A 44,296-nucleotide genomic window follows, 5' to 3' on the forward strand; every position below is an offset into this window, starting at 1 on the left:
TGGCACTGCTGCGATGGTAGCGAATCGTTCTTCGATTTAAGGCTTGGTATTGGTTGTTGTCATCGATCAAACGAAGTTTTTGGGCTTGGATTGGGCTATTGCTGTTGGCAACGTTGAGTTGGGCTTCGTCGATAAGCCAGTTGATGCCTTCGCTTCTGAGCAGTCGCGTAATGAAATCATAGTCGCTTTCATTGGCTTGCATCACAAAGGGTCGGACATCGTAGTCTTGTGTCACGCCGCTAATATCAAGCGTAAGACTGGATGCAAATAAGGGACTGCGTTGTTGCCATTCTTTAAAAAGGGTTTGAACAATATCCAGTACGGTTTTATTCATAAACACGCGGCTGTTACGGCGTTTGTGCCACAGTGCAGTAGGGTCTTGCAGTTTGAGTTTATATAGGGTCAAACTTCCATCAGACTGCCCTTGTACAGCTTCGGTAATGATACCTGTGGTTCTAAATAATGTACCTGTGTCGGTGACTTGATCGACGGCGACCTGAGAGCCAATAAATTGTTTTAATGGGATGGTGGCATTGGTTGATAGGCAGATCAGTTCTGCTGTCATACCAGTATTGAGTTGATGTTGCCCTTGTATTTTTTGTAGGAAAACTTCTGTGTTGAGCGCTTGATTGGCAAATTGAATATGTATCGCGCGTTTTTGGGCGGTTAAGCCGAGTTGTTCTAATGCAGCATAAATAGTCTTGAACATCGCTTCTTATTGAATTCTTTTAAACTTGACGCGCATTTTACAGAAAAAATCGCGTTTGTGATCAGACAGTTTCGTCTATTTGTGACAAATTATTATTCCTTGTCCATTTTTTTATTAATTCTCGCTGGTATTTTCTATTCAAGTTACTCATCTAACAAAAAGAGATAGATAAAAAAAAAGCTATCAATTTTATGTGATATGGATATAAGAATATTTGGTCTTTTTGACCCTTAACACTTTATTTAGTTCAATTATAATTGCCTTCTTAAAAATTAAACATGATTTAACTTTATGAAAATATTAGATGGCGGTTTTGGTCGAGAACTTGCGCGTAGAGGAGCACCTTTTCGTCAACCAGAATGGTCTGCTTTAGCTTTAACAGAAGCGCCAGAGATCGTGAAAGAGGTTCACTTAGATTTTATTCGAGCTGGCGCAGAAGTCATCACAACCAATAATTATGCTGTTGTTCCATTTCATATCGGTCAAGATAGATTCGACAATGAAGTTAGAGATCTAGTTCAAGTCGCTGTGAATCAAGCCAAACAGGCGGTCTCAGAAAGTGACAAAGATGTTTTAATTGCGGGTTGTTTGCCACCACTGTTTGGATCTTATCGAGCTGATTTATTTAAACAAGAAGAAGCTCAGAAATTAGCAAAGCCTATTATAGAAACACTTTCTCCACATGTTGATTTTTGGCTAGCTGAAACCCAATCCTGTATTGCAGAAGTCGAAACTGTCCATGCTTTATTGCCAAAAGATGATCGAGATTTTTGGGTTTCTTTCACCCTTCAAGATGAAATCCAACAAGAAAAGCCGCTTTTGCGTTCTGGTGAAAACATTGAACAAGTCGCAGAACTACTCAAGCGATTAAATGCAGATGCCGTGCTGTTTAACTGCTGCCAACCCGAAGTTATTTTACAAGCCATCGTAGCAATCAGACAACTTCTTCCTGACCATATACAAATTGGCGCCTATGCCAATGCTTTTCCACCGCAAAACAGTGAAGCAACGGCCAATGATGGTTTAGATGAAGTACGTGCTGACTTAAATCCTGATCTATATTTAAAATTTGCCCAAGCGTGGAAAAATGCGGGCGCAACCCTGATTGGTGGTTGTTGTGGTATCGGTCCAGAACACATTTCAACACTCTCAAAGTTTTTAAAACAGTAAGTCTGCTTTATGTCTACCTCTAAAATTGGCTTACTTTCTTTAACCGCCCTTGTCTTCAGTTCAATGGTCGGATCTGGGGTGTTCAGCCTCCCTCAAAATATGGCATTTGTCGCGAATGGCGAAGCTTTATTAATGGCTTGGCTCATTACGGGTGTGGGAATTCTTTTTCTCGCCTTTGCTTTTTTATATTTAACTCGGCAACGCCCTGACCTAGACGGCGGTATCTATAATTATGCACGTGAAGGGTTCGGTGAACTTATTGGCTTCTGTTCCGCATGGGGTTATTGGTTGTGTACAACTATCGGCATTGTGGGATATGTAGTAATTGCATTTTCTGCCGTGGGCATGTTCACAGATCGTCCTGATCATGTTTATTTCGGTGAAGGAAATACTCTTTATGCACTGATTGGCTCTTCAATTTTTGTGTGGATGGTGCATTGGTTGGTAAGCCAAGGCATTAAAGAGGCTTCACTGGTCAATTTAATGGCCACCATTGCCAAAATCATTCCGATTGTAATCTTCATCTTTTTTACTTTTATTGCCTTCAAACTCGAACTTTTTAAGCAAAATTACTTTGATTTTTCATTACAAATGCCGGTGTGGGAACAAGTCAGGAACTTGATGCTGATTACACTTTGGGTATTTACGGGCATTGAAGGTGCTGTGGTTTTATCATCACGCGCTAAAAAACGAAATGACATTGGTCGTGCCACAATATTGGGGGTATTACTGGCATTAAGTTTCTACGTTTTGGTCACTGTGCTTTCTTATGGTGTGGCCAACCGCGCAGAATTAGCCGATATGCATAATCCATCCATGGCAACCATTTTAGAACAATTGATTGGCTTGCCAGGAACGATCATTATCACTTTGGGCTTGATTATTTCAGTATGTTCTTCTTATTTAAGCTGGACGCTTTTCGCCACTGAGATTCCTTTTCTCGCTGCCAAAAATAAAGCATTCCCGCAGTTTTTCCTTAAGACTAACCGAAACAATGTTCCTATCGCATCATTGTGGTTAACCTCAATTGTGGTTCAAATCTCATTGATTGCAGTATGTTTTTTTGACAAGAATTACATGCAGTTATTATTAATTTCTTCAGTGATGATTTTATTACCATACTTTCTTGTTTCAGCATTTTACTTAAAAGAATCTTTGCGAAATAAACGTTCTAAGCATGTTTGGATTGCACTCATTGCTGTGCTATACGCCTCTTGGTTACTTTATGCCGCAGGAATCTCACTGCTACTGCTTTCAGGCTGTTTGTATTTAGTGGGTTTGTTTATCTTTTTTTACAGCAGATATGCAAATAAAAGAGAGAGCTATCACAAGTCTTAGGGGAATTTTAAATTGATCCTCAATGAGTTAAGGATCTTTTTCATTTAATAAAACGGTAGTATAAAACAAATAAAACCCCTTTTAAACAAGGGGTTTTATAACTTTTTCAAAAGAAATTTAGCTCTAATTCAGCTCTTAACCAAACTTAGAATTTTTGAGAAATACTGAGTTTATAATCTCGCCCTGTACCCGTCATATACTCCCCCAAATACATCTTGTACTCTCGATCAAATAAGTTATCTATCGAAAGATTTAAGGCTGGTCCTTTTTCGCCTACAGGCTGCCAGTCGATGTAAACACCATGCAGTGAATATCCCTTGGTTTTTGGTAAAGAAAATGAGGATGCGGCAATCGACTTATCATTATCGGAAAGACTGCGATCTTGTGCAGCAACAAATATCCCTCGCCATCCCATCGTTAGGTGATGCTCAGGTACATTGACACCTAAGGTTGCTGTTGCTTTCTTCGGCGGGATGTCTGTCATCCATGTTTTTTGATCAAACCATGGATTAACAGGTGAATTGTCACGTTGTCCCCGAATATATGAATAAGTCAAACCTGTAAACCAAGTCGGCTGATTATAGAAAATCTCCGCCTCATACGCTTTGATCGTATAGTCTGTGACATTACGATAGAAGCCATGATGATACTTTCCATTACAATCATTGATGCTGCCATTACCACCATTGGCATTATTTTCTGCTTGTGCTTTACAGAAAGTCGATCGGTTACGGAAGATTTCATCACCACCGCGATTACGGTGATAAGTCAGACGAACTTGTAGATGATCATCTGTCGCAAAGATATCATCAAAATTCATTTCACTTCCTAGACGGATCGCCAGCATTTTCTCTGGCAATAAATAACGACTGGTTGATGGTACCGAAGTCATTGCAGATTGCACATAATATTGTTCGTCTACGCGTGGGGCACGCCATGTTTTACTGATATTGGCAAACCACGTCAAATAGTCCGCCTGCTTCCATGCCAATGCCAACCGTGGTGACCAACCTGTATAAGTTTTACTAGAATAATCATGCCCCGCACTTGGGTCATTAAAACGTGGTGCGCGGTTTGGAGTGCCTGTATTGGTAATATGATCGTAGCGAATCGAGGGAGTAATGGTGAAATTGTTGATTTGATACTGGTCTTCTACAAATGCACTCAGCATCTGCTGATGCCCTGATGGCATGTAGTTCGGCTCATAATAGCCAAAGTTATAATCAAGTTTATTGGAATTATTCTTATCATAAAGAAGTGAGTTCTGTTCCATTTTTTGATATTGCGTACCCACTTTTAATTTATGCGTACCGTATTGGGTTTCAATATTGCTAATGTTACTGAGCTTAAATGCAGTATTGGTATACTTCACCCAGCTTTCATTTCCCAATAATGCTGCAGAAGCATTAACACTAGGTAATCTTTGGTCGTGTTGATTCGTCTTCGAATAGGATGCAACAGCTTTCAAATTCAGATATGGATTTGATTCTGGATTGAGTTCATAGCCAATCGAATAGCTTGTATCGTTCTGATCGCGATAAACCAGACGACGTTTCCAAGCTTCCTCATAGCCATATTTTTTAATATCTGCCTCAGTTGGTACAGCGTCTTGATCACGCATGGCCGCAAATGGCTCCCACCCCTTATGACCACTTTGCATCGCATTTAGCGTAATTTTTTGGCTGTCTGTAGGATGAAAATTAAGCTTAACCAAATAAGTATTTTGCTCTTGTGCAGAATATAGAAATTTGCTGCCATCTGGGCGTTTCACATCCCCACTATCTCGATTGGTATAGTACAACATCCCATCAGCCAGACCATTTTCAGTCTGACCATAAACGGCCCCAGTATAGGTATTTTGTGCATTATTTGAGAAGCGTGAATACTTTAAAAAAGCACCGACATTGTTATCACTATTAAGCAAATCGGTTGCATCTTTGGTTTCTAAAGTGACTTTACCGCCGAAGCCACCATTTCCTACTTCAACATTATGTGGACCTTTATCTACAGTAATTTTCTTTAAAATTTCTGGTTCAATAAAAACCGAACCTTGACGATATTTATCAAAACTTTTAATCGAATCATCCAAGCTAATCGGCACATCCTCAACGCCCCCCATCCCAAGGATATTGATCGTTTGACCACCCGGTCTTGGTGAACCTGCAGAACCAACACTTGGCATGTTATCTAATAATTGCGCAACATTATTGGCTTGATAACGATCAATCGCTTTTTGGTTTAAAACACTTTGCCCAAACTGAATGGTATCTTCTTTTTCAGCTTGTACAACAATCGGAGTCATCTGATAAATTTGATTCTGAGCATCCACATTCGCTACACGTTTATCTTCTGTATCTATCGGCAGCTTTGAGCTTTCTGCATAAGTCTGAGACATAAGCCCCATTGATAAAGCAATTGCGATAGCCAATGCATGTGGTTGGACAAGTGTATGAGTATTGGGAGATTTGGACATATAGATTCACTAAATTTAATCAAGATCATAGGTTGTTCTAAACACAACTGATCTCTAAGCTAGAAAAATTGAAATCAATAAATTATTTGAAGTACGTTATCGAATCACTATTTCTTAAAGCAAAGACCATCTGAGAATTGTTAAAAATGCATAACATTAGAATAAACAATGCAAAATAGCATTAATGATATTAATTATCATTTACATTAGTGCGTTTGTAAATGGATTATTATGTTTTTTAAAGGTTTTACGCCTCACATTTTTTGACCAGACATTAAATTTTTTTTTATGATGCACTTGCTAAGTGAATGTTCGATTGATTTATATACAGGCTTATTCACTTGAGAGTTATTTTTGCCGAATAATATCTTAGGGATAAGTTTGTGCAACAAAGCCCAAAGTATCTAAAAAATTCAATCAGATTTAGTTTTATATTCATTAAAAAAAGGTCAGGAATCCTGACCTTAAAGTTGTTATTTATGCATATTTTTTTTAATAAATAAGTATTTTCTTACAAAAGGTAATATCAAAAGTAGTCCAGACATCACCCATAATCCTATACTTATATTGCTATCCCACAAAATGCTTAACTCACCATGGGAAATAGAAAGCGCACGGCGTAGATTTGACTCCATGAGTTCGCCAAGGACAAAACCTAAAATTAAGGGTGCCAATGGAAAATCAAATTTCCTCAATACATAACCAACAACGCCTAAGCCTATGCAAAGCAATAAATCAAAGATCGTACTATGAATAGCATAAACGCCCACAAAGCTAACAGTTGCAATCACGGGAATAAGAATATAGTTAGGAATATTGAGTAGCTTGGCAAAAAAGCCAACCAACGGCAAATTCAGAATCAGAAGAATAATGTTCCCAACCATGAGGGAAGCAATCAGTGCCCAGACTAATACAGGTTGCTCTGAAAACAATTGAGGGCCTGGCGTAATATTATACAAAGTCAAAGCGCCCATCATAACAGCAGTCGTACCCGAACCAGGCACACCCAACGTTAACATAGGAATAAATGATCCACAGGCAGCGGCATTATTCGCACTTTCAGGAGCAGCCAATCCTCTTAGATCACCCTGCCCAAACTTACCTTTTTCACCAGCCAGTTTACGTTCCGTGGTATAGGCCATAGCACTCGCGACGCTGGCACCCGCACCCGGTAAAATTCCTGAGAAAAAACCAATGAATGAGCTTCGTATGATCGTTGCTAAAGAACTCATAAGCTCTTTAAAGTTGAATAAAGACCTCTTACCTTGAGCGAGTACTACTTTTCCGATGGTTGTTCTTTCAAGTAACAGAAGGATTTCACTGACACTAAATAAGCCGATCACAATTGTTGTAAATGCGATGCCATCACTTAGACCAACACTATCAAAAGTAAAGCGATATACACCTGTAATTGCATCCATTCCAACCGTTGATAAACCTAACCCCATTAAAGCCATGATTAATGTTTTAAAAGGTTGTGTACTCACTAAGCCTGTTAAACACACGATCGCAAAGACCATCAAAGCGAAGTATTCAGCAGGCCCAAATGCAATTGCCCAGTTTGCGAGAATAGGTGCAAAGAAAACAATTCCAATAAAGGCAACCAAGCTTCCAATAAAGGAGCTTACGGATGAAAGTGATAGAGCAATGCCCGCTTTGCCTTGCTGTGCTAAAGGATAACCATCCATAGTGGTCATAATCGCACCTGCATCACCGGGAACATTAATCAAAATTGCTGATATTCGCCCCCCATATTCGCAACCGAGATAAACTGCGGAGAGTAAGATCAAAGCACTTTCCACAGGTAAACCCAACGCGTATGCAAACGGTAAAAGTATGGCAACACCGTTAATAGGCCCCAAGCCCGGCAGCAATCCCACAATCGTACCAATAAATGCACCAATAAATGCGATTAATAAGTTCTGTGGCTGCAATGCAACTTCAAAACCGGTCATTAAAAAACTTAATATGTCCATAAAGTTGTCATCCTTAACCCAACAGTCCCATTGGTAATGGCACATCTAATACACGGTCAAATAAATAATAAGTTGTAATACCTAAAACACAGGCGGTGATAATGGTGGGAAGTGTTTTCCCTTTAAACAGTTTTCCGAGCGCGATCGTCAGTAGTGTTGTTGCAATAATGAATCCCAACAACTCAAATAAAGCGGCATACAAGGTCAACGCAAGTGCACACAATGCAATTTTAAAAACTAAATGTTTGCTCCAACCCAGCTCAACTGGTTCAAACATAATCGTGGGTCTAACCGTCAAATAAGCTGCGCTTACAGTGATCAGTCCCATAATCAAAATTGGAAAGGCTCTAGGGCCAACAGAGTCATAGGAAATTGGGGCATCAAAGTTACTTGCATAAATCACCAAACCCAAACCACAAAGGGCAATAATCCCCGTTAGGATACGTTCTGATTTCATCACTATTCCTTAACTCAACAAAAAGTACCAAACCTGTGGTCTGGCACGTATTCATTGATTATTTTGATAATTTATATTCAGCAGATAATTGACGCATTTGGTCAGTTTGCTTATAAACATAAGCTGTGATTTGGTCGCCAGTCAGTGCAAATGGCAAAAGATCTTGATTATTACGAACAGTTTCGAATTTTTTGTTTTCCATCATTTTATCGAATGATGTTTTCCACCATTGATATGCATCATCACTGACTTGAGGACCCATGTAGAAACCACGGATCACAGGCCATTCAATATCATAGCCCTGCTCTTTCGCAGTTGGTAAGTTTGAAAATTTGCCTTGTAAACGCTCATTTGCAAATACAGCAAGTACTCGTATTCTTCCCGCTTCTAAATTTGAACTGACTTCACTAATATTTCCAACTGCCACTTTGACATGCTGACCTAAAAGTGCAGTTAAAACTTCACCCCCTCCCTCTAGAGCAACAAAGCTCATATCAGCTGGGTTAATTCCTGCCTTTTTGGCAAGCATTGCTGATTGCATCCAATCCTGACCACCTACACTTCCAGCACCACCAAAGCTAATTCCCTTAGGATTTTTTTGTAGATCCTTTATGAGATCATCTAAAGTTTGGTAGGGAGAATCTTTATGCACGGCGACCAGACCATAATCGACGGCAACACCTGAAAGCCATTTCACATCTTTTTCTGTGAAATTTCCAAATTTACCTTGAGCCAAATTCAATAAAGACCCTGTGGAAAATGCAATCACTGCCTCATTATTGGCAGGGTCATTGCCTACAATTTTATTATAAGCAACCGCTCCGACACCACCGGGCATATAAGTCACACGAATTGGATCATTCAAAACCTCAGTTTCTTTAAAACCTGATTGAATCAATTTGCAAGTCATGTCCAAACCACCACCAGGCTTTGCAGGGGCAATACATTCAGGACGTTTAGGCTGCCCTACCTCTTTTGCAGCACTACCTGTATTACATCCAGTAAAAATCAAGCTCGAACATGCCACTAACGCGAATGAAAGTTTTTTCATTGTAAAAATATCCTTTAAGTCATCCATTACAGTTTTTCCGACTACCATTTGGGACCTCCATGGCCTTTGTTTGGTCTTGGTGATTTGAAGTTTTTTTGAAATTCTTTTTTAAACAGTGCGTTTTGACGTAATAATAGAAAAATGAAGCTTCAGCCCAACCGAAACTGGCGCTATTACTAACTTTTTATAGATATAAGCAAACACCGTGAATACGATAAAATTCGTATGCGTTTCTAAACTAACTTTTGTCTTTGTATGATAAGTATTCACAGCAAATTCATGTGACATCGCACATTCACAAGCATGCAAACATTTCCGGTATAACGCAGCATTCCCGCTGCCAACAATGAGAACATCGTGCATCGATCTCTTCCCTCTCAAATTTTCCTTACTTTAATTTGAAAAAGGGAACTTCTGTGATAGCGAAGAATTAAAGGGGTATTTAATTATTTTAAATAGTGTTTAATTTCATAGTGTTCTAGCATTAGATAAGACCCGCACAAAATAAAAATAAAATATTGTTTTAATTAAAGTAATATTAAAAAAATCTGCAAAAATCATTTTTAAAAAAATATGACCTGAGTCTTTAAAACTAAGAAATTACATTCTCTCTGCTTAAGATCAATATATTTTTTGCTTGAATAATCATTAATTTTGTAGACACTGTTAAAGTTATATTACTTGATATGTTGAGTAATATTTTATGAAAGATTTAACATGGATGCTTAGAGAGTTTTTTTCATGGAAATTAAACAAATAAAATACTTTTTAACAGTGGTTGAAGCTGGAAGTATTGGAAAAGCTGCGCAGAAACTTGATATTGGCGCATCAGCTATTAGTCAGCAGATCAGTAAGCTTGAGCAAGAATTGAGTATACGTTTATTACAGCGGAATGCTTTTGGAGTATCACCAACACCAGCAGGACTTGCATTTTTAAAACATTCACAATTAATTCTAAGACAGATCAACTTTGCAATTGATGCGGCGCACTCAGCAAGACTTTCAGGTCATGTCAGTATTGGTTTGCCACCAACGATTACGGCCTTGTTGGGGATACCGTTAATGAAATTGATGTCAGAACGCTATCCTGATATCCGTCTTGAAATGATAGAAACCTTATCAGGTAATCTGATACAAGCAATTAATTCACGACAACTTGATCTCGCCATTATTTTTACCAATGAAGTAGACAGGCAATGGTCTATACAACCATTGGTTAGAGAGCAAATGTATTTAATGGGACGTAGAGAAGTCTTAGAAAAACATCATCTTAATGACTGTATCAAGAGTGGTGTGATTCAATCTCAACACATCGGCGATATCCCCTTAGTTCTACCTCGTCAAAGACATAGTTTGAGAAAGTTCTTGGAACATAAGATTGGGGTAGTGAACGTAGCTTATGAGATTGATGGCTTACATTTACTCATGGATAGTCTTATTCATCTGGACCTAGTAAGCATTCGTCCGGGGAGTGCTTGTCTACAAGAATATAAACATAAATTACAACTACTTAAAATCGTAGACCCCGAAATTGAACGTATCAATTATTTAGTAAGTCTCGCCGAAGAACAATTGTCTCCTGCTGCATTAGCCGCTAAATCAGCCATAAAAGCTTGTGTTAAAACGCTTATACAAAATCAAAGCTGGCCATGTACTGAGTTAATTCTCTAGAACGCCATTAATTTTTTTAAACACCTCATTAGTTTTAGCTTCTCACTCCTGACTTTTATTTAGGTTTACATTCTTGATTGAGTAATAGACTTATTTCGAAATATCGATGTCATGTTCATCGTAAACATAAAGCATCACTCTTTTACTCAAAAGATTCTCTTTAATCTCATTTAAGTTGAATCTATTTGATTAAGCATCAGATCAGTCAAAGTAAAGCATAAGAATATAGAACAAGGAGGTTTCTAAATGCCAATATATAAACACCCCAGCTAGTTTCTAACTCGTCACAGATCTCATACTAATTTTTATCTTGTGCTATTTCATAACAACAGCGCCATGTCATGACGACGCTCAGGAAATAGTATTTAAAACAAAAATTTCGTTATTTATAAATAGTGTGATCGATCTAGTCATTTTCCATACTACGTCCAATTTAAGTGATATAACATGAAAAAATCTCCAATCTTAACAATTGTTTGCTTAGCAAGTTTTGGCTTGGGTTCAGTTGAAGTTTATGCAGATACACTCAAGGTAATTAGTTCTGGTGGGTTTTATTCTTCTATGGAAAAACTCATCCCTCTTTTTGAGGAAAAAACAGGTCATACGATTGAGTTGTCTTCTGGTTCATCGATGGGAACGTCAACCACCTCTATTCCGAATCGATTAGAACGTGGTGAACAATTTGATGTCGTCATTCTTGCCTCTCCAGAACTAAACAAACTGATTGATAAAGGTTATCTTGACTCAAATATGCATGTCGATTTAGTGAACTCTAGCATTGGTATGGCGATTCCCAAAGGTGCTAGAAAGCCAGATATTAGTTCTGCTGAAAACTTTAAAAAGGCATTATTGAATGCACGTCAAATTGGGTATTCTGCGAGTGCAAGCGGAACACATCTTGAAAAAGATGTTTTTCCGAGTTTTCCACCGGTTGAATACAAAGTAATTGCCAATAAAGCTGAAAAAGTTGTAGGTGATCGAGTTGCGAAACGAATAGCTGAAGGACAATTCGATATTGGTTTTCAACAAATTAGTGAAATCAAGCCCTTCACTGGCAAGTATGGGCAAGTCGAGTTAGTTGGACCTATTCCAGCCCCTTTTCAAAAAGTAACGATATTCTCAGCAGGTATGGGAAAAAATTCTAACCATAAGGAGTTAGCGAAGGAATTAATCCAATTTGTGAAGTCACCGCAAGCAACTCAAATTATCGATGATCAAGGTTTAGAACAAATCAAATAAGATTTCTAGATCTTATACAATGTAATTTTGTATTTTGAATCTAAGCTATTTAACCCACAAAAAATTCCATCTTTGATTGAACTACACCCTCAAAGTTAGACAACATCCGTCTAATTTTCAGGGTGCTTATAATGGATTGGCCGCACCAATTCCCCTCAATGTTTTAGTGATTTCACCAGAGAAGGCTGCTGGCTTATATAACTTCAAGAAAGAGTGATACTGGACTGCTCCCAGTATCCTAGGAAAGTGAGAACAATCCAGCCCAACGTTTGCACATGTCTAACCGAACATTAAGAAGACATCTCAACGAAGTTGGCGTCTCATATCTCGGTTTATTAGATGAAGTAAAATATCTAGAAGCAGCGAGACTTTTATTGAGTAGTGATATGGAAATACAAGAAATTGCGCTTTATTTAGGATATATCCAGCCTGCTAATTTTGCACGAGCATTTAAGAAATGGAGTGGAGTAACCCCTATTCAATTTCGTAAGCACATCAATTAAGTTGAATCGTTAGCAATTTAGTAAATACCTTATTGATGCGCTCCGCTGCATGAATAACCGTGCCAAAAGCATTACCAGACGGATAAAGATGAATCTCATCTGTTCGAATAAATATGAGCGTATTTTACAACAAAATTACGTTTGTGATCAGACCGTGCCGTCTATTTTACTAATTCAAGGGATATTTTATAGGCGGATTTTCTTATTACAAATTAGTTATATTCCTATTCTCTTAGATTTTTATTATTTTATTGGTTTACTTCATCTACATAATAAAGCTAGAAATTAGCCTCTAGCTTTAATGCTTGTATTTTATATCCACTCAAAACTCGATCTGTCTTTTTTATCAGCTCAGCAGTAAAGTACAAGTATTTACATGATCTATAAAGATTTGTGTCAATGTTCAGCTAAAATCAAAACAAAGAAGCGATTGGTGGATATGCATCATTCAAAAATCTACTGACTATAAGTATGGTGATTTATCGATTCTTCTGATGTAGCCCAACCCACTACGTCATTTAATAAAGCAACACAGGATAATTTTATGGACAAATTAATACAATGCCCTAAATGTGGTTCCACAGAAGTTGAAAAGCGCGATCATGATAAATTGCTGAGAACAACTGGTGGTGTCTTAATGACCGCGGCCGGAACTACAGCAGGCACAGTCGGGGGCGCTGCAACAGGTGCTTCTGTTGGTGCAGCCATTGGTACGGTGGCTGGTCCTTTAGGCGTGATTGTCGGTGGTACTGTTGGAACATTTGTTGGAGCGATTAGTGTAGGCATTACAGGTGGGTGGGTGGGCAATATTTTCGGAAAAAAAGCTGGGGTGATTATTGATAAGAATATTTTTCAGGATTATCTCTGTCTGAAATGCAAGTACCGTTTTAAAGAAAATAGCATCAAGTAGAATTAACCAGAAAAATCAGATGATTAGCCAACAAGCTACCCTCCTATGATATTTTAATGAAGTTCCACGCCCTTCATAATCTACACTTGTGTTATTGACTCACAAAATACCCCTTCAATCGTAAAATAATGGACTTATAAAGACCAATCACATTTCAAACTTTCAAATACGGTCTTCCCATTTAATTCTTATTTTATCCAATCTAATATTTTATGTGAGGTAGGTTGAGGGGTAAAACAACAGATAAAAAATAAGCCCTTGTAAAAACAAGGGCTTATTTCGATATTTGGCGGAAGCGGTGAGATTCGAACTCACGGAGGACTCACACCCTCGTCGGTTTTCAAGACCGGTGCATTAAACCGCTCTGCCACGCTTCCATGTGCGTAAGAATACAAAGCTTGTTTGCTTTATTCAAGGAATATTTAACTACAATGTATTCAAATGCATATTGTTTCATCAATTGTTAAAGTCGAGCAGCCAACTCTGCGCCATCACGAATCGCACGCTTGGCATCAAGTTCGGCAGCTAACTTAGCACCACCGATAATATGGTAGTTTGCAAAAGTCTGTTCACCCTCTTTAGGCATTAAATCTTTTACCGACTCTTGCCCAGCACAAACCACAATCGTATCAACACGTAATAGCTGATCGTGTCCGTTATGCTCAACCCATAAACCTTCATCCGTTACGGCTTTATATTGCACGCCACGAAGCATGCGCACAGCATGTTTTTTCAATTGTGCACGATGTACCCAACCTGAGGTTTTGCCTAAGCCAATACCAAGGGGGGTAGTCTTACGTTGCAATAAAAAGATTTGGCGTACAGGCATCTCAACTTCTGGACGCTGCATTCCCCCTTCAGAAATATAATTCGGATTTGGATCAACGCCCCATTCCCGCTGCCAATCTGCAAGCGGTTGTGGCTGAGGTTGATGTTCAGGTTTTAATAAAAACTCCGATACATCAAAACCAATTCCACCAGCACCAATCACTGCAACTTTATGACCGACTTCTGCCCCTCTTAATACTTCTGCATAAGATAAAACTTGTGGAGCGCTACTACCTTGGATTTTTAAAGCGCGAGGAACAACACCTGTTGCCACAATCACTTCATCAAAACCTTCACGCTCTAGTTGTTCACGACTGACTTGGCTATTCAAACGTAAATCAACGCCTGTTTGTTTGAGCTGTACTTTAAAATAACGAATGGTTTCGTGAAACTCTTCCTTACCCGGAACAACTTTGGCCAAATTAAACTGACCGCCGACATCGTTATTTGCTTCAAACAAAGTTACTGCATGTCCACGACTAGCTGCAACAGTTGCCGCTGACATCCCCGCAACACCACCGCCAACAACTGCGATACGTTTTGGTTTTTGAGTTTTGATATAGACCAGCTCTGTTTCAAAAGCAGCACGAGGATTGACTAAACAGGTTGCACGTTGATTTTTAAAAGTATGATCTAAACATGCTTGGTTACATGCAATACAGGTATTAATTTCATCAACACGATTGGTCGCGGTTTTATTGACCCAATACGCATCCGCTAAAAATGGACGTGCCATTTGCACCATATCGGCTTTACCAGAAGCGATAATATCTTCTGCGACATCTGGCATATTGATACGGTTTGACGCGATCACGGGAATAGAAACGTGCTGTTTAACAAATGCGGTATAATCCACAAATGCGGCACGAGGAACAGAGGTCACAATAGTCGGAATACGTGCTTCATGCCAACCAATCCCGGTATTTAATAAAGTAACACCAGCTTTCTCTAATGCTTTCGCAACTAGAATAACCTCTTGCATGGTATTACCGTCATGCACTAAATCCAGTAGAGATAGACGGAAAGCAATAATGAATTTTTCACCAACTTTTGCACGAATTGATTTAACAATTTCCACCGCAAAACGCATACGATTTTCAATATCACCACCCCAACGATCAGTACGTTGGTTGACATGACGACTTAAAAATTGATTCAGTAAATATCCTTCCGAACCCATAATTTCAACGCCATCATAGCCTGCTTTCTTCGCTAAACTGGCACAACGCGCATAATCATCAATGGTATCTAAAATATTTTTATTGCTCATTCCACGCGGTTTAAACGGTGAAATGGGTGATTTCACAGAACTTGAAGACACCACAAATGGCTGATAACCATAACGACCCGAATGCAAAATTTGCATTAAAATTTTAGCACCATGCTTATGTACGGCATGCGTTACCAGACGATGATGCGGAATATCGACTAAGCTATTCATGGTACCACCAGCAGGTAACAACCAACCTTGACGGTTTGGAGAAATACCACCTGTGATGATTAAGCCAACACCACCCTTCGCTCTTTCTTCAAAATAAGCAGCAAGTTTAGGGTAGTTAAAGAAACGATCTTCCAAACCTGTGTGCATAGAGCCCATCACCACACGGTTCTTAATGGTGGTAAAGCCTAAATGTAATGGTTTTAAAATATTTGCATAGCTAGTCATGGTATTCCTTCTCTATTTTTTGGCTTTGCAACTTGTTGCATAGTACTTTAATACTTTTTTGGCGTTTTGGGATGACTATTTCTCATATTTTCGGTGTTGAAAGTGTCAATTTTACATGAGTATCTCGACATTTTTATTTAAATAACAAAGCAGAATAATGACTTACAAATAGACTTCTTTCATAAATACCTTTTTGATTCTCGCTATGGGAGAAACATAAAGAGATATGAGTCATTATGAATAGAGTCTCATGCATACAATGCTTATCCAATCCTTTGAATAAATTAAAATAAAAATCAGCCATGTACAACATAACTGATTTTTTTGATAAAAAGTGAAATGACCTTATGCAGGTCGATTAAGTAATGGCACGATTTCTCGGTATTTTCATTTTCAAAGCACTGATAAAAATTCCTAAGCAAATAAACGCCGCGCCAATTAAAATATTGACTGTTAATGGTTCATGCCAAACTAAATAGCCAAATAACAAACTTAAGATTGGAATACACATAATTGAAATTGAAGCAATAAAAGTATCGACCTGACTCACAATCCAATTCCATAACACAAAGGCAAAACCTGTCCCAATCACAGCGATATAAAACAGCATCGACTCATTTAGAGGATTTAGCCAAACTTTAAAATCAATCGGTTCAAAGATTAAAGCTCCCACTAAAATGGCACTCCCCCCCATCAATAATTGCCAAATTGTGAGTTTTATTTTGTCATAAGTGGCAAAATTCTTTTTGATATAGACCGTTGCCATGGCCCAAAAAAAGCCAGAGAACACCAAAACGACTTGCCCCATCAAGGATACATTCATATGTAGATGATGAAGTTGTGGCCAAAGTATCGCAATCAACCCTAAACTACCAAAAAACAAGCCCAAAACCTTCTGAGCATTTAAACGTTCATTTAAAAAATAATGCGCTAAAACCCCAATGAAAATTGGCATGGTAAACACCAAAACAGCGGATAGACCTGAATCAACAAATTGCATCGCAAAAGTCTGTGTCGCGTAAAAACCAAAACAAATAAGCAAACTTGAAATGATCAATGGCTTCCATTCACCATGTTGAGGCAGAATAGATTTCCTCAAAATTAGTTGCAGTACCATCAGCGTCAATGCCGCTAAAATCAGTCGTGTAGAAATAAATAAGAAGGGTGGAAAAACCAGTAGGCTATGTTTGACCAGTCCCCACAACGATCCCCAAACCAGACACAGTAACGCGATTGCACTGATGACTCTAATATTCACGAGTTCTACTCAACAGATAGAAAGTGTGACCAGTTTAAATAATAAATGACATCATGAATAATGCTATGTTTTAATACATACATCATTTTTTATGATGTCACTTTGAAAAATGATTGTGTCCATTTTTTGGAAATAGAGTTCTTCCATAAGCGTTCAACCACTCTGTGTATTTCTTCCATCTGGAGAATGAGCAATGATTGAAGTTCCGCAAGGGATTTATGCAAGCGCTCTAATGAATGAGTTGTAATATTGAGGATAGAGCGTGAATATTGACATTAACGATATCAGATCATTTGTCACCGTTGCTGAACTAAAAAGCATTACGGCAGCGGCAAATAAGCTTAATTATTTACAATCCAATATGACCGCTAAAATTAAAAAAATTGAAAATCATTATAAACGGCAGCTGTTTATTCGTAAGCCTAAAGGTGTGGAGTTGACTGAGTCTGGAATGAATTTATACACTCAATATAAAAAAATGATTTTCACATGGGAAGAAACTGAAAACAAACTGTATCAACAAGAAAACTGCTTACGTTTCGGCACCAATACCAGCTTAGGCGGCATGCGTTTTTATCCCTCTTTTAGTCAGCTCTATTCGGCCTACCCTGACCTTTCAATCACCATGAAAACAGGTGCAACGGGTTTTATCGAAGATGAAGTTTTACGAGGAAATCTTGATATTGCTTATGTACTCGGTCACCCCACACAAAAAAATCTTCAATACATTCAGAAAGCTGATGATCAACTGGTGATTATTGGTAAAAATGTCATCAATCACGATAATCTTGAGGATTGCCTCAATCATCAGAATATTCTGCTTGCTTCAGAGGAATGTTGTTATGCCACCACACTGAATAATATTTATGCAGACTATCAACTCAGCAAAGGTGAGTTAACACATATTTATGACCATGAAGCTTTAGTTCATTTTAGCCAACTGGGTATGGGTATCTCGATGATTGCCAAATCTCTAATTAAAAAATTTAATATCCAATATTATATGGAAACACCTGAACCCTATCGGAATATTGGTTTATATTTGATCGCTCGTCATGATCATGTATTTACCCCGATTGAAAAACAATTGATCGGCTTAAATGATTCGCTTTAAGTTAGGTCGATGATTTCGAGAAATCAATATGCATATTAAACCTAAACTTTTATTCCACGGTTCATCCCAACATCTTGAACGACTGCAACCCACTCAAGCAGTGGGCGATGGACTGATAATGCTTTTGGTATATATGCAATCGAAAATAAATTGATCGCTCAGTTATTCTCAATTCAATATATCAGCCTAGCTAAAGACGCTAGATTCGCGATTAAGCTTGAGAATAATCAAGTGTTCGTGGAGCTAGATCGGTGTACTGTCAATTGGGAGCGTGTGGGTTATGTCTATACTCTACCGTCTGATCACTTTGTTAAAGTTGATGATCTGCAATGGCTATCGACGAAAAGTGTGGTGCCACAGAAGATTGAACAAATTAATCCTTCCGATTTTAAAAAATACATACGCCAGTTATAAAAACGAAAATATCTGTCCTCACAACCATTGGATGTCGCATTTTTTATGCGTTCTGATTTGCTTGGCGTGGGTTACTTGAAAATTGCGATTAAGATTAAAGCAATGTAACCTCTAAAAAGGTTTAAATTTTCCTTAAGATCAACTCGATTTTACAAAACCATGACGCACGAAAAGTGTTACAATAGTTCCGATTTTTGATTATCCAAGACCACCTGTTCGGGGTCTTATTATAACGTTAGGACAAGCAATGACTGATAATGCAACTATCTTGCAGCACGTACCTGTAGGCAAAAAAGTTGGGATTGCCTTCTCTGGTGGTCTCGATACTTCAGCGGCTTTATTGTGGATGAAACAGAAAGGCTCAGAACCTTATGCTTATACCGCAAACTTAGGTCAACCTGATGAAGATGACTATGATGCGATTCCAAAAAAAGCAGAAGCTTATGGTGCAGTCAAAGCTCGATTAATCGATTGTCGTTTACAACTTGCCTTAGAAGGTATTGCTGCGATTCAATGTGGTGCATTCCACATTAGCACTGGCGGTGTTCCTTATTTCAATACCACGCCGTTAGGTCGTGCAGTGACAGGTACGATGCTTGTAACTGCAATGAAAGAAGATGACGTCAACATTTGGGGTGATGGCTCTACTTATAAAGGTAACGATATTGAACGTTTCTATCGTTATGGTTTGTTGACCAATCCAGATTTAAAAATTTATAAGCCTTGGTTAGACCAAAACTTTATTGATGAGTTAGGCGGCCGTGCCGAAATGTCGCAATTCTTAATCGACAACGGCTTTGACTATAAAATGTCAAAAGAAAAAGCCTACTCAACTGATTCAAATATGTTGGGTGCGACGCACGAAGCTAAAGATTTAGAATATCTCGATGCTGGTATTAAAATCGTTGATCCAATCATGGGCGTTGCGTTCTGGAAAAATGATGTCGAAGTTCTGCCAGAAATAGTGAGCGTAACTTTTGAAGCGGGTACTCCTGTTGCTTTGAATGGCAAACGTATTGATGATCCTGTTGAGCTTATTTTAGAAGCCAACCGTATCGGTGGTCGTCATGGTCTAGGTATGTCTGACCAAATTGAAAACCGTATCATCGAAGCAAAATCTCGTGGCATCTATGAAGCACCGGGCATGGCGTTATTACACATCGCTTACGAGCGTTTAGTGACGGGCATTCATAACGAAGACACCATCGAACAATACCGTATTAACGGTTTGCGTTTGGGTCGTTTATTGTACCAAGGTCGTTGGTTTGACTCACAAGCACTGATGTTACGTGAAACAGCTCAACGTTGGGTTGCAAAAGTAATTACAGGTACTGTGACTTTAGAATTGCGTCGTGGTAATGACTACACCATTATGAATACTGAATCTCCTAACCTCACTTATGAAGCTGAGCGTTTAACCATGGAGAAAGGTGATTCTATGTTTACGCCGATGGATCGTATTGGTCAGTTAACGATGCGTAACCTAGATATTACCGATACTCGCGCTAAACTCAGTCTCTATACAGAAACAGGTTTACTCGCTGTGGCACAAGGTTCAGGTTCTGCGATTCCTCAACTTGAGAATAAATCAAAATAAGTGATTGATAAATAAATTTATCTCACCTTAAAAGGCTGAATAATTCATTCAGCCTTTTTTATTAATCATGATAAAGATACATAAAACAAAATCATTCTATTTATAGAACAATATGTCGCACTAAAACACTATTAAGCATCATTATGAACCGATAATATTATCTTTAAGCAAAACATAATAATTTGGAGATGAAAGATGAATGCTTATCTACATCGTAGTGAAAACCGTGGCCATGTCAAAGCAGGCTGGTTAGATACTTATCATAGTTTTTCATTTGGTAGCTGGTATGATCCTAAATATATGGGTGTTAGTGCGCTACGTGTGATTAATGACGATACGGTTGCCGCACATAATGGTTTTGGTACCCATCCCCATGACAATATGGAGATCCTAACCTGTGTACTCGATGGTACGATTTCACATAAAGACAGCATGGGAAATGAAGGACAAATCAATGCTGGTGAATGGCAGTTGATGAGTGCAGGTACGGGTGTAACCCATAGTGAAATGAATAAGCATGATAAAGCCGTGCATTTATTACAGATTTGGATTCAACCGAATGTGCAAGATGCTGAGCCAACTTATCAGCAAATTTTGCTCAATCCTAAAGATCATCCAAACCAATGGCATTTAATTGCTGGCGATGAATCTGCACCCATGTTGATTCGTCAAGATGCTGAAGTGAAAACTGCGGTGATTGAGAAAGATCAACATTTAGAGATTGCAGCACAAAAGAAAGTAAATTATGTACATGTGATTTCGGGTGAAGTAATGATTGCTGATCATTTGGTTAAAGCGGGCGATGCTTTGCTGTTTGATGAAACTGCAACTGTTACCGCACGACAAGACAGCCAAATGATTTGGTTTGATTTACCGTAACCCACTGTTCTAAGTTGTAGACATTAAAAAAGCCCGATTTACGGGCTTTTCTACAACCTTGAACATTTTTAAAAACGATCAGAATCGTTTCGTTCGTTGTTAGCTGTTATATACGGGTTTGTCATATCTTTGTTCATTTAGGCAAGATCACTCTTGAATCCCAAATAGTATATGACTTCCGTATTGTTTAAATTATCACCATTTTCAATTCGGGTCAAGGGGTTTGGAATATCACTGACATTCTAAAAAGCTAAGCAATAAAAAGACTGATAAGTTTTAACCTATCAGTCTTTTTTAAATCTTGGTAGGTATAAGCAGACTCGAACTGCTGACCTCTACGATGTCAAGATTGCGTCAAAAGCGATCTAATCAATTGAATAATAATAAAATAATGCTCATTTTTCACCTAAAAATCAGGTCAAAAACTGCTTACCTAACTTCAATAAAATCAGTCATTTAGAAATTCATTCCCCGAAAGTTTTTCGAGCGTTTTTTGATCAAAAATTAAAGTTAGCTCTATAAATTTCTGGGAAGAAATTACAGTAATTTTAACCTTTCATTTATGGTTAAATTCCATTGATGAGCATCCAACTTTCTGCGTAATGCTGCTTTCTCAGATTCATCTACATAACCCCAAGCGACGAATGAACCATCTATGAAATAGTCGTGTACGGATGAGGCAATATTCGGGTTAATTTTACGGATAGCATCACCGTACTCTTTCCACCACTGGCGACACCAAATCATGCAATGTGCTAAAGCGATCATATTCATGTCTGCCGTTCTATGCTCTCTGTGGCTAAACAGAGCAATCAGATGATGAACGTATTCAACTGCTACAGGGATCTGATCAAGTGAGATCTCATCTATGCCTTTCACACTAAAGCGTTGGTGTATGAGTTTGTAGGCATCGGAAAAGTTAAGATGTTTTGATTTAGCCACAAGCATATTTACTGCATCGTTTAAAACCACACGTTCAGTTTTATGGTTCTTGGTTTTAGGCTGCACTTCCCTATCCAAAATATCTAAAACCCATTTACGGAATTCTTTAGCGTCTGGCGTACGGGCAAACATAGCAATTAGATGTGCACCACGGAGTGAAAAAATCCGTAACCTCAAATTGAGGTTCTGAGGATTCTCAATTAAGCGAGTCATTGAAGTAGAAAATTCTTCTTCTTTTCTTTTGAAGATCTGATTAATTTTATCTGTACGTGAATAGCCTAATACCTCAGCTAGTTCAGCGGCTGTTAACCAAATTTGGTCATCACTTTGTTGTACAGGATGAAATTGTATTGCGTTAAATGTTAGACTACTCATGTCTTATCTCCAAAGTTGAGACAGAAGCCCCTTGTCCGCCAAGATTCAGGGGCTTCTTTGTTTTCATTAACTATTTGTCTGTTGTTGTTTAAGCCACTCTTCAACAATAAAATTCAAATGAGCTGTTACCGAGCGTTTATTCTCATCTGCATTTCTTTTAAGTTCATCAACCAATTTTTGTGGCATACGAACATTAACTTGTTTATCTTGTCTCGCCATAACGAATCACCAGTAAAGCACCGTGATTCAATTAAAGCACAGTGCTTTATTGCTGTAAAGCACTGTGATTCATTACTATCTAAAATTAACTTAAGTTAGTTTTTAGGAACAATATGGCCCGTAACGATCCGCAGATGAATTTACGTGTTCCAATGGAACTTAAGGAAAGAATTGAAAAAGCAGCTTTGGACAATGGTCGAACCATTACTGCTGAAGCAGTTTTTAGACTTGAAAATAGCTTTGAGCAAGGATTTGATAATCTAAAAAATGTGCCTACTGAGGGGCTAATGAAAGAATTAGCAAAGCGTTTAGATGGTTTTAGTGTGGTAGTTAATCAAAAGTGATGAAGACTAAATTTGGTTTGTTTTTTGGGGCAAAGCTAAGTTAGCTTTAAAATATAGATTTGGGGAAATTATGACTGAAGACACAAAAATTAAAGCAGAGTGTTTAGATTGTAAAAGACAAACTAATCATCAAGTAATTGCAACCAAATTACATGCCCCATTTAGTCCACATGAATACCATGACGGAAAAGAATACTCAATTATACAGTGTTTAGGGTGCGATCAATTTTCTTTCTTAAAAACTTACCATGATTATGAAGCTAGGTACGCCATAGACTGGGAACAAGACGAATTTGATCATGTCAGAATTTATACTAACTTTTATCCTGATGCTTCTGAAGTTCTTAATAAATATAGGATATCTTTACCCGAAAATTTATATACCATTTATGAAGAAACAAAAGTTGCCTTTACTCAAAATCTTGATATTTTTACAGCAATAGGTATCAGATCAATTATTGAAGGTATATGTAAAGATAAAAAAGTTACTGGGAGAGATCTTGAAAAAAAAATTTCAAATTTAAAAAACCTTGGTGATATTTCCAAGCGCGATGTCGACCTACTACATAGTTTAAGGTTTTTAGGAAATGATGCAGTCCATGCGTTAATTAAACCGGAAAGAAATGATATTATTGTTGCTTTTAATATTATAGAGCATCTTATTCAAGCCATTTATTTAATGCCTAAAGAATTAAAAAGAACTAATTTTAAAATTCATCTAGATGAATATAGTAAGTTTGAAGAATTCATCATGGAAATGATTAGAAATCATATTAGTTTCGATTTTAGCTACAATTACTCTATTAAGAAACTAATTAGTCCTCGTGGTAAAATACCTTATGATAAATTTGGTGAGTTTGAGCAAAAGCTTAACTCAAGGATAAAATCTGGAGAGTTAGATTGGATAGAAATCACTCAAAATGAAAATCAATCAGATTCAATTCAAAATAATAATGAAACCTTTTATAAAATTAATAAAGTACCTTAAGGTGCTTTTTTTATATTCTGCCACAACATACTTTCCATTTGCTCTACATCCTTAAGGTCTACAAATTTGTATCTATAGTCTCTACTGGCTAAAGTGGTTTTATCAACTAAAACTAAGGTGTCTGATACTTTCTCGACTAGATACCACTCAGTAGAATCATCTTTTAAGACTATTTTATTTGAAGCTTTAGTAGGAAATTCAAAATTTTTACTAAAACCATTCACAGCAGGAGCAACGACTAACACCATAAATATACATACAGACTTTACTACTAGACTCTTAGTAAGATTAAAGAAAATTAATGTATTCAAAAAGATTAATTTCAGTATTAAATCAAAGAATGTCATATCGAAGATGGGAAGATAATGAGTCCCAATGCAAATCCAATTAGCTATTAAAATAACTTTCCAAGTTACTTTTTCCAAAATATTAAATTTCATTATGGAATAACCATACAATGAAACTAATGCAAACAATATTGACGAGTAAGAACTTAACGCTAATTCTGTATAACTAAAAGAACTGATTAGAAACTGAAGATCAAAAGCTAATAGATAACCAATTTTATAAAAAACCCCTATAATCAGTGGAATGATAGTTATTATTGGGATGTAAGTTAGTAGATCATTTTCTTCTATTTTATTCATTTTCTTAATTCAGGTAGTTCAACTTTTAGTCGTATCAAAAGGCTGGCATATTGCCTCATTAAATTTTCGCTCTACATCTTTTGTCATTTTTGCACACTCATTTGCTAGTTATTAATGATCATTAAAGTCAAGACCAAGTTTCTAAACCTTGACTAAAATATAAATATTAAAGAATTTTAATTTACTATAAAGCCAAAATTTATATAATTATCCCAACTTTTCACAATACTTTGCTCACTTCTATCAAATGTCGCCAATAGATTTGATTTAAAATTTTTATGTTGCGTATGATTTTGGTCTAATTCATCAGTTGTATATTCAACGTAATAGTATTTTAGTAAGTAAGGTAATCCAGAGTTAGATTCTCTATAGCCCGATGCATACTGATCTGCAAATTTTGGTAAGTCTTTAAAGTCATAAGGCTCTTGATGAAATGAATGTACACTTTCAGCATACTCTCTTAACAATTCAATGAACTTAGTTAAAAAATCCTTATCACTCAATCTATTAGGATTTAAAGATTTTTGCTCCATAGCAAGAAAAATGAATGCGATTATTGGTGAAATGAAATGATGAAAATTACTTATTAGAGCAATTTTTTGTAAAATCCTGATCAAATCTCTAGAGTTCAGATTAAATACTTTTGATAATAGCAATATATCACTATTATTTATTCTTAAATTAAATTTTTGAGTATAATTTAAAATAACCTCTCTGTAGTAATCATGATTACGCTTGGGAAACTTAATATTTAAATCAATAAATTTCTCCAAATAACTATTTGCGGACTTAAATCCATAAAAACTATTGATCGACTCTTCTAACTGATTTTTATTTGTTGAAAGAACAAAGACAATATTAGGAATATCAAAAAAATGTTTGATTCTTTCAATCAGCTTGATAGAAAACTCAGGCTTACAACGATCTAGTTCATCTACAATAAATACTAAAGGTGTTTCTAAATCTTTAACAAGATTGGTCAATGCTTCTTTAAAATACTTCAGTTCATTTTTATTAGTATTATAATCTTCGACTAATCCAGTCAGGTGTTCCTTTAAACTATCTTCTAACAATTCTCCTGCCTTTTCACCAACCTCTCCAGCAGCATCCTTAGCTGTTGTAAAAGTTTCCTGAGCAATCTTACCAAAATATCCTGCTCCCATCACAGTCATCGCTAACGACCAAATAAGCATAGGTAAATTTGGCAACACAGCATGATAAGCATTAATAAATTTTTCTTTAAATTTAGCAGCAACTGTTTTATCAGCATCCACCGTATTCAGGATTTCCATAGATAGAATGAGAAATGGATCCTCCATAAAATCATGTGCAAAAGCATCAATATAGATAACCTTATGTCCTTTCTCTTCTAAATCTGCTTTCCAGTTTTTTACAAACCATGTTTTACCCGCTCCCCATTCGGCATCTAAAGCAATTGTAGCCCCACATTGCAAGTTAGAGACAAAGCCAGTTAACCTCTCTCCTAGTTTCGCTCGCCCCCATAAATCGCCTTTGAACGGTTCGGTAATTGCTTCTTCACGATCTTTAATAAAATTAGTATTTCTATTCATTTCTATAAATATTTGAAATTAAAAATTAAAGTATATTATTAATTTTTAAAAGGTCAATTTTAATAATGCTCTACCCGTGTTTATGTTGTGGTTACTTAACCAGAGGTGAACCATCAAACGATGACTATGATATCTGCCCTGTGTGCTTTTGGGAGAATGATCCCGTACAAGCAGAAGATCATGATTACGGCGGTGGTGCAAACGTGCCTTCACTTAACCAAGCCCGCGAAAACTTTAAAAAGTATGGATCAAAGGAAGAACGGTTTATTAAGAATGTGAGAAAACCACGGGATGAGGAGATTCCAAAGGGTTAAGCATTTGTAATTAAGTTTGATGTTACCTTTGCAATAAAAATACATAAAAGTCCGTTCACCCTAGACTCTCTTTGCTACCATGTTGCCAAAATAAAATATATCGAGGGCGTTAATTTTGGCAACACCATACATAGTAGTTGGTTGCCCCACAACGGGCGGCGGTAAAGTCATTACTGGAAGCAGCTTTTTTTTAATTGAAGGTATTCCTATTGCTTGTGTAGGTGATACAGCCACCTGCCCTAAACATCAAACTGTTGCAACAATTATAACTGGCGATCCACACATGCAAGTGATGGGTAAAATGGCAGCAAGAGTTAATGACTCGTTATCTTGTGGCTGTAAGCTATTGCCTAAACAGAATCTTGTTGTTCAAGATAATGGTGGTGGTAGTTCAAGTACGTCTAGCTCAACCTCAAATAATACCCTCTCAAATTTAATCCCAACTTTGACAAATTATTCCCATAGATTTCAGATTATCGATGACTTTGATCAGACTCCTTTAGGAAATGTACTTTATGAAGTGGTTACTCCAACTAAGCGCATTGAGGGAATTACTGATAAAGATGGATATACAGAAATTATTGAAGATGTGGAAGCTTCAAATATAACTATTAATATCTTGTGTGATGAGGACCATGAGCATGAACACTAAAAATATTATTCATACACACACTACCCAGTTAAGTGCAAAAAAGAATCAAGTTAGAACAAGCCAAGTTGCCATAAAGCATAAACGTCTCTTAACTTCAGGTGAGATTGACATGTGTAGAAGGATCTTTAAAGATTCTATTGATTACTCAAAAGTTCTCATAAAAAGAAGTTCAACATGGAGTGTGCCAGGATTAACAGGAAATACTTTTTCACCCATGGGGACCATCAATCTAACAAGTAGTTTATTCGATCAATTCCCTGACTTTAGCAACTGTCAGAATGATTATTCAGCAGAACATCACTTTATTCATGAAATGACGCATATTTGGCAATATCAATTAGGTGGTGGAGTTAGACATATTGGACAAGCTGCGATGCTATTTCGACAGGGTGGCTACATATGTAGTAGTATAAGTCCAGACTATGGCGATGATTATACAGCTTACTATACTGATTTAACTGGTAAACACGTTGATCGTAAGTTTCATGAATTTAACTTAGAACAACAAGGTCGAATCATTGAGTTATGGCATGATGCTGTTTATATGCAACATAAATCCCCCAAAAGACGACATCACATTCAAAGCAGAAAATTACTAGGTTACGTAGAGAGAACTTTAAGAGAATTTCTGCTGAATCCATCCGATAAAAAACATTTACCACAATCTCAAATAGTAGATAAACCATGAGAATATTAGGATTATTTATTTTATTTTTATCAAGTCATGCTTTCTCAAACCAATTGCATGAACAACTATATCTATCAAAAACTCAAAACTCTTTGTGTCTTTACACAAATAATCCCAACTCTGAATTACGGGATGACAATATTGCACTTATAAATTTAGGTATACCCGGCAGTAATGCTCGATCTGTTTCAGAAGTTGTTGTTGATAACCTTAAAACCTCTCCTCGATATAAATCAGATTGCTTACTATTTTCATTAAAAGATGTTAAAGAATCGGGACCATATTCGCTCGTCTTAGATATGGACAAGACATATGCTGCAAACTTCTGTCTTGTGGTTGATGATAAGAAAAATACATCTATTCATAAACTAGGTAGCCAATTACAGTGTCAACAATCTGAGTACAAAAATCCTTTTAGCATTTCATTAGAAATCAAAAAAATTCTTTATAAAATTAAGAGTTTTTTTAGTTCGCACTTCAATGAATAAAATTCAGCATGAAATATTACATTTTTATGACAGGCAGTCCTTATAAAAATGTTTAAATTCATGTAGATATTCTACTTAATTTGCCCTATTCTTCAATGAACTCTTAAAAGTGAAGCATTTTTGAAATGAGTGAAACAAGTCTTCTAAATGAATTAAATGCAACTATTGAATACTATGTCAATAGAAATGGATACCAACCCACGCGGATTATTTTAGGATATAAAGCGTATTCAAGCCTCATGAAAGACAAGACTTTTGCAGATGAAGTAAACAATTCCGCAGTTAATCCAAATAAACGTAAATATAAAAAATTAAAAATAAAAGTGACCAAAGATGACTATCAACTAGAACTTGAATGACCATTGATACGAATAAAGCCCTCATCAGAGGGCTTTGACACATATCCCGACATGAATATTGTTATTGATCGTATGTGCTGAACATCCTGACAGTAAGCACAAAACTAAAACGCTCACAATCAATGATGACCATGAGCGTTTACAGTGATGAACTACTTTATTATACGATTCGATTGTTGATCCAGCCATAGAAGAATTGCTCCTGTGTAGGGTTACGTTCGCATATTTCGATATAGCGTTGACCTTGCATGATGTTGAGCACTCGAATTAAGACCTTTTCACCCTCTTTACCACGTTTGGCCATAAAGGTTTTCAGTGCATTCAAAGTGGCTGGTCCGTAAATCCCATCAATAACTAAATCTGGCCATCCGCCTTTACCTTGATTATTCAAAAGATTCAAAGCTCGTTGCAGTAATGGCTTTGCAAAGCCAGCCCCACAGTTCACACCTGTATCGAGTAGTTCTTCAGCCACGGCGGCACTGATCGTATTTACTTGATCAAATCGTGGCGAGATCCAATACTGTTTTCGATAAATGCCTTTGGCCACATCCAATGGTAGATCTCGCATGTGACCTTTAAAGCCACTCGCACGTGCGACCGCTTCGGTGATTCCAAACTTGGTCGCTCCTCCCCGATCGGCAGGATTATTCACATAACCACCTTCACGTTTAATTAACTCTTCAAGATATTGTTCAATGTTCATTTTTACTTTCCTTTAGACGTAAAAAAACCGCCTGAATTGGCGGTCTAATGTTTAAATCACTAAATTATTTAATTAACTTCTATCAATAAACTCTAAGTACCCTCTGCCTTGCAAATCATTGCCTTTAAACATTCCTTGCCACTTGTAGGAACTAACAAAACCTGCCGCTAGACCATAGCAATACGGCGTATCTACTTCGGCAAAGATCTCTAAAATCTTCTCACCGTTATGATGTGCAACCCATTTAAATGTGTCGGGTACATTCATGCTGTATCCATCAGGGGTGACCTGAGGTTCAGTCTGATTCTTTGTAACTTCAAATAGCACATCACCATTAAATTGACTTGAAGTACCATCGATATGACGGTAATAAACTGATGTCAATATCGGTTTATCCTCGTAACAGATAAATGCAAGTAACAATTGTTGATTTTCATCTAAGTTGACTACTTGATAGCTGAAAATCTTTACAGGAAGTTGGATATGCTTAACAAGCAATTGGTTTTTCAGCATTGAAGTTGCGACGGCTTTCCAAGACTCCAGTGTACAAAGCCCTTGTATTTCTACTGTTTCCCCCTTCTGAACCATTCGTCCTTCGTAATGCATCAATACACTAAAATGCTTGTACAGCGGACTATAAGCAAACCACGTAACTGCTTTAGTAGGTTTCAGTTTCACCTCAAGCTGAAGATCATCTCTATTCGTAGTGAGAAGATATCCATCTTCACACTCTTTAAAAAAAGTATCATTCTTGAAATTGACCGAGAATGGATCTTTACTAAATTCTATATCGTCAATTATTGAATAAATTTTAAATGCTTCCTCAGTCGACGATAAGGCTGTGCCATGAACTAGTGAGGCTGTGTCACCTTTTCCTCTATTCGATATTTGATACTCAGTGTCAGTTATTGGAAAACCAACATAACCAATCACAGATGCCCAAGACAAATATCGATAAGGTTCAGGCAGGTCAGGTATCATTACGCCATAATGAGTACTTCCATAACGCTTATATTCAGTATGTGGACTCAAATCATATTCTTTGGGAAGTAACTCCTGTCTATCTGGTGTAACCGCACCCAAAAAGTCACCAGATATTTCTGCTAACTTTTGATTAATCTTATCTTTAAGACCTTTATTTTTTGAATGGCTTGAAACTGGCATAAAAGCTTGACCTCATAGTTAAGTTTAAAAGCAAACAGTAAGTTCCATATTAGAACCTACTGTTTGTAATTTGAATGTTAATAGAGGTCATCAGCTTTTTTTTTACACCAATCAAAAGTTATCTTTATAGTTTTTCATTTCTTTAGCTACGTCGAAGATTGTTGCATCTTCTCTAGCATTCACGTAGTTGAACGTCCAGCGAATGATGGCCCAGAAAGGTAAACCTGCAGCAAAGAAAATGCCCCCTATTGCACATAGACCCGACCAAGTTAAAAGGTAATCATGCAATTCGAAGTGCTGAATTAAGAATCCACCACCGGCAATACTCCCCACCACCGTAGTGATTAAACTCACGACCCATTCACTGCGTGTACGAGGCATTCGAGTCATAATGACAACCAAATAACCCAAAACCACCGCTATAGCCGCAATAGCCATCAAAAACCACATACCATAAACTTTAATTACAGTTGCAACCCCGACACCGCTACTCATAGGCTCTGCCATTTTTCATTTCTCCAGATGTAAAAAAACCGCCTTTTGGCGGCTATTGATTCAGACATAGTCTTTATCATTTAAATAATATTGATCAGTGTAGTTTATTGCAGTGATTGAAGACTCAGCACCGCCACCAGACTTTTCAGTAATCAAAAATAGATCTCGCTTGCTATGCGTGTCGGTCGTAACCAGATAGGTTGAACAACTGATATTCCCCTCGTACTCAATGACAAGCTGCGAAGTTGGTGCACGTGCTAATAAGACTTCTCGCTCACTATCTCCTTGTGTCACCTGAACAACGTCCACTTGGCCATTTGGCAATTGAAGATGAACGACATAACTTTCATCTTGTTCTAGTACACACGGCTGTGACAACGTTAAATACAGTCCATCTTGATCAATGACAGATCCTGAACTAATCAGCATCGGACGCGTATCATCAGCAACAAGAATTAAGTCATTCCGAGTGACGAGATCCGCTTCACTATATGCCGAAAATTCAACGGTCTTCTTCTGATAAAGCAACTTGTTCAAAGCCCGATGCGCTAAAAGCATCGCTTGCTGAAGATTGGTAATGCCTTTAATTTCCAATTCTCGCGCATTGACCACATTATCATTTGGCAACTTGATTTCAGATTCAGACCAAGAATCAGTCGGATCGACCCATTTGAGTTTTACCCCGTCATAGTCTTTGTTTACACCAAAATTGACAGAACGCTTCTCGCTTTCAGGTTTTTTATTCCTGTGATTGAACAATAAAGTCGGTACTTGTTGCGGCTTTTCAAATACAAAGAAAACTTTGTTTGATTCACGGCGTGCATCACAAAATACGGCATTCGCAATCGTTGTAAGTGTCTCTTCATAAGACATCTTTGCATCATCAAATGTATAGTTGAACTGAATCGGCACGCCAAAGTAACTATCAATTTCATCAGCCACTGCATAGAGATTAGCGACATCAAGCGTGCTTATATCTCTACGCCCAATCAATTCATCGGTCGTAATCGCACAAACAATATCAGCAAAATTACTTGTCGGGATTCTCGCTACTGACTTAAAGCCAGTTCGATATGTAAAAAGCTTACGTGTGGCGATACAATTCAACATGCGGTTTTTAACGCTTGTTGCTTCATTGGTACCGATGGTTTTAGTGCGTACGATCGTTACATCGTTATAAATGAGCTTGTTTGATACTGAGCATGCGTAAACTGATTTGAGTTTCAAATCACGAAGTCGCTGCTGTACTTCATTTCGCCATTGTTCAGGTGCTTTCTTAACTCTAAACCGCACACCATCCGCAAATGTTGATGCAAGCGGAATACGACTCGATACACCAAACCCCACTGTGGTATTGTCTTGCACTCTATGCGTATGCGTGAATACTGGGCCAGTTGGCAAACCATTTGATATTTCTTGGTATTCTATTGTGTAATCAACAATATCAGTGTGTCGTTGGCCTTTCTTGCGAATGACTTGCAAACCTTGTGGCAGATAGAAGTTAAAAATCAACTCTTTAATATCGTTGTAATCAATATAAAACCAACCCAGCCAGCTCGACACGATCTTTTTAATATCCATGTCCACTTGACCTAGCGTAATGCTTTGCAACTTATCCCATTCAAGTTGTAAGGCCGTTGGAACTTCTAGATCGATGTAGTTAATCCCGACATCTAAAATAGATGGATATTCACCACCCAAGTCGATTGAATCAGCATTGTTTTGTAAAATCCCAGAAAAGAAAGCAGACTTTTCATCTAGATCTACAATCAATGACCAATTTGAGTTTACGTTCTCGGGATTAACCAGATTACAGATATACCCATCTACAACCGGGGCAATACTCGATACTTGGTAATTTCCGGATAAGTTCAAGTCATCAAGCATCAATGAGGTAATCAGCAGGGATTTGTAATTCAAGTTATGCAAGACATCGGTCGTTTGAATATGCAATTCGCCTGTACTTTTGGGTACACAATTCGCTGATACACTCAGATCTGCAACACCGACTGTATCCATACTCAATAAAATTGAGTTACCAATTTGAAAATAATCACGCATATCAACGGATGAATTGAGTGATTGCAGCCGATTGGGATAGAGCGCTGTGAGCTGAAAATCGACATCACTATTTGTAATGTCTTCAGTACCTTCATTGACAGTCTGGCCGTTGATCGCAGTACAAGATTTAGCGACTAATGGATTATCTGTAAAATCTTCACCAATCTTGATTTGTGGTGTACCGATAAGACTGGTATTTGGTTCATAGATTGAACATGCTGATCCTGCAATTGTAGATAAAGTGGTGTCACCGTCTTTAATGTCTTGAATGTGATAAAAACCACAACCTAAACACATCAATGATTCTTCAACTTCTTGCTTATTTACATAATAAACAAAGCTTGGTGCAATCAGATCAGGAATAGATTTTATCTTTCCAAATGGGTCCGCAACACGTTGGCCAATCCGCTGTTTATTTTCACGACTGGTTAAATCATTATTGCTTGAACCTTTATCTTGAGCATTGCTGCTTAAAGTCGGCACAGTCACTAAAGCATTAACAATAGAACCAAATATTTTAACGACAACATAGTTCACTGCTGAAATGATGTCACCAGCATGACAAACAATATGAAATTGATCCTCTGGTCCAGCATCTAACAATTTTAATGCAGTGACTTTATCAATAGGGGTAACTTCATTTTCAGGACAAGGCGTATTTTTATAAATTCGTGCTTGTGTAAATTTCGCTTTAATTTCAAGAAATCGCTTTAAAACATTATCTGTCTGCTCAATCGTGATCGTACTTGCATCGAGCGGATCTTCATAAATCTGTAAGTGGCTCATAGTATCTAAACCTTGTGTAGAAACATTTCATGCTGTTTAGTGATAGATATTGAGTGCCCGACTCATTCAAGTGCAAAACCTTGCCGCAATAAAAAAGCCCCACATGGTTGTTACCAGTGAGGCTTGTCATAAGGACAATGCATCCTTGTCGCGGTTCTTTCAGTCGCTTGTTTTGAATGACTGTCTGTCTTGATGTTTGAATGGAATCATTTAGCGATGCAGTCAAACCAATAAAGCTTTTTGAATAATCTTGACCTATCAACTGTCTTGCAGCATCAATCACGAAATGAACACAATGATAATTCTTAACGTTGTATTGCATTTCAAATAATGAAAGCAATTGCAGATTAAAATCTCTCATTCGCTGTACTCACTATTTATGTATTTTCCACAGCACTTGAAAGCCGGGTTACATCGACATCACTCAAAGTCATTTCGATAACTTTTCCGCTTTTAAACGTGAAAATAACATCATAGTTTGACTCAGATCCACGGCTACTACGGAAACGTCGCTCAATATTTGAGATGTCTTTTAGATCAATCATGTAGTCAACTGAGTGAATGCTATCGTGAAATTCAATCATTTCTTTACCTCATTAGTAAAAGCCAACCAAGGTCGGAAAATTCTCTTTTGTGAACAACAATCCAGTACCAACCTCATTAAGCTGCTCTGCTTCAGCTTCAAATGTTGTTCCTTGATAGTCGTTGCTCTGACTTGTGACTTCTAAGTGATCAATCTGCAAAATTGGATTTGATAAATCAATGCTTGAATACGCTCGATAAGTAACTTGCGGTCGCTCAAGTGATACTTGCTCAATAATTTGATCAACAAGACCAGGAATGACTTTGCCCAAATCCCCGACCGTTATCGCTAACTTCTGATCAAGATCATCACTGACGCTGCCCCGATCAATCTTCAATACTGCATATTCATAGAAAGTGGGCTGGCTGTCTTGAATAACAGTCACTCCCTCAGAAACGTTGGTCACATAGCGTAAAGGCTTTGGCCACAAACTATGTTTAATCTCGATACACTCAATCAAATAGGCGTTATCTGGACCGTATAAAAAACTCTCAAGCTCTGACATTCCGTGACTCCGCTATCATTTTAATTGCAGACTTATCAAGATCATTATTCAATATAAATAACTGAGCACTCACCTTGAATACAGCTCCACTTTTCGTCATCGAAACGCTGTCATGTACAAAGTGTGCTAGATACTGGGTAAGTGGACGTTGATCTAGAACAAGATCAATATAGAACGGCTTACGTTTATGCTGCCAAATCCTAAAAAATGACATGAAATAATCGAAATCTTTTTCTTTCAGATTGAGAACGATCGACACCACATTCTCTATATTTTCAAATTGGGTTCTCAAAGCATCTTCATTTAGTCCTTCAGCTTTGATGACGCTATTTCCGAATTGAACACTATAAGATGCCTGCAGTGGACACAGATCCAGATAATCAAAACGTAATTCTTTATTTCGAGCATCGACATACATCTGATCTAAAAATAGATCAAAACCATTCATAATCTTTGTAGCAAATCCAAATCTATTGTTGGCCATCATCCCGATTTGTATGAGTACTTGTCCTGCGCCCAGCTCATACTCAATTTGATAACGATCTCGTTGTAATCGAATACAAAGTTGCTCGGCTTTGATATATGCAAAAATCACATCTGCATTTGCTGATTGAAATTCTCGTCGCTCATCTAATGCAAGCTGTGGTGTTATGATGGTATTACCAAAACTCGTTATGACTTGCTCTCCAACAGATGTGTCATACCACCATAAAAACACTTCATCATTGATAACATAGGTCGCAACTGGGCGCATACTCAAATCAAATGCAAAACTTAATGCTGTCACATCATCGACAGTGATTAGGTCGTGTATCACTTGATCAGCTTTTGCTTTAATAACCCCACTTTCGTAGAAACAAGTCCACAATTTGGCTTGCAAACCCTGCGATGCATCATATAAATCACTACCGCCCCATTCGTAATCAATAAGTTCATCAATACGATTGGGCACTAAAAAAGCAGCGTAAACACTGCCATCAGATAATTCGTTGTCAGGCATCATGGTTCATAACGCCCCCACGTCAACATGAAATTATGTTCAAGTGTTTGAGTATTATCTTTTGAAATTGGCGGATTATATTCAAATTTCCAATCTCCCAATCTTGATTTAACACTAATTACTTTATGTAAGCCCAGGGCTTGGGTTATCGTAAATGGTAATTTGTAAACACATGATTTCAAAGATGGATATGAATTATTCCCCGCACTACCATGTGTATCTACAATAGTTGTTCCCGTTACATTTTGACTTATTGAATTAAGCAATGCATCTCCAGCTCTCACACGAATTGTATTCGTCATATTATTGATGCCATCAGCCAATCTAACGGCTGTAGCAAATAATTCATACGAACCACTATGAATCAAATCTATAAACATATTTGGTCTGACAGTGACTGTGTGTGTTGAGATCGTATCGCCATCTTCATTTTTTAAATCGACATCAGATACAACATCGTTCAGATTTGGATAAATACGCAACTCAGTGAGTATGTCTAAAAATTCATTTGCTTTGACAGTGATGGTTGTGGGATTTCCATTCGAATCTTTTATCAATGATCTATTCCAGCAAGAATTATCAGCCCAACCCATCGCAATCTCTGACAAATTACCTGCTGCGGCACCTTGAGCAAATCTAAACGTCGTTTTTAAAGAATAATAATATGGCAAGTTAGTCAGCTGTCTTGTTGAAGCGTGTTCTGTCCTTGTTGTTGTACTTGCGACAAAATTATCAAGACTTGTTTGAGTAATAAGTGGTGTGCTATTTCCACTACCGACCATTACTCGATTAATCCAAGCTCCCTGTGACATACGATCTAGTCCTGCATTAAGCACTAGATTTGGAAACCAGTCAGTAAGTTCTGTTTCTTTCCTCGTAGTAGTATCTACAGCTACGCATTTAAAATAAGCTTGTACGCCAATTTTTACATTTAACATTTATCCACCTTTAACAGGGTTTAATACAGTAAGTTGAGTTTGGAATGACTCAATTTCAGTATCTTGAGACAGTAATAAGATTTCTCGTTTTAGATTAAGTACCGAAAATTGCGTTTGTAGGGACTCCACATCTGTTGTAATTGACGAATAGATCACTGAGTCAACACGTACAGGGCTTAGCACCTCAAACTGTGTTTGAAGGAGTTCTAGTTCTGTTGTGATTGATGAATAAACTACTGCGTCAACACGCACAGGACTCAAAACTTCAAATTGAGTTTGTAGTGATTCGTCCAACTCTGTTGACTTGTACACTGTATGCAAAACTGGACTCAGAACATTGAACTGAGTTTTTAAATCTTCGCCAAAGAACACTGGGTAAGGCTTTGAAGTCAGAATCTGCACTTCCGAAGTCGCAACAATAAGTTGCGCCGAGACTTTAAAAATCTTTCCGTTTAACTCATTAAATGAGAAAGAATCAGGCACAAACTGAGCTATATATTCTCTAAATTCACTGTCTTCAATAATTAAAGACATTAAAAAAGGCAGCGGGTTAAGCTGCCAATTTAGATAAAATGCCCTGAAATATATGAAGTCATCTTCACGAAGTGTAAAGGCCACATCGACCAAATGCTTTTTAGCGTTTTTAGTTTGAACATATCGACTAAACCCACCTCTTAATGCTATTCGTTCAACTGATGTGCCGTATTTGACTGAATAACTTGATTGAAGTGGGCAAAGATCGAGTTTATTCATCGTACACGCCCCACATTAAAGTTATTCCGGATCTGCTTGGATTCAAATGAGTTCGCTTGATTTAAATTGCTGAACGCTTGTTTAACAAATTTCTCCACCACATCAATTGTCACATTGCCATTTCCATCACGACTTTCATTAGCAGTGTAGCCAGATGGCACATTGATAATGACATTCACACCATCACCACGCCGATCACCTTGGCTTGATGTTGATAAGAAACGTTCATTACCAATTAAGCCGCCTGTTGCAAATTTTTGCGGCAACATACCAGTACGATTAATATAATCAAGATTAGCCAAACCTAATTTTTCAACAGCAGCAGCACGAAGCATATATTCACCATTGGATGCCCAAATCGGAATATCATCACTTGTACTAGTTCCCTTACCAGTAATATGCCCACCAGTGGCAAAGCCCTGTAAATTCATTGATCTAATTTGTGCGGCCTGACCAAGTTGAACTGCTAAAGCACCACCAGCAACAACTGGCGCAATATATGGACCTATCATTGGAATTGCTGAAACAGAGTTATACACATTCGAGAACGTTTCAGGTGCATTCAAAATTACTTTGGAAAGTGCAAACATCTTGGATGCAATAAACATGGCTTTATAACCAGCGGATTGTTTACCAAGTAAGCTTCCCATCAGATCTGCCATTCCAGCAGTTGTATTCGCTGCATCTTGCAAACCTAACGCTGCTTTAGCTCGATAATACTGACTTTCACTTTCAAGCATTTTTTGCTGATACTCTTCTTGAGTAATCAACTGCCAGTCCAGCGCTGCCTGAAATGCTTCAGTACGTTGGGCCGCTGCTTCCTCGTGTGAAGTATCAATACCTGACGCATTCAACATCCCATACAATGCTGCATCCCGCCCTTGAGCTTGATCCATGCTTTCTGTTATGCGAGATGCATCGATTAATGCTTGACGTTCCTCTTTGCTAAGCTGGCTATTTAATATGATCTGCTGACGTTCAAATTCATATTTAGCTGACATATTTTGCATGTCAGTTTGAAATGCTTGTGATGCATCGTTTAGACGCATGTTCTGCTCAAGCCTCAACCAAGCCATTGCTCGAGTATATTTTTCTTGTAGTGCATTCAAATACTGTTGTTTTTCAGCAGTATATATATCTGTTCGATTTGCGATGATTTGCTGATCAATAATAAATGTTGCTTTGACTTTTGCTTCTTCATTTACCTTATGTTCCTGAAGTTCAAAAGCCTGCTTCATCTTATAAAGAACTTGCTCATCTTCAAATCTAGCTTTTGCAGCAGATAAAAATTGACTACGTAATGCTGGAGAGAAATTGGCATCGTTAATATCTGCTAGCACTCTTTCGTAATCAATTTTCATTCGTTGAAGATCAGTGGAAAACTCATAACCTAATGATTTTCGAATTTGAGCTTGTTCTTCAAGAAGTCTATTTAAGTCTGTTTGGGCTTTTGAATTTTTTTTAGTGGCATCACTAGATTTATTCTGTTTATCAACCCATTCATCAAGACCGTTAGTTACACCAGATTGAGTTTTAGATAACTCTTTCAAGCTAGCCATTTGTTTTGCTGTTGAAGCGTCATTGCCTTCCCACATTTTATCCATGCGTTCAGCCGCACCGATTACAGTATTATGTAGATCCGACTTTATTTCCGTTGTAAGTGCACCAATTTCTTTTCTAGCATCATAAGCAGCTTTAACCAATCCGATTGGATTCATTTCATACCAATTAGCTTCACTAAAAATCGCTCCACCAACAGCAGCCATTCCACCCAGTGTTTTACCTACTAGCTGAATCGCTGTCACCGCACCAATCGCTACAGATGCAACACCTTTCAACGATTTTGCGACACCATCTGCAACTTCGGTAAATTGCAGACCTTGTTCTGAGCCACTAAAGAATGCTCCTGCTATATCTACAAAAGCAGGAATAACAGCTTGCATAAGTTGATTTTTTGCTCCACGCAACTGCAAATCTAATAGATATACTTGCTCTTTTAAAATCTTTGATGATGCAATCGTTTTTTCATTCATTACTAAGCCTGCACGCTCAGCAGCATCTGAATAAAGTTTGATTCCTTCACCACCATTGATCAACAATGGGATAAGGTCAGTCATGTCTGATGCCATGCTTTCTAGATAAAATGACATCTGCTGTTGTGTTACACCTGCTTCATGCATCTTATCGACATAAAGTTGCAAAGCATCTGGACCACTTAATTTTTGCATTTCTAATGCAAGTTTTTTGGCACCAGCAGCACTACCTTCGGTTTTAGTGGCAATCTGCTCAAAAAAGTCTACAGCCTCCCCAGAACCGATCGTTGTAAACTCTCCAAGTCTCTCATTGAAATCTTTCAACATGTCAGAGAGTTTTTCTTGTTGGATACCATAGGCAGCAGCACCTACCGCCATCTTTTGAAACTCTTGGGTTGATGAGTTTGCTCGCAGTGCAAACTTCTCAAGCTCTACTGCACTTTGTGCTGTTTGATATGCTAGGCCAGCCAATCCAACAATAGCACCCGCTGCTACAGCACCAACAACATTGCCATAGGTATTAACTGCACCACGCATTTTTTTAAAGGCTGAGTCTGTTGAACTTTCAGCATTTCGCAAACCTTGTGTATATGATCCTATATTTGCAATAAGATTTAATGTCAAAGTACCAAGATTGGTCGCCATACTTTTCTCCAGACAATAAAAAACCGTCAACTGACGGTTCACTTTCATTGAAATCCATTTTCCATAGCTTCATCTAAAGAAATCTCGATTTCTTTAGGTTTATCCTCATGTGGCATAAAAAGAGTAGGTTCGAGATAATCTTCCTCTTTCACTTTGCCATTGTGATAAAAGGCCATGAAACTTCCAAAAGCCTGCTCAATACGGCGACCAATAAATAGAGAGCCGCGTCTTTCACGATAGGCTCTCCATATTTGAAACTCGGCATTGCTTAGGTTTCGCTTGGCTTCTTCAATGGTGTTTCCACCGATTCCATTGATAACAAGCTCGCACCAGAATTCATTTTCTGAGAACTCTTTGTCCGAGACTTTCCCGAAAAATTATTAACCTCACTGGAAACGGCATATAAGGCATTAATGAAATTCGGATCCGAGCAAAGAACATCATCTATAGAACTAAAGAAAAGCTTGCCGTTTAAATCCTCACAAACTGAACCTAACAACTGTGCAGCCTGTAATTGTCGATGATCCACAGCCTTTACCTTTGAGTTTTCAATATTGTCGTAGTCAATATCCCACTCGATGGCCTTTGAGGTTTCAGATGTATCATTAAAGCTAAGTTTTTTAATAAAAACCTGACCTTCTAAATCTACCGATTCCCCCAAAACGATTTCACTATTACCCGTTTGCTCACGTAGAAAATCAATATTATCGTCATCTGCTATAACGACCCATGCCACAGTACGCTTAACAGGTGCACCAATTTTGGTGACACGCTTAAGATCCTTAATACTTTTCATGATTATGGTCCAATAGTACGGATTGTTTCTTGGACTGAAGAACGGCGTTTCAGTGGGAATGAATATCCAACATGTTGTCCTTTTTCAAAAGTTGGCGCTGCACGTTTAAGATAACCATCAAACTCCCACCATGTACGTGTTGTTGGTAATGTTACCGCACCTCCTGTCACCGTTGGTCCATCAGTACTGTGTGAAGAGCCGAGGTACCAGTGTACTGTTTGCTTTGGATCTGTTTTAGATAAGGCTAATAATTGAAGATGTGATGAGTTTTCATCATCAAAGTCAATTGCAAGTGAACCTTCACCGGGTGTGACTTGACCTGCATCACTATCAACCTCATCAGAATCAAGACAAGTTACATCAACATCTTCTTCACTGTCCTGACCTAAATCAATTGTTTTTGCACAGACCACAGGAACGATTGCAGTTCCATCAAAATAAAATACTTGGGTTTTTTGAACTTTAATACGCGCCATGAGTAGCTACTCCTCAAACAATAGGCAATAAAAAACGACCATTTAGGTCGCTATCTTTAAAATAAAATTTTTAGGCCTCGATCAACCAGCCACATGTGAACGTCCCTCTGTAAATACCAGGCACACCTGAACCAATATTTGGAAAGTTATTAATAATGCTGTGATGCTTTAATACATTTCGCACCGCTTTAAATACATTGTCTCTGTCTTGTTCAGTCTGAGCATATACATCGATCTGTATTTCGATACTGTCATCTACCGCAGGAATATCTACGTTGTCGATGGCATGGCCACTGATTAACGTCCACACAGCATAAGGATATTGCACTCCCTCACTTGCCAAATCTCGATAAACTCGCAATACACCATCACTCCCCTTTAATAACGCTGTAACAGATGGTGCATCATTCAGAATTGTGCGTATTGGAATCATTGGATTTTCCTCAACTCCTCATCTATACCCGCCATAAAATCAACTGAAAATGTTCGAGTAACAACTTCAATATTGTTATCCAATGCTGGTCGTAGAAATGGAACAGCCATTGAATACCTAGTTCCTAACTCCACATGCCACCAATACGAAGTATTGTTGGGTACAGGTGTGTAATAAGGGTTTGGTACACGCTCATTCTCTCCACTTGCTTTGTTTTTGCGAACCATATTTTTATGTATGCGCCAAAACTCAGTACCACCTTTCACACCAACTCGCATCCGCACAGAATTTCTATCTTTAGATTTTCCAGCCCGGACAACGATATTTTTTGAGATTTGTTCTGATGTTTCAGGATCATCAATTAAACTTGCATTTACAACAGCGGCATTCTTGACCAGTGTCATGGCTTTACGAGCCGAACGAACTGCCAGTTTTTTAGCTATCTGAGGGTTACTGAGTTGATTAAGTCGTTTAGAAATCTGCTTATCACCAGTTAACTCAAACTTTGCTATATCCATTCCTTTAGCCCCTCACTCAGTTCGAGAGTGATATAAGTTTTACGATTGTGTAAATCACGTTTTGGATTACCGTTTATTTGATAAAACTTACTTTCGAACAATATGCGCATGGTGCTATCAATTAATACTGCTTTAGAACTATAACGAATCACAGCACGCGCTTGTAATGTAGAGCCAATTGACTGAGCCTGTAATGTATCTCTGGTTGAAATATCCTGAACATCCGCCCAAACAGTGCAATATTCAACCCATTCCTTAGTTAAATATTCAGGGTTATTATCATCTTGAGATTCAGTATATTTCTGAACAGTAATGCGGTGTTTAAGTTTTCCAAACTCCATAAATCACCCCATATTTATAAACCGATGTCGATTCCAAGCCCATGTCGTTGATTTAGGTAATAGCTCCATGTTGCCTGTTGCTTCAGGATTTTCATGCCAATATCCAATTAAGGCTAAAGCACCCTGAACAATGAAAGGCGATACATGTATCCCATTGGTGACATCCTCAGGAATAACCTCACTCACTTCATACAGTTTTCGATTTGTTACTTCTTCAAATGCAGAAAGCGAAGCATCTATTAATAGTTGAAGATCTGCATCCTCATCTTCGCTATCAATTTTGAGCCGCTGCTTCACCTGTTCCAGTGTCAAAATTGGCATTTTTGCTACCACCCTTTTTTAGTACAGCGACTTTAAGTTGGTGAATGGACACATGAGCCACACGATCATCAACCATAAATTCACCTGGTACGAACTCTACAACTTGATTACCGTTATCGATTGCAATCTTAAATTTCTCTTTAACCGTAATAACTGGCATTTGAACTCTCCAAAAAAAGAAAGCCTCTTAAAAGAGGCGTTCAATACCAAAATTGAATTATGCTTTTAAAGCTAAAACTTTAAATGCACTACTATCTGTCAACATTCCACCAACACGTTTTGTTGTGTAGAAACCAACATAAGGTTTATTTGTGAATGGATCGCGTAAAATACGAGTTCCCATGCGATCAACAATGGTATAACCACGTTTGAAATCACCAAATAAGATTGCATTCGCATCTGCTTCGGCTTCTGGCATATCGTTGTTTTCTTCAATTCCATAGCTTAACAAGGTTGAAGGTTGTCCAGCTTGTAGACCAGGTTGCCACAGGTAATTACCTTCGTTGTCTTTCAACTTGCGAGCTTTAGATTGTGTAAGATTGGTCATCATAAAAACTGCATTCTGACGATACCCCGCCTTAATTGAATAGATTAGATCAATTAGGTTGTCGCCATTAAAAGTTCCAGCAGTACCAGAACTCAGTTGTTGGATCGTTCCGAATGGACGAGTTTTATCATCCGTCGCTTCAAAAGGATTATCCAGAATACCTTTGGGCTTGTTAATTCCATCACCAAGCAAGAAGGCTAAGCCTTCTTTTTCTGCAAACTCACGAGCAACTTCATCTTGTAGCCATGTCTCAACATTAAAGAAAACATCATCTAGTGAGGTTTGTGTGGCTTGTGGATTAGCGTAAATCTCCCCCATGGTAGCCATAATTTGTTTTAATGTTGGTGTACCTGTTTCA

The 44,296-nt window shown here is 37.8% G+C and carries 45 protein-coding genes, 1 tRNA gene and 1 pseudogene; 16 read left to right on the top strand and 31 right to left on the bottom strand.

From position 1 onward, the window contains the following. Positions 1 to 709: phage late control D family protein (locus EAH57_RS15345; protein ID WP_215624553.1), on the bottom strand; the 709-nt coding region annotated here is incomplete at its 3' end. Positions 710 to 1,000: 291 nt separating this feature from the next. On the opposite strand from EAH57_RS15345, the gene EAH57_RS15350 reads away from it, so the two are divergent. Together EAH57_RS15350 and EAH57_RS15355 are read left to right on the top strand one after the other, a co-directional pair. After that, positions 1,001 to 1,879 carry a homocysteine S-methyltransferase family protein gene (locus tag EAH57_RS15350; protein WP_005196462.1) on the top strand — a complete coding sequence of 293 codons (879 nt, stop codon included), beginning with the start codon at positions 1,001 to 1,003 and terminating at the stop codon, positions 1,877 to 1,879. A 9-nt stretch (positions 1,880 to 1,888) separates the two neighbouring features. Beyond that, a complete protein-coding gene (locus EAH57_RS15355) occupies positions 1,889 to 3,217 on the top strand; it encodes a basic amino acid/polyamine antiporter (RefSeq protein WP_121930807.1) in 1,329 nt (442 codons plus the stop codon). A gap of 145 nt (positions 3,218 to 3,362) precedes the next feature. Here EAH57_RS15355 and EAH57_RS15360 read toward each other — a convergent pair whose 3' ends face one another. The 4 genes from EAH57_RS15360 to EAH57_RS15375 all read right to left on the bottom strand — a co-directional run bounded on the left by EAH57_RS15360 (position 3,363) and on the right by EAH57_RS15375 (position 9,222). Further along, positions 3,363 to 5,690 carry a TonB-dependent hemoglobin/transferrin/lactoferrin family receptor gene (locus EAH57_RS15360; protein WP_121930808.1) on the bottom strand — a complete coding sequence of 776 codons (2,328 nt, stop codon included), beginning with the start codon at positions 5,688 to 5,690 and terminating at the stop codon, positions 3,363 to 3,365. 473 nt (positions 5,691 to 6,163) lie between these two features. Continuing rightward, positions 6,164 to 7,666, bottom strand: coding sequence for a tripartite tricarboxylate transporter permease (locus tag EAH57_RS15365; protein WP_121930809.1), 1,503 nt, complete (start codon positions 7,664 to 7,666; stop codon positions 6,164 to 6,166). A 13-nt stretch (positions 7,667 to 7,679) separates the two neighbouring features. Then, a complete protein-coding gene (locus EAH57_RS15370) occupies positions 7,680 to 8,123 on the bottom strand; it encodes a tripartite tricarboxylate transporter TctB family protein (RefSeq protein ID WP_121930810.1) in 444 nt (147 codons plus the stop codon). Positions 8,124 to 8,181: 58 nt separating this feature from the next. Next, on the bottom strand, positions 8,182 to 9,222 hold the full coding sequence (locus EAH57_RS15375; RefSeq protein ID WP_121930811.1) for a Bug family tripartite tricarboxylate transporter substrate binding protein: 1,041 nt from the start codon (positions 9,220 to 9,222) through the stop codon (positions 8,182 to 8,184). 693 nt (positions 9,223 to 9,915) lie between these two features. On the opposite strand from EAH57_RS15375, the gene EAH57_RS15380 reads away from it, so the two are divergent. The 4 genes and pseudogenes from EAH57_RS15380 (at position 9,916) to EAH57_RS15395 (ending at position 13,497) form a co-directional block, all read left to right on the top strand. Beyond that, complete coding sequence (locus EAH57_RS15380) at positions 9,916 to 10,845, top strand: LysR family transcriptional regulator (RefSeq protein ID WP_121930812.1); 930 nt, start codon at positions 9,916 to 9,918, stop codon at positions 10,843 to 10,845. A gap of 447 nt (positions 10,846 to 11,292) precedes the next feature. Next, complete coding sequence (locus tag EAH57_RS15385) at positions 11,293 to 12,084, top strand: substrate-binding domain-containing protein (RefSeq protein WP_121930813.1); 792 nt, start codon at positions 11,293 to 11,295, stop codon at positions 12,082 to 12,084. A 260-nt stretch (positions 12,085 to 12,344) separates the two neighbouring features. Next, positions 12,345 to 12,587, top strand: a pseudogene (locus EAH57_RS15390) (helix-turn-helix domain-containing protein); the annotation flags it as partial. A 544-nt stretch (positions 12,588 to 13,131) separates the two neighbouring features. Beyond that, positions 13,132 to 13,497 carry a hypothetical protein gene (locus tag EAH57_RS15395; RefSeq protein WP_121930814.1) on the top strand — a complete coding sequence of 122 codons (366 nt, stop codon included), beginning with the start codon at positions 13,132 to 13,134 and terminating at the stop codon, positions 13,495 to 13,497. 287 nt (positions 13,498 to 13,784) lie between these two features. On the opposite strand, the gene EAH57_RS15400 is transcribed toward EAH57_RS15395, so the two are convergent. The 3 genes from EAH57_RS15400 to EAH57_RS15410 all read right to left on the bottom strand — a co-directional run bounded on the left by EAH57_RS15400 (position 13,785) and on the right by EAH57_RS15410 (position 17,249). Further along, positions 13,785 to 13,874 (bottom strand) — tRNA-Ser (locus EAH57_RS15400). Between the two features lie 86 nt (positions 13,875 to 13,960). Next, positions 13,961 to 15,991, bottom strand: a complete 2,031-nt coding sequence (locus EAH57_RS15405; protein ID WP_121930815.1) for an NADPH-dependent 2,4-dienoyl-CoA reductase — start codon at positions 15,989 to 15,991, stop codon at positions 13,961 to 13,963. Between the two features lie 358 nt (positions 15,992 to 16,349). Then, positions 16,350 to 17,249 carry a DMT family transporter gene (locus tag EAH57_RS15410; protein WP_121930816.1) on the bottom strand — a complete coding sequence of 300 codons (900 nt, stop codon included), beginning with the start codon at positions 17,247 to 17,249 and terminating at the stop codon, positions 16,350 to 16,352. A 262-nt stretch (positions 17,250 to 17,511) separates the two neighbouring features. Between EAH57_RS15410 and EAH57_RS15415 the strand changes: the two genes are divergently transcribed. The 3 genes from EAH57_RS15415 to EAH57_RS15430 all read left to right on the top strand — a co-directional run bounded on the left by EAH57_RS15415 (position 17,512) and on the right by EAH57_RS15430 (position 21,253). Next, positions 17,512 to 18,363 (top strand): LysR family transcriptional regulator, encoded by an 852-nt coding sequence (locus tag EAH57_RS15415; protein WP_121930817.1) that lies wholly within the window; start codon positions 17,512 to 17,514, stop codon positions 18,361 to 18,363. A 661-nt stretch (positions 18,364 to 19,024) separates the two neighbouring features. Beyond that, positions 19,025 to 20,374, top strand: a complete 1,350-nt coding sequence (gene argG, locus EAH57_RS15425; RefSeq protein WP_121930818.1) for an argininosuccinate synthase — start codon at positions 19,025 to 19,027, stop codon at positions 20,372 to 20,374. A 195-nt stretch (positions 20,375 to 20,569) separates the two neighbouring features. Next, positions 20,570 to 21,253: a pirin family protein gene (locus tag EAH57_RS15430; protein ID WP_121930819.1), complete on the top strand. Its 684-nt coding sequence runs from the start codon at positions 20,570 to 20,572 to the stop codon at positions 21,251 to 21,253. Between the two features lie 537 nt (positions 21,254 to 21,790). Here the strand turns inward: EAH57_RS15430 and EAH57_RS15435 are convergent. Then, positions 21,791 to 22,570, bottom strand: coding sequence for a Bro-N domain-containing protein (locus tag EAH57_RS15435; protein ID WP_121930820.1), 780 nt, complete (start codon positions 22,568 to 22,570; stop codon positions 21,791 to 21,793). 66 nt (positions 22,571 to 22,636) lie between these two features. Beyond that, on the bottom strand, positions 22,637 to 22,789 hold the full coding sequence (locus tag EAH57_RS15440) for an Arc family DNA-binding protein (RefSeq protein ID WP_121930821.1): 153 nt from the start codon (positions 22,787 to 22,789) through the stop codon (positions 22,637 to 22,639). A gap of 113 nt (positions 22,790 to 22,902) precedes the next feature. Between EAH57_RS15440 and EAH57_RS15445 the strand changes: the two genes are divergently transcribed. Beyond that, positions 22,903 to 23,133, top strand: coding sequence for an Arc family DNA-binding protein (locus EAH57_RS15445; protein WP_121930822.1), 231 nt, complete (start codon positions 22,903 to 22,905; stop codon positions 23,131 to 23,133). 70 nt (positions 23,134 to 23,203) lie between these two features. Continuing rightward, positions 23,204 to 24,121 (top strand): DUF4145 domain-containing protein, encoded by a 918-nt coding sequence (locus EAH57_RS15450; protein WP_121930823.1) that lies wholly within the window; start codon positions 23,204 to 23,206, stop codon positions 24,119 to 24,121. Here EAH57_RS15450 and EAH57_RS15455 read toward each other — a convergent pair. Then, positions 24,118 to 24,768, bottom strand: coding sequence for a hypothetical protein (locus EAH57_RS15455; protein ID WP_121930824.1), 651 nt, complete (start codon positions 24,766 to 24,768; stop codon positions 24,118 to 24,120). The genes EAH57_RS15450 and EAH57_RS15455 overlap by 4 nt on opposite strands. A 176-nt stretch (positions 24,769 to 24,944) precedes the next feature. Beyond that, complete coding sequence (locus tag EAH57_RS15460; protein ID WP_121930825.1) at positions 24,945 to 26,339, bottom strand: KAP family P-loop NTPase fold protein; 1,395 nt, start codon at positions 26,337 to 26,339, stop codon at positions 24,945 to 24,947. Positions 26,340 to 26,404: 65 nt separating this feature from the next. On the opposite strand from EAH57_RS15460, the gene EAH57_RS15465 reads away from it, so the two are divergent. From EAH57_RS15465 to EAH57_RS16055, 5 genes are all read left to right on the top strand, one after another. After that, positions 26,405 to 26,653, top strand: coding sequence for a CPCC family cysteine-rich protein (locus EAH57_RS15465; RefSeq protein WP_121930826.1), 249 nt, complete (start codon positions 26,405 to 26,407; stop codon positions 26,651 to 26,653). A gap of 115 nt (positions 26,654 to 26,768) precedes the next feature. Next, positions 26,769 to 27,305: a PAAR domain-containing protein gene (locus tag EAH57_RS15470; RefSeq protein ID WP_121930827.1), complete on the top strand. Its 537-nt coding sequence runs from the start codon at positions 26,769 to 26,771 to the stop codon at positions 27,303 to 27,305. After that, positions 27,295 to 27,993: a zinc protease gene (locus tag EAH57_RS15475; protein ID WP_121930828.1), complete on the top strand. Its 699-nt coding sequence runs from the start codon at positions 27,295 to 27,297 to the stop codon at positions 27,991 to 27,993. The genes EAH57_RS15470 and EAH57_RS15475 overlap by 11 nt, the downstream gene beginning before the upstream one ends. Beyond that, on the top strand, positions 27,990 to 28,481 hold the full coding sequence (locus EAH57_RS15480) for an NF045616 family extracytoplasmic (lipo)protein (protein ID WP_121930829.1): 492 nt from the start codon (positions 27,990 to 27,992) through the stop codon (positions 28,479 to 28,481). Before EAH57_RS15475 ends, EAH57_RS15480 begins: the two co-directional genes overlap by 4 nt. 125 nt (positions 28,482 to 28,606) lie before the next feature. Beyond that, complete coding sequence (locus EAH57_RS16055; RefSeq protein ID WP_121930830.1) at positions 28,607 to 28,840, top strand: hypothetical protein; 234 nt, start codon at positions 28,607 to 28,609, stop codon at positions 28,838 to 28,840. Positions 28,841 to 29,000: 160 nt separating this feature from the next. On the opposite strand, the gene EAH57_RS15490 is transcribed toward EAH57_RS16055, so the two are convergent. The 19 genes from EAH57_RS15490 to EAH57_RS15585 all read right to left on the bottom strand — a co-directional run. Then, the gene (locus EAH57_RS15490; protein WP_121930831.1) at positions 29,001 to 29,543 is read right to left on the bottom strand and encodes a glycoside hydrolase family 108 protein; all 543 of its coding nucleotides are present in this window, start codon (positions 29,541 to 29,543) and stop codon (positions 29,001 to 29,003) included. A gap of 72 nt (positions 29,544 to 29,615) precedes the next feature. After that, complete coding sequence (locus tag EAH57_RS15495) at positions 29,616 to 30,707, bottom strand: DUF6670 family protein (RefSeq protein ID WP_121930832.1); 1,092 nt, start codon at positions 30,705 to 30,707, stop codon at positions 29,616 to 29,618. 111 nt (positions 30,708 to 30,818) lie between these two features. Continuing rightward, positions 30,819 to 31,214: a hypothetical protein gene (locus EAH57_RS15500; protein ID WP_121930833.1), complete on the bottom strand. Its 396-nt coding sequence runs from the start codon at positions 31,212 to 31,214 to the stop codon at positions 30,819 to 30,821. Positions 31,215 to 31,262: 48 nt separating this feature from the next. Then, positions 31,263 to 34,049: a host specificity factor TipJ family phage tail protein gene (locus EAH57_RS15505; protein WP_121930834.1), complete on the bottom strand. Its 2,787-nt coding sequence runs from the start codon at positions 34,047 to 34,049 to the stop codon at positions 31,263 to 31,265. A gap of 377 nt (positions 34,050 to 34,426) precedes the next feature. Continuing rightward, positions 34,427 to 34,633 (bottom strand): hypothetical protein, encoded by a 207-nt coding sequence (locus EAH57_RS15515; protein ID WP_121930835.1) that lies wholly within the window; start codon positions 34,631 to 34,633, stop codon positions 34,427 to 34,429. 12 nt (positions 34,634 to 34,645) lie between these two features. After that, positions 34,646 to 35,137, bottom strand: coding sequence for a hypothetical protein (locus EAH57_RS15520; protein ID WP_121930836.1), 492 nt, complete (start codon positions 35,135 to 35,137; stop codon positions 34,646 to 34,648). Beyond that, positions 35,124 to 36,140 carry a hypothetical protein gene (locus EAH57_RS15525; RefSeq protein ID WP_147440129.1) on the bottom strand — a complete coding sequence of 339 codons (1,017 nt, stop codon included), beginning with the start codon at positions 36,138 to 36,140 and terminating at the stop codon, positions 35,124 to 35,126. The genes EAH57_RS15520 and EAH57_RS15525 overlap by 14 nt, the downstream gene beginning before the upstream one ends. Continuing rightward, entirely contained in the window at positions 36,137 to 37,075 is a 939-nt protein-coding gene (locus EAH57_RS15530; RefSeq protein ID WP_121930838.1) for a hypothetical protein, read from the bottom strand. Before EAH57_RS15530 ends, EAH57_RS15525 begins: the two co-directional genes overlap by 4 nt. Then, a complete protein-coding gene (locus EAH57_RS15535) occupies positions 37,076 to 37,828 on the bottom strand; it encodes a hypothetical protein (protein WP_121930839.1) in 753 nt (250 codons plus the stop codon). It lies immediately after the preceding gene. Next, positions 37,825 to 40,506 carry a hypothetical protein gene (locus tag EAH57_RS15540; RefSeq protein WP_147440130.1) on the bottom strand — a complete coding sequence of 894 codons (2,682 nt, stop codon included), beginning with the start codon at positions 40,504 to 40,506 and terminating at the stop codon, positions 37,825 to 37,827. The genes EAH57_RS15535 and EAH57_RS15540 overlap by 4 nt, the downstream gene beginning before the upstream one ends. 44 nt (positions 40,507 to 40,550) lie before the next feature. Next, complete coding sequence (locus EAH57_RS16245) at positions 40,551 to 40,682, bottom strand: hypothetical protein (RefSeq protein WP_322899087.1); 132 nt, start codon at positions 40,680 to 40,682, stop codon at positions 40,551 to 40,553. 92 nt (positions 40,683 to 40,774) lie between these two features. Next, a complete protein-coding gene (locus tag EAH57_RS15550; protein ID WP_416240494.1) occupies positions 40,775 to 41,302 on the bottom strand; it encodes a phage tail assembly chaperone family protein, TAC in 528 nt (175 codons plus the stop codon). 2 nt (positions 41,303 to 41,304) lie between these two features. Further along, positions 41,305 to 41,778 carry a phage tail tube protein gene (locus EAH57_RS15555; RefSeq protein WP_113997082.1) on the bottom strand — a complete coding sequence of 158 codons (474 nt, stop codon included), beginning with the start codon at positions 41,776 to 41,778 and terminating at the stop codon, positions 41,305 to 41,307. A gap of 70 nt (positions 41,779 to 41,848) precedes the next feature. Further along, positions 41,849 to 42,211, bottom strand: coding sequence for a tail completion protein gp17 (gene gp17 / locus EAH57_RS15560; RefSeq protein WP_121930843.1), 363 nt, complete (start codon positions 42,209 to 42,211; stop codon positions 41,849 to 41,851). Then, positions 42,208 to 42,729, bottom strand: a complete 522-nt coding sequence (locus tag EAH57_RS15565) for an HK97-gp10 family putative phage morphogenesis protein (RefSeq protein WP_121930844.1) — start codon at positions 42,727 to 42,729, stop codon at positions 42,208 to 42,210. The genes gp17 and EAH57_RS15565 overlap by 4 nt, the downstream gene beginning before the upstream one ends. Next, positions 42,720 to 43,070: a phage head closure protein gene (locus EAH57_RS15570; protein ID WP_121930845.1), complete on the bottom strand. Its 351-nt coding sequence runs from the start codon at positions 43,068 to 43,070 to the stop codon at positions 42,720 to 42,722. The genes EAH57_RS15565 and EAH57_RS15570 overlap by 10 nt, the downstream gene beginning before the upstream one ends. Positions 43,071 to 43,073: 3 nt before the next feature. Beyond that, complete coding sequence (locus EAH57_RS15575; protein ID WP_121930846.1) at positions 43,074 to 43,391, bottom strand: head-tail connector protein; 318 nt, start codon at positions 43,389 to 43,391, stop codon at positions 43,074 to 43,076. Continuing rightward, positions 43,345 to 43,551 (bottom strand): hypothetical protein, encoded by a 207-nt coding sequence (locus EAH57_RS15580; RefSeq protein WP_121930847.1) that lies wholly within the window; start codon positions 43,549 to 43,551, stop codon positions 43,345 to 43,347. The genes EAH57_RS15575 and EAH57_RS15580 overlap by 47 nt, the downstream gene beginning before the upstream one ends. Before the next feature lie 57 nt (positions 43,552 to 43,608). Continuing rightward, positions 43,609 to 44,296, bottom strand: a 688-nt coding sequence (locus tag EAH57_RS15585; RefSeq protein ID WP_121930848.1) for a phage major capsid protein, incomplete at its 5' end; no start/stop codon positions are given.

Origin of the sequence: Acinetobacter sp. 2JN-4, from assembly GCF_003687745.1 — a bacterium.
Classification (GTDB): domain Bacteria; phylum Pseudomonadota; class Gammaproteobacteria; order Pseudomonadales; family Moraxellaceae; genus Acinetobacter; species Acinetobacter halotolerans.

Excerpts from the sequence above, each read along its gene's own strand:
- EAH57_RS15350 (WP_005196462.1), top strand. The coding sequence starts at position 1,001 with ATGAAAATATTAGATGGCGGTTTTGGTCGAGAACTTGCGCGTAGAGGA.
- EAH57_RS15355 (WP_121930807.1), top strand. The coding sequence starts at position 1,889 with ATGTCTACCTCTAAAATTGGCTTACTTTCTTTAACCGCCCTTGTCTTC.
- EAH57_RS15360 (WP_121930808.1), bottom strand. The coding sequence starts at position 5,690 with ATGTCCAAATCTCCCAATACTCATACACTTGTCCAACCACATGCATTG.
- EAH57_RS15365 (WP_121930809.1), bottom strand. The coding sequence starts at position 7,666 with ATGGACATATTAAGTTTTTTAATGACCGGTTTTGAAGTTGCATTGCAG.
- EAH57_RS15370 (WP_121930810.1), bottom strand. The coding sequence starts at position 8,123 with ATGAAATCAGAACGTATCCTAACGGGGATTATTGCCCTTTGTGGTTTG.
- EAH57_RS15375 (WP_121930811.1), bottom strand. The coding sequence starts at position 9,222 with ATGGTAGTCGGAAAAACTGTAATGGATGACTTAAAGGATATTTTTACA.
- EAH57_RS15380 (WP_121930812.1), top strand. The coding sequence starts at position 9,916 with ATGGAAATTAAACAAATAAAATACTTTTTAACAGTGGTTGAAGCTGGA.
- EAH57_RS15385 (WP_121930813.1), top strand. The coding sequence starts at position 11,293 with ATGAAAAAATCTCCAATCTTAACAATTGTTTGCTTAGCAAGTTTTGGC.
- EAH57_RS15395 (WP_121930814.1), top strand. The coding sequence starts at position 13,132 with ATGGACAAATTAATACAATGCCCTAAATGTGGTTCCACAGAAGTTGAA.
- EAH57_RS15405 (WP_121930815.1), bottom strand. The coding sequence starts at position 15,991 with ATGACTAGCTATGCAAATATTTTAAAACCATTACATTTAGGCTTTACC.
- argG (WP_121930818.1), top strand. The coding sequence starts at position 19,025 with ATGACTGATAATGCAACTATCTTGCAGCACGTACCTGTAGGCAAAAAA.
- EAH57_RS15430 (WP_121930819.1), top strand. The coding sequence starts at position 20,570 with ATGAATGCTTATCTACATCGTAGTGAAAACCGTGGCCATGTCAAAGCA.
- EAH57_RS15435 (WP_121930820.1), bottom strand. The coding sequence starts at position 22,570 with ATGAGTAGTCTAACATTTAACGCAATACAATTTCATCCTGTACAACAA.
- EAH57_RS15440 (WP_121930821.1), bottom strand. The coding sequence starts at position 22,789 with ATGGCGAGACAAGATAAACAAGTTAATGTTCGTATGCCACAAAAATTG.
- EAH57_RS15445 (WP_121930822.1), top strand. The coding sequence starts at position 22,903 with ATGGCCCGTAACGATCCGCAGATGAATTTACGTGTTCCAATGGAACTT.
- EAH57_RS15450 (WP_121930823.1), top strand. The coding sequence starts at position 23,204 with ATGACTGAAGACACAAAAATTAAAGCAGAGTGTTTAGATTGTAAAAGA.
- EAH57_RS15455 (WP_121930824.1), bottom strand. The coding sequence starts at position 24,768 with ATGAATAAAATAGAAGAAAATGATCTACTAACTTACATCCCAATAATA.
- EAH57_RS15460 (WP_121930825.1), bottom strand. The coding sequence starts at position 26,339 with ATGAATAGAAATACTAATTTTATTAAAGATCGTGAAGAAGCAATTACC.
- EAH57_RS15465 (WP_121930826.1), top strand. The coding sequence starts at position 26,405 with ATGCTCTACCCGTGTTTATGTTGTGGTTACTTAACCAGAGGTGAACCA.
- EAH57_RS15475 (WP_121930828.1), top strand. The coding sequence starts at position 27,295 with ATGAACACTAAAAATATTATTCATACACACACTACCCAGTTAAGTGCA.
- EAH57_RS15480 (WP_121930829.1), top strand. The coding sequence starts at position 27,990 with ATGAGAATATTAGGATTATTTATTTTATTTTTATCAAGTCATGCTTTC.
- EAH57_RS16055 (WP_121930830.1), top strand. The coding sequence starts at position 28,607 with ATGAGTGAAACAAGTCTTCTAAATGAATTAAATGCAACTATTGAATAC.
- EAH57_RS15490 (WP_121930831.1), bottom strand. The coding sequence starts at position 29,543 with ATGAACATTGAACAATATCTTGAAGAGTTAATTAAACGTGAAGGTGGT.
- EAH57_RS15495 (WP_121930832.1), bottom strand. The coding sequence starts at position 30,707 with ATGCCAGTTTCAAGCCATTCAAAAAATAAAGGTCTTAAAGATAAGATT.
- EAH57_RS15500 (WP_121930833.1), bottom strand. The coding sequence starts at position 31,214 with ATGGCAGAGCCTATGAGTAGCGGTGTCGGGGTTGCAACTGTAATTAAA.
- EAH57_RS15505 (WP_121930834.1), bottom strand. The coding sequence starts at position 34,049 with ATGAGCCACTTACAGATTTATGAAGATCCGCTCGATGCAAGTACGATC.
- EAH57_RS15515 (WP_121930835.1), bottom strand. The coding sequence starts at position 34,633 with ATGATTGAATTTCACGATAGCATTCACTCAGTTGACTACATGATTGAT.
- EAH57_RS15520 (WP_121930836.1), bottom strand. The coding sequence starts at position 35,137 with ATGTCAGAGCTTGAGAGTTTTTTATACGGTCCAGATAACGCCTATTTG.
- EAH57_RS15525 (WP_147440129.1), bottom strand. The coding sequence starts at position 36,140 with ATGATGCCTGACAACGAATTATCTGATGGCAGTGTTTACGCTGCTTTT.
- EAH57_RS15530 (WP_121930838.1), bottom strand. The coding sequence starts at position 37,075 with ATGTTAAATGTAAAAATTGGCGTACAAGCTTATTTTAAATGCGTAGCT.
- EAH57_RS15535 (WP_121930839.1), bottom strand. The coding sequence starts at position 37,828 with ATGAATAAACTCGATCTTTGCCCACTTCAATCAAGTTATTCAGTCAAA.
- EAH57_RS15540 (WP_147440130.1), bottom strand. The coding sequence starts at position 40,506 with ATGGCGACCAATCTTGGTACTTTGACATTAAATCTTATTGCAAATATA.
- EAH57_RS16245 (WP_322899087.1), bottom strand. The coding sequence starts at position 40,682 with ATGGCCTTTTATCACAATGGCAAAGTGAAAGAGGAAGATTATCTCGAA.
- EAH57_RS15550 (WP_416240494.1), bottom strand. The coding sequence starts at position 41,302 with ATGAAAAGTATTAAGGATCTTAAGCGTGTCACCAAAATTGGTGCACCT.
- EAH57_RS15555 (WP_113997082.1), bottom strand. The coding sequence starts at position 41,778 with ATGGCGCGTATTAAAGTTCAAAAAACCCAAGTATTTTATTTTGATGGA.
- gp17 (WP_121930843.1), bottom strand. The coding sequence starts at position 42,211 with ATGATTCCAATACGCACAATTCTGAATGATGCACCATCTGTTACAGCG.
- EAH57_RS15565 (WP_121930844.1), bottom strand. The coding sequence starts at position 42,729 with ATGGATATAGCAAAGTTTGAGTTAACTGGTGATAAGCAGATTTCTAAA.
- EAH57_RS15570 (WP_121930845.1), bottom strand. The coding sequence starts at position 43,070 with ATGGAGTTTGGAAAACTTAAACACCGCATTACTGTTCAGAAATATACT.
- EAH57_RS15575 (WP_121930846.1), bottom strand. The coding sequence starts at position 43,391 with ATGCCAATTTTGACACTGGAACAGGTGAAGCAGCGGCTCAAAATTGAT.
- EAH57_RS15580 (WP_121930847.1), bottom strand. The coding sequence starts at position 43,551 with ATGCCAGTTATTACGGTTAAAGAGAAATTTAAGATTGCAATCGATAAC.